Consider the following 45,443-nt stretch of genomic DNA (forward strand, 5'->3'; position numbering starts at 1 on the left):
TACTAATTTATATGCTTCCGGAGAATTTGTAATAAATATACCATGTCCAATTCTTTCAGCTCCTAAAAGATTAACCGCTTCTAAGACATTTTTACCTATCCCTGTTTCTCCTGCATGAATGGTGATTCTATATCCAAGCTCTTCGGCTTTTTTTATGGCATTTACAAACTTCCTTGAAAAGCCTTCATCTTCTCCTCCTGCTAAATCTACAGCCGCTACACCTTTTCCAATATACTTTGCCGCAGCTTCTATAACAGGAAATATTGATTCTTCCGGCATATTTTTCATAAAGGAAAGAATTACATTACCTTTAATGTCATAAAGAGTTTCAGCATCTCTCATTCCCTGTACAACACTTTCTATTATTTCATTAGTTGCAAGTCCTTTTTCCGTATGAAGCAAAGGTGCAAATCTAACTTCTAAATATTTAACATTTTCCCTTGCAGCATCTTCGTAAAGCTCAAAAGCTATCCTACGGAGGCTTTCCTTTGATTGCATTACCATAATTGGTATTTTAAACTTAGATATATATTCTACCAGACAGCTGCATCCATCCGTTACTGTAACCAATTTCTTCAGTTCATTAGTATCATAGGTTGGGAGCTGAATATTTTCTTTACGAGCTATATCTATTATAGTTTCTATTCGCACACTGCCATCAAGGTGGCAATGAAGCTCAATTTTAGGTAGAGATTTAAATTCCATAGTTTCCTCCTTTTACTAGACTCTCTTTAATAATAACTTTTTTATATAATAAAAATTCCCGACTACAAAGAAAATACACTATAGGTATCTTCTTCGTAATCAGGAATTAACGGTTCCTGGTAGAGACCCCCAACCCATATCGTTGGGGTTATACGAAATACTTATATAAGTTAAAACATATATAAATTATTATATTTTAATCAATTTTACCACAGTTAATCGGTATGTCAATATAGTATAATTTATTATATAAATAAAAAATTAAAGTAACCCTATCTTAATAATCTTCAAGCCACAACTCAGTTATAAAAATCATTATATATTAGCATTTTATTCAATATTATTAATTTTTGCTATCTTCAAAAAGCAGCGACTTTAAAAGCTCTGTAGTATCCTTATCGAGATAAAAGTATCCTAAATTGCTTATTACTGCTCTTTCTACATTTTTTTCTATCCATAAGCTAAAGCTTTTTTTATCTATATTTTTGTACACAAGTCTAATTTCATGATGCATCTCATTATTTTTGACGTACCCTAAATCCTTTTCCTCTTTTTCCGCATTTTCTATAGAATGAGCTATTTTATTCACTAGATTTTTATCTGTTACAGTATTAATAATTTCATACTTATAAGTATTATCTTGTCCCATAATCGGTGTCAGCTTTTGAAGCTTAACTTCTGTTAGAGCAAGTTTATTAACTTTATTCTGCTTATGCCCACACCCTTGAAATATAAAAATAAAAATTAAAACAGTTAAGATTAAAATTAATCTTAATCTGTTTTGTACTTTAAAGTTCCCCATAACTTTAATACACTCCCCCACAATAAATATTCAATATGCAATAAAGATTACTCGAATGTTGTTATGACTTTTATTAATCTTAAAGTTTATTAATATACTACTGTCCTTGTCTCCCTGTATCCTATAGCTTTAAATTATATCATGATATTATTATACTATTATACCAACTACAATTGTCAAGTATTAACTAAAAATAGGAATCTATGTCTTCTCTTGTCGACATTCTTTTTATTATAAATAACTGGATATCTTTACTTTTATACTAATGATTTATCTCTGATTATGTTTTATAGCCCCAAACACCCTGCAAAGTAATATTCTTATGTTTATTTACAACCTATGGTAATATTTGTATATTAATTATATAACAATTCACCTTGAGGTTCATTCATAATTAGTCTATATTTTTTTAACTTTTTGTTAAATATATTCATTATAATTTTATTAAGCATTCACATTTTACTAGAAAGAAATCTAAAGGACACAAAAAAAGAAAGTTAGAACAGCTGCAATGAATATTTATAATATAAGCAGCCATTCTAACTTTCTATCTGTTTTGGTGGATTATTGTCAGTCAAATACTGAGTCTCCTTTCTCAAATGTCTATCCAATATTCCCTTTTAAAGCTAATGATCCATCGAATCTATATTAACTCTTATACTAAAGAGGAATAAAGAATTAGAAATTATTAGGTAAATCAATAATTATATTGGTGGTCTCACCCCTTTAAAATATTAGTATTCTAGAAGTACCTTCCTATAATTAATCATTACCACCTCCAAATATTTTATTACCATAAATCATTAGAGGTTATAAATGATTTATTGATTATCTAAATAATACATTATTCAGAATATTTTGTCAAGCTTTACTTTAGTGAATTGTTTGTTAAGGAATTAAATGGAACTACCCCTGGGGTGCTTCCTTTTTAAGGAAGCACCCCAGGGTAGTTCCATAATATTACAGTATAACTTCATATAGCTCCTTTAGAGATTGAATGTAATACTCCGGTTGAGTTATTCTATCTACCTTGTTAGTATCATAAAGACAACTTTTTACCCCCACAGCCTTTGCTGCCGCCGCTTCAAATTCCCTGTCCCCTACAATAAGAGCCTTTTTCTTATTTATATTATATTTATCTATAATATACTGAAAAGCTTCAGGATCAGGTTTTCTTTTAAAGCCATTATTCTTCGTTACAACTTCAGTAAAAAGTCCCAGCATGCCATGGTATTTTAAAATATCCATAGTGCTTTCTCCTCTATGGGTAACTATAAAATTCCTTCCCCCTAATTCCTTAATTTCAATACATACTTCCTCTGCATAAGGGAAAGGATGTACCTCTTCCGCCTTCACATCCTTTTCATATTTCTGGAATCTTTCCATAAAGCCCTCTCTAATACTGTATCTGCTTTTATAATGCATTAAAGCATCCTTTGCAGATACCTTCATGTAAGACAATATTTCTTCCTGATCAGCAGTAACTCCTTCATCTAAAAGAGCTCTTTTAAAAGAATTTACCATTTTAGGATATGTATCAAAAAGAGTTCCGTCAAAATCCCATATTATATCGGTATACCTTAAACATTTCATTTGCGTCACCACTCTCCACCTCTCATGAGTAAATAATCAAATAGCAGATGCTATACTATAGAATATATTTTTACACAGCCTGCCATATCGGTCAATATTTCGATAATATTATAACTCCTTTCATGGAATTATAATTCAAATATGCACATTAGTTAAAAAGGAACTAAGCCCCAAATGATTAACCAAGGCTTAGTTCCTGCATTTTTAGTACTCAAATAATTACTTTACATTCTTAATTCTATTTAATTTATTTCTCTTTTTAAGCATTTTTTTGTATTCACTCTTAGCTTTGGCATTAGTTTTTCTTTCCATAAATTCAGATTCCTTTTTAAGCTTTATATAACTTTGATATCTTTCCTGATGTAATACGCCCTGTTCAATGGCTTTCTTCACTGCACAGCCCGGCTCCGAATCATGACGGCAGTCTGGAAATCTGCATTCTGCTGCCAAGGTTTCAATATCTAAAAAAGCTGTATCTATGCTGTCTTTTACATCTGTTATATGAAGTTCTCTCATTCCCGGAGTGTCAATTAGTATTCCTCCTCCAGGTAAAAGCATAAGCTCTCTGTTTGTGGTAGTGTGCCTTCCTCTATCCTCTGATTCACTTATTTCCTTTGTTGTTTGCCTATATTCTCCTAAAAGTTCATTTATGATAGTAGATTTACCAACTCCTGATGAGCCTATAAACGCTACAGTATTGCCCTTTTTTATATATTTTCTTAATTCTTCAATTCCTGTTTTGAGAAAAGAACTCACGGGTATAATATCTATTCCAGGCGCTGAGTTTTGCGTTTCCATTAAAAGCTCTGAGATATTATCGCATAAATCTGCTTTTGTAAGCAATATCACCGGAAATGCTCCACTATCCCAAGCCATGGTTATATACCTTTCCAATCTCCTTAAATTAAAGTTTTGATTTAAGGACATACATATAAATGCAGTATCTATATTGGCAGCGATTATTTGCTCATCTCTGGACTTCCCTGCGTATTTCCTTACAAATTTACTTTTTCTATTTAAAATACCCTGTATAATCCTCTTATCTCCATCTTCTCCCGGGCTAAGAACTACCCAATCACCTACTGCAGGATAATCTTCTCTAGTTTCTGCATTATATATCATTTTGCCGGATATGGTTCCATATACCTCTCCATTCTGAGTATATATTCTATAAAGATTTTTATATTCTACAGAAACTCTTCCAACCTCATAATTTTCTTTAAACATATCATATTCATTTTGAAAGCCTTCATTCCATCCTAGGTCTAACAAATCATAATTTTTCTTCAATAATTTTTTCCTCCAAACTTCTAATATAAATTTTCATTACATCTTCTTTATAAATCTTTTCCGCACTTTTCATCATTTTCATCTCCTCCTTTTAAATCTGCCATAACATTAAACTTTGTGGTAAAGCAAAAAAATAATCCGGACAAATTATTACATGCCCGGATATCCTTACATTCATCAATAAAATTATTATATACTGCACTTATTACATCTATATTGTTACTAATCAAAAGTTACCTCTAACATTTTTTCAAAACATTATCTCAGTTATTAGACATAACAGGAGATTATCTAGACTACAGATTAATCTTTCTAATAGATGTACTAACCTCTATTATAGACAACCAGCCTTGCTTGTAGATACATAAGTATATTATTACAAATATAAAAAACCGGGCAAGAAACCCTTACCCGGACATAATCAAACTATAATACTCCCTTATGGCAGCATTTCATATCTGGTATAAAGATGGCTTTCTCGCTCTAATAAACAATATTCAATTTTAAATGTTTTTATTAAAGAATCTACTATATCCCTCATCTTCATACCTCCTTTGAAATTCTAAAATGTTATCTATTACATTATAATCCATAATTCTAAGTTAATCAACAAAAATAAGACCAAAAAATGTAAGCACCCCTGAGGCGCTTACATTTTTTGGTTCTACCCCAGGGGTGATGACATAAATTGTCAGTACCCCTGGGGTAGAACCTATTTCTCCCAGACGCAAAGCTGACCATTTTTAGCAAATCGTATATACTTACCTTTGAAGCCTCTCCGCTTCAGCTCTTGCTGAAGGGTCTGAATTATCATAGCATGGCACACCAACAGTGTGTCTTTGTCTGATTCCTTCTCCACCTCATCTAGAATTTTTTTCACCCTGTTTAGGGTATCAGTTCTTCTTTCAGGCTGAGATTTGTGAGAAATTAACCAGGCTACCCTGCTGCTTATACTCCAAAAATTATGAGAAAATTTATAACTTGTCCTAAAAGCCGCAGAGGCAGGAATTTCCCTAAGAAACTCCGTCTTTATTATGTCCAAATCAAGATTATTTGCTTTCAGAATAGTTTCAGCAGTGGTTACAGCTCTTGGAAGATCACTTGCATAGCACTTGCTCCATTGAACTCCTCTTAAATCCACAGGATTTTCAATAACCGGTGAAATATCATAGGTTTCCACCCATTTATTATAGTCACTGGAGGACATACGTTTATACTTACGGCAATCCACTTTAAAGTGTCTAACTAATCCTATTTTCATCTTTTCACTCCTGATTCCATGATATTAACTATTTAATTAATTATACCATGGCTATTCATAAAGCATACTGATTTTACTATAAGTTAAAGTAAGTTTTAATTGGAGTGAGTGATTTCTACCATTAATTTAATCTTTAATTTTATATGATAAAGTACCTGTTTATAAAAATTTTTATAAAACATACTTGTTTAGTTTACCTCTATTCAAAGCTCCCAACCTTTTCCGGAATAATCAGCGAAGCTTCAGTGTTATTTATTACATCATCTATAGTGTATCTGGAATTAATCTCACGAAGCATAAGGCCTTTTTCAGTAACCTGAATAACCGCCATTTCAGTCACTATTAAATCCACCTGTTTATATGCTGTTAGAGGAAGGGTACACTTTTTCAATATTTTTGCCGTTCCTTTAAGAGTATGTTCCATAGCTACAATAACCCGTTTAGCTCCCATAATAAGATCCATTGCTCCGCCCATACCAGGAGCTATTTTACCAGGAACAAGCCAGTTGGCAATACTTCCCTCTTCATCTACCTGAAGAGCTCCCAAAACCGTAGCATCTATATGTCCTCCTCTAATTATAGAAAAAGACATCTCACTATCTATAAAAGCTCCTCCCGCTTCCACAGAAACAGGTTGTCCTCCTGCATTCACTATGCATTTATCCTCTGCTTCTCCCTCTTCTAGAGATTTAATACCTATAATTCCGTTTTCCGATTGAAATATTATATCTAAATCCTTATCAATATAATTTACCACCATGGTGGGAAGACCTATGCCCAGATTTATTAAATCCCCGTCTTTAAGTTCCTTAGCTACCCTTTTTGCAATAACTTCCTTCTTATCGTAATTAGTCATTGATATCCCCCCTAACAATATGATTTATTAGAATTCCAGGTATAATAATCTCATTTGGATCTAAATATCCTTCTTCGATAAACTCTTCAGCCTCTACTATTACCCTATCTGCAGCCATAGCCATCACCGTATTAAAGTTTCTTGTACAGCCAGAATAGCTGATATTTCCTTTTCTATCTACACTACTTCCATATATTAAAGCAATATCAGCTCTTAAAGGAGTTTCTAAAAGATATTCCTCTCCATCAACCTCTATTTTTCTTTTTCCACCTTCAACAATAGTTCCTATTCCTGTTTTAGTAAGCACTCCTCCAAGCCCGGCTCCTCCGCATCTTATTCTTTCCGCTAGAGTTCCCTGAGGAATAAGCTCCACCTCAGTTACCTTCTCAGACATCTGCCTTCCGGTTTCTTTATTGGTTCCTATGTGAGAAGCCATTATTTTTTTGCACAGCTTATTATCCACTAGCTTTCCAATGCCATAATCCTCGTAGGATGTATCATTTACAATTATAGTAAGATCCTTAATCTTCCTCTTAACTATTTCATCTATTAACTTATGCGGGCTTCCGCATCCTAAAAATCCTCCTATCATTAAAGTCATACCATCTTCTATAAAATCTACAGCATCACCGCATTTAATTAACTTAATCAATTAATCCACCCCTCTAAATATATTAATTTATCTATTTCCTCTAGATATCACTACTTTACTAAAGCAATACTTGTGCCATATATTAACAAAATTAACCAAGATATCACTTTTTAAGGTAAAAGTTCTTTTAATCATATAATTAAAGCCTGAAAATCCAGTTAATCAGCATATTAGAGGGTAAATCTATTTAAAAGAAGGATTTTATAAAACAATAAAAATAAAAAGTGTAGCATTTAGTCTACACTTTTTTCATTAATCTAATTAAAAACACACCATTTTTCTTATTTAAAGCCTTTTATCTATATGTAGCATATTTTCTACACTTTAAATCTAATTGTATAAAATTTACTACACAACATAAATGATATTCACTTATTATAAATAATAACACCCATCCTGAATAATATTTACCATAAATAACAATCAATTATAACAAGCAGCAAGTCCTGCTGAAAATAATATTTTCTATAGATGAGCAAAAATTAAATGTATTCATCAATCCTCAGCTTTTGCAGTTTTTTATGAAGAGCCGTCCTATGAATTCCAAGCTTCTTAGCAGCTAAGGTCTTATTACCTCCGCAGTCCATAATTGCTCTTTTAATGGCATTTCTCTCTGTATCTTCCAGGATCTCTTTTAAAGAATAGTTTTCCTCACTGTATTTGTGGTAATCCTCCTTTACTATGTAGCTTGGAAGGGTTTCTGTGGTAAGAATTTCACCTTTAGACAGCACCATGGCTCTTTCCATTACATTTTTAAGTTCCCGCACGTTTCCAGGCCAGTTATAGCTTTTTACAGCCTCCATAAAAGCCGGGGAAAACTCTTTAGTAGTCATATAATATCTTTCAGCGATGGATTTAATTATACTTTTGCAGAGTATAACAACATCCTGTCTTCTTTCCCTTAAAGGAGGAATTTCTATTTTAATTACATTAAGCCTGTAATATAAATCACTTCTGAATTTATTATCCTTAATAGCCAGCTCGATGTTCTCATTGGTAGAAGCTATTATCCTGGCATTTAGCTTTATTCTTTTATTTCCTCCCACCCTTTCGAATTCTTTAGCCTCCAGCACCCTAAGAAGCTTGGACTGCATGTCAATAGGCATGCACCCAATTTCATCCAAAAGTATCGTCCCTCCATTTGCCAATTCAAACTTTCCTGTCTTCCCCTCTTTTTTAGCTCCGGTAAAAGCTCCGGATTCATATCCAAAAAGTTCTGACTCCATGAGTTCTCTTGGTATAGATGCACAGTTTATAGTGACAAAAGGCCCTCTGCTTCTTAATCCTTCTTTATGAATAGCATGGGCAAAAAGCTCCTTTCCTGTGCCGCTCTCCCCCTGTATTAACACGGTTACATCGCTTAAAGAAACCTTTTTCGCTATTTCTTTCTGTTCCATCATTTTATAATCTTCCGTTATGATATCCTTAAAGCCGTATCTCGCTTCATATATGGTTTCAATTTCCCTTTTATATTTATGTACATTTTTCTCTAATATATCAATCTGCTTAAAGAGCTTTTTCAGCTCCTTTGTGTCTTTAAACAAAACCGCTCCAGCTGCTCCTATCACCTCACCATTTTTATATATAGGAATTCTACTGGTAACCGCATTCATACCGTTTATATCCTGAATCTGCATAAGCTCCTTTTCACCGGTTTTTGCAACTATATGGAGCCTTGTGTTATCGATGATATCAGTAACATGCTTTCCCAGAGCCTCTTCCTCCTTGATGCCAAAGAGATTTTCATAATTCCACTTAACCACTATTCCATTTGAATCCACCAGAGCCATTCCATAGTAAAAGGTATCCAAAAGACTTTTTAAAATATCTATTCCTTTTACTATGTCCTGAAGCTCATCCTCACCTCTTAAAACCTCATGATAATCCCTTAAGGTAATAAAATATAACCCGCTGAATATGTTTGAAAGAGGAATTTTCACAACGGATTTCTTAATACTTCCTACCTTTACTATATCTTTTTCTCCCTCCACAGCATAAGCATCAAAAAATGCTTTGAAGCTCTCCACATAAAGCCCATTATCTTTTATAAAGCTTTTATATTTACCATTGCAGTAAAGAATTCTGCCCTCTTCATTCTGAAGAACAATCTCTTCATGAAACACATCGAAAATACTTTTAAACAATTCAGTAAGCTTCAATAAATCGCTTTCATTTAACGGCATATTTATCACCCTTTATAATATTCCAATTACTTCTATATATTAATTATACTGTAAAACCATCTTAAATAATATTCGAAATAAAAAAAGATTCTCCAAGCAAGCCTCAGAGAATCTCTTTTATAATTCTATTAAATTATTCACAATAAATTTTCTTTATTCTTCATCATATACCGTAAAGGTAAAATCCTCAGGAATCACAGATTTAATAAAATCTGCGTCCTCGTCTTTTAGCCAGCCTGTGACAAATTCACTTCCATAATGCTGGCAGCACAACATATACTCATCATCCTTTTTCAGATTTACGCCAAACCACTTTATCTTTCCTTCCTTGTCTAAAGGAGAATTCAAAACTTCCTCAATAAATTCAGGACTTATGCTATTTTCAAAGGATACCATCCCCGCAGCATAACTTTCAGTTTTTCTGCCCAGAATTTCTGCTGACTTTACCGCTTCTTTTTCATCTTCCCAGCAATCCAGCCTAAAGCCTGTACAGGTGTTTATAAAATGCTCAATCAAAGGCTTCCAATAGTGGTAAGTCACAGGAATACTAATCCCGCTGGATGTGTCTTTAGTTTCATTGTTTTCAAAACTAACATAAAATCTTCCCATAATCTTCACTACTCCTTTATAAAATTAATATCCCTGAATTTATTCAAGTATATGTTAATATTATTCTTCCATAAAGATATGAGAAAATCCTCTATTATAGTAAAAATATTTATTTAAATAAAATATTAAACAGATTCTTTACCACCTCTGAGAGGCAAAGCATACGGGCAGCAGCAAATTTCGTTAAATTCCCTAATAAAAGATACATACTCATGAATATTTTTCCAGTATACCATGGCTCTCATATGTCACCGACCTTTCTAAGCAAAAAAATAATAGGTAAGTAATAAAAATCACTCTCTTTTCATTTATTATAGAGAAGGGAGTGATTTAATTTGATAGATTTTAAAAACTGTACTCCAGAAGAGCTGAGTCTGGCTGCGGAAGCCTTTGCTCTAACCCTTACTAAAAATCAGGATGCAGATTATATAAATGTTTTAGGGAATTTTGTAGTTGCTGTTGGAAGCATTATGCTTACCATAGCTGCTCAAAGGGAGTTTTTGGAGAGTTTAAATAAAAAAGAAAAACAACCTGAAAAACCCCTTAATCACTAAATATTTTTCAGAAGGATTTCACAATAATAATTGGATTTGTCCTGCAGTATACTCTGTAGGGCTTTATTCTTTATTAATAATTATAGATATAATTCATATTTATAAAAGTAGTCCTTAGGTATAAACCATTTAAGGATTTTATAAATATAATCATGTTAATATTATATACCTGTAAATCTTTAGTCAAATATTAGTAAAACAATGAATTTAATAGCCTTAATCAGATGAGTATAAACTAATTCATGCTATATTATAAAAAAATAAATTATCGATTATTATTTTTTATTATAGATTTGGTATAACTCTGAAATATGTATTAGAATAGTATATAAAAAGAAGGAGGTTATTATAAATGAAGATAAACTCAAAAGAACTTTTTAGCATTCCTAATATTCTCAGTTATATAAGAATACTGCTCATACCCTTTTTCTTAAAAACTTATATATATGCAGCTGCTCCGAAGGATTATTATGTAGCTTCCTTCATTATATTGCTGTCTGGGCTTACAGATTTAGTAGATGGATATATAGCGAGAAAATACAATATGATAACGGAACTTGGAAAAGCAATAGATCCAATTGCAGACAAGCTTACTCAGGGTGCCATAGTGCTTTGTTTAATGATTAGATTAAAAGGGATGTTTGTTCCTTTAGTGGTTATATTTATATTAAAAGAGCTTTTTATGGCAATATCCTGTCTTGTGCTTTTAAGAAAGAGAAAAAAACTGGATGGGGCAAAGTGGTTTGGAAAGGTATCTACCGCTGTGTTTTATATTAATATGTTTATAATTATAGCAATTCCAGGTCTTAATACCACTGCGGTTAATATATTAATCTGTATTTCTGCATTTTTTATGCTTTTGTCCTTTGCACTGTATATACCTGCTTTTAAAAATTTGTATAAATCTTAAACTCAGTTTTCAAGGAATAACTTAGAAGGTGAAATAGAATGAGCATTGAAGCAATTATATTTATAATCAATTTATTATTAATTATTTCCGTAGTATTTATTGAATACAAAAACCCTAATGAAGCCCTGCTGTGGGTAGCAGTCTTATGCTTTCTGCCTGTAGCAGGAATCATTTTTTATCTGATATTCGGATCAACCTTTGGTATAAAACTTACCTATATGATTAGAAATAATAAGCTTAATAACGGATATAGACAAGTCCTTTATAAACAGCTGGAGCAGATAAAAAACCAGCATCTCGCTTCTTCAAGCCTGAACGAAAATCAGCTTGCAGCTATGGTGAGATTTAATTTAAATTATAGCGAAAGCCTTATTACCCAAAATAATAGGATAGAGCAAATCGTAGGCGGAGAAGAAAAGTATAAGAGAATGTTTAGTGATATGCTCTCCGCTGAAAAAAGCATTCATGTACAGTATTACTCTATACATAATGATATAATCGGTAAAAAACTCATTGATATCTTGGCTTTAAAGGCCTCACAGGGTTTAAAGGTTCTGGTTATGTACGACGGCATAGGCAGCATTACCACCCCCAAAAGCCTGTTTAAGCCTCTTATGGATGCAGGAGGTGAGGTAAAGCGTTTAAAACCCTTCCTTACCCATTTTCGAAATCATAGAAAAATAGTAGTTATTGATGGGAAGATCGCATATACCGGAGGAATGAATATAGGAAAACAGTATGTAAACCTTCATAAGGTTAAGACCCCCTGGAGGGACACCCAGATAAGGATTCAGGGAGACGGGGTTTATATACTTCAATACTACTTTCTTTCTGACTGGTTTTATTCCAATAAACCTAAATCTATAAAAATCAAAGAGGAAGAATTAGCTTCTTTATTTCCTGAACATTCTATTAAGGATGAATTGTTCTGTCAGTTTGTTGCAGGAGGGGTAAACACCCATAAAGAATATACTAAAATGAGCTATTTAAAGATGATAACTTCAGCTAAGAAGAAAATATATCTTCAATCTCCTTATTTTATACCTGACAACACCTTAATGGATGCTTTTAAAATGGCCGCAGCCTCCGGTGTGGATATTAATATAATGATTCCTAATATAAGTCCAAGCTTTTTCCTGGAACCTGTAGGAAACTATTATATCAGTGAGCTTATAGATTACGGAGTAAAAGTATATAAGTATAAGGGCTATATCCATGCTAAAACAATGTCCATTGATTCTATAGCTTCCTGTATAGGCTCTGTGAATATGGATATGAGAAGCCTCCAGGTGGATGATGAAATATGCGCTTTTATATATGATGACCATTTTGCAGAAGAATATGAAAAAATATTTGAGAAGGATATAAAAAACTCTATAGAGCTCGACTATGAAGCTTTTAAAAACAGAGGTTTAAAAGAAAGGATTTTAGAGAGATTTTTTAGATTATTTGCTCCTCTTATGTAATCTATTGATAGAAATATTTGTTATAAAATGCTTCATTTGATATAATTGTAGTATAATCTACAAATCTTAACCAATAGGTGGTAAGCATTATGAATATAGAAAAAAAACGTGCCTTTATTATAAACTTTTTATACTATATTTTAGTTGCGTTTATAATAATCGTCATTTTTAGATTTGGTCTTTTTTGGTTTATGCCATTTATACTGGGCTTTACCATTGCCTTTATATTAAGACCCTCAATAAAGCTTATATCAGAGAAGCTGAAAATTCATTACAAGCTGGCTGCCTCAGTAATGCTCATCCTTTTCTTCGGCACAGTAGGTGTATTTATAGTTTTAATAACTATGAAAATATTTCTCATGCTTAAGGATGTGTTTTATAAGCTGCCGGATATTTATACATACAGCATCGAACCAGCAGTTACAGTTTTACTGGACAATCTTGAAGCCTTGGTATCTCCTATAGCTCCTAATCTGGTAGAAGGATTTTCAAACATCGCTCCTAATTTTACACAGAGCTTAACAAGTATTGTTACCTCAGTTTCTTCCAAAGCAGTTGCCAGCATTACAGGAATTGCAAAATCTGTGCCAAGCTTCTTTATCGGCTTAATATTCACCATAATTTCAACCTTTTTCTTCACTTTAGACTATGATAAAATAACAGGTTTTATCCTAAAGCAATTCTCAGAAAAAAATAAAAGCATCATTTTTGATGTAAGAAATTATATGGTAGGAAGTGTATTCAAGCTTGTAAAGGCATATGGGATATTAATGACTCTTACCTTTGTGGAACTGTCTATAGGATTTTCAATATTAAGGCTTGAAAATGCAATGGTAGTAGCCGCTTTAATCGCTATGGTAGATATACTTCCGGTATTAGGGACAGGGGGAATACTGATTCCCTGGACAATTATAGAGTTAATAAAAGGGAATATTGCTTTTGCTGTAGGTCTCATTATTATATATCTAGTGATAACAGTAGTAAGAAACATATTAGAGCCTAAGATAGTGGGACAGCAGATTGGCCTCCATCCTTTAGCAACTCTTATGTCTATGTTTATCGGTGTTAAAGTCTTTGGATTTTTAGGTATATTTATTATGCCTATACTTGTAATAATCGCAAAAAACCTAAACAGCAGCAAAAAAATCCATTTGTTTAAGTAAAATAAAGCCAGCAGATATCTCAATTCTGCTGGCTTTAAAATTTAATTTCACCTTATATTATATCTCTCCATTAGAAGCTGTTTTTTAATATTGAGCTCTTCTTCCGAGAAAAACTCTTTTATTTCATTTAAAAACTCTAAGCTTTTCTTATATTTTTCTTCTTTTAGTCGCCTAAAAGCTTTATCCTTTAATGCCTTTGAGATTTTATTATATTCGTCTATAGTAATTATATTTTGAAATTTAAGCAGAGATAATGTGTTTTGTTTATCTGCCTTTATTTTCGGATTTAAAGCTAGTCTTACAGCAAAATATATAATTAAAAACAAAATAACTATTGCCCACAGTAAATCGAAAGCCATAATAAAAATATCCCCCTCATATATAAATAAAAATTTATTTTAAATATCCTAATTTTTTTAACAGCTTTAGAGACTCAATTATCCCCTTAGTGTTAAACACCTCCAGGCACCAGGAAGCTTTAGTCGCCTTTGCCTTTAACAGCTCTAAGGTTACTGACATATCTATGCTTCCTTCAAGAAGAGAGTTATGATAATCAAAGCTTCCGTCATTATTGTGGAGGTGAACATAGTCTATTTTGTCCTCTAATCCTTCTATCCAGTGCTTTATGGTATTTTTAGAAGCGGCATTAGCATGTCCAATATCAAAGCAGGCTGTAAAGTTCGGATGGTTTATATATTCAATAAGCTCTTTAATGAGTCTATAATCATCATCAAAAACATTTTCAATGTGAAATTTCATGGAATCTATTTTATCTTTAATAAATTCTTCCCAAAACACTTTAGAATTTTCAAGCCATTCCTCTCCATAGCTGACCTTTGGAATAAAACCGCTGTGAAATATCATACGCCCAGCATTCAAGCTTTTTGCTGCTTCATAGCTCTGCTGAAATCTCTCCATGGTAACCTTTCTTACGTACTTATCAGGACTTCCTGGAGACATGTCTATAAAGGGGCCATGAATTGTAATTTCTCTGTTATCTAAAAAACCTTCCATATCCCTTTTGTATTCTTTTAAATAATGATCACAATCATCCAGGATCATGGCGCTTCCAAAGTTTACAATTTCTAAATTAACCTTATATTCTTTTAAAATATCCTGCATTTCTTCTGTTTTTATAAGATGTGATGCATATATATTCAAATTTTCACCTCTTCCTTTGCTTTTAAATCCTCAGCTCCTTAAAGGAATTTGCTGCCATAACTAATACATCATTTTCACAGATTTCTGTGGAGCCCTTTGGAACTATAATTTCATTTTTACGCTTAATCATCACCACTAAAATATCCTCAGGTATATCTGCTTCCATGATAGTTTTTCCCTTCCATGGGCTCTTTTTATTTACTGTATATTCCTTAAGCTCTGTGTGAAACTCCTCTTCATAGTCATTAAAAGTCTTTAATACAGGACTTTCAGCTTCAACAAGATCCAGCTTCTTTGCAAGATAGGGTATAAGAGACCCCTGAACCAGAACTGAAAATAATGCCACAAAGAACACTATATGAAATATATCATTTTTAACAAATACATCATTTGTGACAACATAAATGGCAAAAACCAGTGAAGCTGCCCCTCTAAGCCCTACCCAGGACACGAAAAGCTGCTGCTTTACAGGTATTTTAAACCAGCTTAAGATGCTGAATACAGCTACAGGTCTGGCTACGATTATCAAAAATAAAGATACCAATATGCCGGGAGCAATTATGAGCTTAATTTGAGAAGGAAAGGATAAAAGTCCTAAGGTGAAAAACAGCATTATCTGCATAAGCCAGGATACCCCGTCAAAAAAATGTACCAGACTCCTTTTATGGGTTATTCTGCTGTTTCCTAATATAATTCCCGTAACATAGGCAGACAAAAATCCATTTCCACCCATAACCTCGCTTAAGGCAAATCCTAAAACCACTATAGCTGTAACAAAGATAGGGTAAACTCCGTCTATTTCAAATTTAACCCTATTTAATATAAATACAGTGGCTGTAGCAAGGAGTATCCCAATTCCTACTCCAAATAAAATCTGATTGAAAAGCAGCTTTAAGAGATTCTGTCCTGAATTATTCATAAAGCTTAATACCACTACGGTGAGCATATATGCAAAAGGGTCGTTACTTCCACTCTCTACCTCCAGAAGGGATGCTAGCCCACCTTTAAGGTTTAATTCCCTGGAACGAAGGATGGAAAAAACAGAAGCAGCATCTGTAGAGGCTACCACAGCTCCCACTAAAAAGCCTTCAAAAATCGTCATTTTTAATATAAAGTGGCAGAACAATCCTGTAAGTGCTGCAGTTATGGCTGTACCTAAGGAAGATAATAAAACGGACTGGATTGCTACCGGTTTAGCCATTCTCCAGTTAGTAACAAATCCTCCATAAAACATTATGAAAACAAGACTTAAAGAAAATAAATCCTTTGACAGCTCAAAATTATCAAAATATATTCCCCCTATGCCATCAGATCCAAAGAGCATTCCCAGTAATAAGAATATAAATAGTGCCGGAACTCCAAATCTGTAAACCAATTTACTGGAGGTTATACATATGAGCAGCACTATTCCTGACAGTATCAATAACTGAGTCATTAAAATTACCACCTCCGATTAAGTTTAGTTTAATGAATTTTTTTAAAAGTTGCTGCAAAGCTTAGGTAGTATATTATTTTTTTATATAAGCTTCTTTAAAAAATATCTTTTATGTTCCTTAGGACAGTCCTCCAAAACTCCAAAAATTTCGTATCCCTGTTTAATATAAAAATCCTTTGCCTGAAAATCAAAGGTATCTAAGTGGATTAAATAACAGCCCTGCTCTTTTGCCTGCTTTTCCACTTCTTTTAAAAGCTGTGCTCCATGTCCTTTTCCCCTGAATTCTTTTTTCACCACCAGCATATCAATATACAAGCAGTTCCAGCAATAAAGCACAGCACTTAATCCGGCAACTATATTTCCCTTTTCATCCTTCATAGTTCTGCTCATGGATATAAAGGATTCCTTCTGAGTAAAGGGAACTTTAGAATTATTGAATTCCACCAGCTCATTTTCTATTTCGTCAATCTCTTCTTTGGTGCTTTTAGCAAATGTAAAATTTTCCATATTATTTTTTCCCCAGGGAAGCTACATATATAGCGAAAGCTTCCTCCTCATTAATTTTTAAAAGTGAATTCAGTTCATCGTCATCATAGGAAGCAATAGCACACACTCCGCAGTCCACTGCTTCTGCTGCTAAATATAAATTCTGGCATACATGTCCGGCATCTAAATGCATATATCTATAGCCTCTTTCACTATATCTCCAGGTCATTCTGTTAGGCACTGCTGTCCAAATGAAGGTTACTGCACTTTTTTCAATAAATTTCTGTTCTGAACAGGCTTTAGAAACCCTTTCAGCCATAGCTTGGTCTATTTCCACCTCTATAAGCTTATTTTCTAAGGCCACATATCTGTACAACCCTACCTTTAACCCCTCTACCTTATTTATTAACAGGTAGGTCTCAAAGGCATGTCTTGCTCCTGCAGAGGGAACATTCCTCAAGGTTGCTTTTCCAACCTTAATATCCTTTACACCCTGAGTGCACCACAATAAAAAAGTAAGCTCCTCTAAGGTCAGCTTTTCATCTGTGTAGCTTCTTATGGTATGCCTGTTTTCAATAGCCTCTCTTAAGGTAATATCTTTAACGGTTATGTCTGAAGGATCCGGCAGATCAATTATTCTGCCTTTAAAATCATAAGAAAGCTCCAATGGAGGCTGCTTTGTCCCCTTTTCCTGCTCGCTTTCCCCTTCGTATTTATACTTTGTTAACTCCATAAATTCTCTGCCTATACTTTTCATAAATAGCCCCCTCAAATAATTAGATTAATAAATGAAATAAATAATGCCTGCTAATGTGAGATATGCCCCATTATAATATCTCTATTCTATATTTTACCATAGACCTTTAAATAATATGAGGAAAGATAATTAAAAATTATAAATGTAAAATGCAAAATGAAGGATGAAACTCCTAACAGAGTTTCTTAAATTTAATTTAAGAAATTCCGTAGGAATTTCCTCCTTCATTTATAATTCTTAATTTCTAATTTTACATTGTCTTTTCAATTTCCAATTAAATAACAGCTACTATTTACCAATCATTATTCCAAATTAAAGATTTTTATAGTAATTTATCAGATAGCTTTACCTAACTTAAAAATTTCAGCTTTTTTCAATTTTACAATATATCAATTATTAAACTATAATACCACTTGTAACTACATATTGTGTTTATATAAATAAAAACCACAATATATAGTATATTTATAAAAAGGAGTGTACATAATGAATCAAGCACTTAACTCTATACCTGAAAAATTAAAAGATATTTCCTCCTTTGCCTGTAAAGAAATCTACAAATATGATGATTTATATAATCCTGAAAAGCTTTTAAGGGCAATGGAATACTCCTTTAGAGAGGGAGCCAGTGAAAAAGAGCATTTAAAAGCTGTAGTGCAGTGTGCTTTAGAACTTGCAGACGATAAAAGTCCCAAATGGGAATTTGCTGCTTCTAAACTTTTTATTCATGGTATGTATAAGGAGGTTTCCGAAAACCGAGGATTTCCGGAATACAACAGCCTTTATTCCCTAATAAAAGCACTTACGGACAAAGGTCTTTATGGAAAATATATATTACAGAATTATAGCCGAGAAGAAATTAATGAAGCAGAAAAATACATAGTTCCTGAAAGAGATTATTTATTTAACTATAGCGGTATTAATCTTATTTATAAAAGATATTTAATTCAAAATGGGGACAGAAAAGTAATGGAGCTGCCCCAGGAAATGTTTATAGGTATATCTCTTCATCTTGCCATGAAGGAAAAAAGAGAAAAAAGGCTTTATTGGGTAAAAAGATTTTACGATGTTTTAAGCTCACTAAAGGCTACCATGGCCACTCCAACCATGTCTAATTCAAGAAAGCCTTATCATCAGCTGAGCTCCTGCTTTATAGATACCGTACCCGACAGCCTTCAGGGTATATATAAAAGCTTAGATAATTTCTCCAGGGTTTCAAAGTTCGGAGGAGGTATGGGTATATACCTTGGAAAAGTTCGTGCCTTGGGCTCAGATATAAGAAACTTTAAAGGAGCCTCCGGAGGCGTGATTCCCTGGGTAAAGCTGTTTAATGATACAGCCATTGCTGTGGACCAGCTGGGCATGAGGACCGGAAGTGTTTCTATATGGCTGGATGCATGGCATAAAGATCTTCCGGAATTCCTTCAGCTAAAGACCAATAACGGTGATGACCGCAAAAAGGCTCATGATGTTTTCCCCGGCATAAACTTCCCTGATTTATTCTGGCATCTAGCAGAGACAGATATTAACTCTGTCTGGTATATGATGTGTCCCCATGAAATAAAAAAGCTTAAAGGCTATGAGCTTTGCGATTTTTATGGAGAAGAATGGGAAAAGAAATATTATGAATGCGTTAATGATGCTTCAATAGAAAAAAGAGAAATGCCGGTAAAGGATTTGATAAAGCTCATTATTAAAAGCACATCAGAAACTGGAACTCCCTTTATATTTAACAGGGATACAGCAAACAAAATGAATCCAAACAAGCATAAAGGAATGATTTATTCAACAAACCTTTGTACAGAAATAATGCAGAATATGAGTCCTATAGAGTTTATTGAAGAAGAGGTAACAGAGAATAATGGTGAGGCAGCTATAACGGTAAAAACAAAGCCCGGAGATTTTGTAGTATGCAACCTTTCTTCTCTGGTCCTTGGTAAAATCGATGTTAATAATGAGGAGGAACTTGAATATATAGTTGAAACTCAAGTGAGAGCAATGGATAACGTCATAGATTTAAACTATTATTCTGTACCTTATGCAGAGATAACCAATAAAAATTATAGAGCCATAGGCTTAGGCACCAGCGGCTATCATCATATGCTGGCAAACAATAATTTAGATTGGGAAAGCGACGAGCATATAAGATTTGCTGATAGTATTTATGAAAAAATAAACTATTTTGCTATAAAAGCAAGCATGGATATAGCCAAAGAAAAAGGAGGCTACAGATACTTTGAAGGGTCAGACTGGCAGACGGGAGATTATTTCTCTTTAAGAGGCTATGATTCTCCAAAATGGCAGAGATTAAAAGAAGAAGTAAAAAATAATTCCATAAGAAACGGCTACCTGATGGCAGTAGCTCCAAACGGTTCCACAGCCTCAATCGCTGGTACTACAGAAGGTATAGATCCTGTAATGGCAAGGTTTTATTTTGAAGAAAAGCGAGGCATTATAACTCCTAAGGTTGCTCCAGATATAACAAACACCAATTCTTCCCTTTATAAATCCGCCTATGATATAAATCAGCACTTTAGTATTAAAGCCAATGCGGCCAGGCAGAAGCATATAGATCAGAGCCAATCCTTTAATTTATATATAACTACAGACTACACAATGAGGCAAATACTTAACCTCTATATAGATGCATGGAAGAGCGGAATAAAAAGCATTTACTACTTAAGATCAAAATCCTTATCCGTAAATACCTGTGAAAACTGCTCTTCATAGCTTTCATATATTAAAGAATAATAAAAGAAAAATTTCTTAAACCGGGAGGTAATAAAATGAAAGCATTAAATAAAAAACCATTATTCAATGAATCCGGTGATACGGATATATCTAAAAAAAGGCTTATAAATGGAAATACCACTAATTTAAATGATTTTAACAATATGAAATATACCTGGGCCTCAGAATGGTATAGACAGGCTATGAATAATTTTTGGATACCTGAAGAAATAAATATGGCTCAGGATCTTAAGGATTACAGGGTACTGACAGAAGAAGAAAGGACGGCCTATGATAAAATACTTTCTTTTTTAATCTTCTTAGACAGCGTACAGATGGAGAATCTAGGGAATGTAAATAACTATATTACAGCCAGCGAGGTTAATTTATGTCTCACCATTCAGGCCTTCCAGGAGGCTATTCATTCTCAGTCCTACAGTTATATGCTGGATACAATATGTCCTCCTAATAAGAGGAATGAAATACTCTATCAATGGAAGGACGATCCTATATTATTGTCAAGAAACAAATTTATAGGAGATCTTTATAATGAATTTTTAGATAATCCTGTTCCTGAAAACTTGCTTAAAACCCTTATGGCAAATTACATTCTAGAAGGAATATATTTTTATTCAGGCTTTATGTTCTTCTATAACCTGGAGCGAAACTCAAAAATGCCCGGAAGTGTTCAGCAGATAAGATACATAAACAGAGACGAAAACACTCATCTTTGGCTTTTCAGAAACATCATCAGGGAGCTAAAAAAGGAAGAGCCTCATCTCTTCACCGATGAAAGCGTGGAGGAACTGAGAAACATGATAAAAACCGGTGTGGAAAATGAAATAGCATGGGGACATTATGTAATAGGTAATAAATTCAGGGACTTAATAAAAATGTTCTCAGTGAATATATTAAGTACTTAGGAAATCTGAGATTAAAGGATTTAGATATGGAACCTCTATATGAAATTACTGAAAATCCCCTTCCCTGGATAGATCAATATTCCGACGCAAATGCTGTAAAAACAGATTTCTTTGAAGCAAAGTCTACTGCCTATGCTAAAGCGGCTGTTTATGAGGATGATTTATAGAAAAACAGAGGAGCAAGTTAGAGGTGAGAAGTCTGATGTCATAGGTGAGATGTGTGAGGTGAGAGATGAGAGGTGAAAGGAGATACTTGTGATAACTTTTAAATTTCTCTTTTTCAAAATTCTCTCCTGCTTTTATGATAATTTCACCTATATACCTTTAAATTCTGTTATTTGTATATAATAGTTTATTTATATGATACTTAGTTCTTATATGGATAAATAGTTTTGTCTAAGCATAAAATACCTCTGAAAATGCATTTATACATTAATTCAGAGGTATTTTATTATTTTATCTCTTTTTAAATTTTATACATATACCTATTTATATTAGTCAATAGAGTTCTAGTTTATAAGCTCAGCAAGCTCTTCACTGAGCTTTTTAATATCCAGTCCATTAGTAAAGCTCAGACAGGTTCCTGAAGGATATCTTGTTTTTTCTATCCATTTCTCAGGCATATTTTTAGCACCATATTTTGCCCCAAGTATTGCTCCCACTATAGCACCTATGGTATCAGCATCTCTTCCAAAGTTTCCTGCTGCAATTACCCCTGTTTTAAAATCCTTATTTACTAATTTTAAAATTCCAAAAGCACTGGCTACAGCCTCAGGAACTACTGCTTTGTAACTTGTCCATAATTCATCATGGAGAACCATCCATGAATTTAAAAAGTCTCCGTTATTTTCTTCAATTATTTCCATAGCTTTATTGATAGTATAATATAACCAGGAATCCTTAGGTATAACACTTAAAGCTGCCTGAATTATTTCATCAATGCTTCCGTCAACCATAGCCGCAGCTACTGCAGCAGCTACAGCCTGAGCCCCCCATATACCTTCTCTGTAGTGGCTAATGCAGGCATCTGTTTCTGCAAGCTCAGCAGCTTTTTCTATGTCTCCTGCACAAATTATACCTATAGGAGCTATCCTCATAGCACTTCCGTCGCTATTATAGTATGCATTATACATTCCTGAGTAAGGAGGCATTATACCTCTCTTTATATTTCTTGCGCCTTCAATTTCACTGGATCCGCCTCTAGGAAAATCATCCTGTACAGCAACATTTTCCATCCAAGCCCTGACTACATCCTCTGAAGTAGGTCTGCCTTTAGAGTCTATTAATATTTTTGCTGTTAACAGGGCAAACTCAGTATCATCTGTACTCCAAGAAGCACCTTTATTAAAATCAGTAGTAATACCATACTTCATCTGATTTTCTTGATTTCTTGATGCATCACCGAAGGAATCCCCTATTGCAAGTCCCGATAATGCTCCTAGTGCCTTATCCAAGGCTAATTCTCTATTATTGATTAATTCACTTCTACTTATCATAACCTCAATCTCCTTTATGCTGTAATATAAAATATTAATATATATAGTTATTAAAGCTCTTTAACCTTTAAATCTCCGAACAGACTTCTTCCTAAGGAGTATTTAGCGTATCCTACCATACCATAAGAAATTAAATTATCAAAAACCTCCAGAACCTTCTCCTGATTTATGCTTAGTTGGAGCATACTGCCCTTTAATATAAACTCAAATTCATATTCCTTTCCAAACTCCCAGTTATATTCCGTTTTTGCCAAGATCTTTAATCCCTTATAATTAACCAATATCGCAGCCTCATTTTCTCCTATGAATCCTGCATAATAACCTCTTAGTGCTCCCTGTACCCTTCCGCTTATTAAGTGGCTTGTACCGTTTTGAGGTATAACGGAACCATTTATTTTAACATCCTCTGTAAAATAATTACCTGTTACCGCTTCTGCATGATTAACAGTTATAGACTCCATGCGGCCTTCTTCTATATTCCACGAACCATGGTTATGAGAAAAGGGAGTTATTGAAGCAAACTCTTTTTTCTGCTTTGAAATTTTAATATCATAATCTGCCTTACCCTTAACTTTAAATTCATCTATATAAAGTATTCCTAAGTCCTTATATTTTCCCGGTGAATTACCCTCAAGAACTATTCCTATTTCGTCAATCACAGCACCTTCCATATTAGGTATTATGAATTTAATTTCTCTCCATCCTTCTTCATTTATTACCATTCCGTCTAAAAGTATATCTTCTTTTGTTGTGCTGTTCCTGACATAAGGTGATATATAAATGCTTTCCCCATTCCACCTTTCCGCATAAACAAACATGGAAACCTCCTGACCTGAATAAGCAGTTGGCGAAAATACAGGCATGTATCTTTCATCGCTGAAATCGGTTCTTCTATAAAAAGGCTTATAAAATATCTTACATTTCTTTCCTCTCTCCATTCTGTCGAAGAGAACCGCTAGAGATCCTTGTCCCTTATACGCTTTATCTCTGGAATTCTTTATAGAACAATAAAAATCATCGGATACCCTAAAGTTATGGGTAGAACCCTTTAGTTCAAAGTCAAAATGTATTTCTCCCTGTTTAAAACTTTCTTTTAAATAATCAGGCACCTCTTCTTCTGCAAGCTTATAGCCAAGTATAGCAAGCTCTTTTGAATAGCTTGGGATATCTAAAATATTAAGATATCCTGATATTCCTGATAATACCACTGAATCATTTATAGGACTTCTGTAGCATTCTTTAATTCCTTCTAATCCACAGGCTACTCCCATTATAGTTCCTACATTTCCTGCATTACAGTCAGTGTCCCAGCCACACATGGTAGCAATTTCAACGGTTCTGTTAAAGTCTCCTTCACCATATAATAAAGCTAATACACACACCCCTGCGTTAGGGATAATATGACAAACACCTCTATACTTGTCATATCCCCAATTATCCTGTAAATACTTCATGCATTTTCTAAAATCCTCAGGATTATCTTTATAAAAGCTTATAACAGCCTCTGTTACTTTGCTATAGGCGGATTCTTTAGGAATAACCTTAAGGCCTGCTTCAATTATTTTTAGCGGATTCTTTTCTGTGAAACCCTTTGAAATGCACGCCGCCATAAATCTTGCTCCATTTAAACCCTCTCCGTCATGAGAGACGCTTGCTGCTGCCATGGCATAATCTGCTGCTTTTTCAATATTATTAGGCCAAATTAATCCCCAGGTATCAATAAATATTTGTCCACCTATCTGCTCAGCTAGAATTATTCCATTTTGCTCAATAGATCCTGATTTCGGTGCCTGGATACCATTAAGAAGATTTAGATATGCAGTGTGCTCTGTGCTGGTGCCGTAGCCTCCCCACCAAAACATTCCTACACCTTCTCTTGCATAATTCAGCCAGGCATCAGCTACATGTTCAGCCTTTAGACCATCTTTTTGGTTTTCATCATACATTGCCCTCAAAAAATAAACAGGTCCGTTAACATCATCATCTGCGGCAAAATTAATAAAAGACTTAACGTAATTTGTAATATCTCCATATGTTCTTTCTATTCTTTCATAAGTCCAGATAGTTGGCTCTACAGGAGCACCTAATCTTATTCCAATATTCATTCCTATAAAACCAGCATAAACTTTTTCTATATAATCATGTTGCATACTCTGCAGCTCCTTTTTTTAAAAGCGGCAATATAACTTGCCGCTTAATGTTATCTTATTTTCCCAGCTTTTCTTCTAAATATGCTGAGAATTCATTTCCTCCAGCTTCATTCCATTTTTTAACAAACTCATCGAAGGAACTTATTGGCTTAACACCCCTTATAATGTCGGAAGCATACTCTTTATATACAGCTCTCATAGCATCCCATTGAGGAGTAAGTTCAGCAGGTATTATAACATTTACATCCTGCTTATAATATTTTTTTGCTTCTTCAAGAGAATTAAGGGCTGGCTTAGCCATTATAGGTTCAGCTAGTGCAGGTTGAGGTTCGAATTTATTAATAGTCTCGAAGAATCTAGGCCACCATTCTTTAAACTTATCTGTATAAACTATTTTCCCATCTTTTTCTGTATAATGAACATCCTTAATTCCCAGCTTATCAAGCTTCATACCTTCCGGACCTGCCATGAAATCAAGAACAGCAAAGGCAGCTTCTTTAACTTTTGATTGGGAATTTATAGCAAAACCTCTTGATTCTTTTGTAACATCAACAGATTGATAACCCTGAGAAACACCTTTCGCCGGAGGAAGTACTACCAGCTCAGCACCCTTTCCTTGAGTCTGAATCATTTTATTATTATATATATCTATAACTTTTCCTGCAGTAGCAGCTACAAAAGCAGATTGTCCTTCATAGAAGGATTTCTCCATAGCATCCCACTTCTTAGTTATATATTCAGGATCTATTAATCCTTGTTTATATAGATCAGCGTAATATTCAAGCTTGTCTTTTTCAAATTTAGTTGCTTTAGAGAATACCCATTTATTATCTTCTTTAATTACCGTTGCAGTAACTCCAAAAGCATGATTAAATACACTATCTAATCTTGTCAAATCACCATCTGCGGTTATAGCATATTTCGCTAATTTTTTATCTACTATTTCCTTAAACATCTTTTCATAATTTTCTGCTGTTGGGTTTTCAACAACATCTTTATAGCTATCAAGCTTATCCGCTATATCTTTTCTCATAACAGGTGTACTTACTCTGGCAGCTGCAGGCCATAATAGATAAGGATAGTTTTTAAGCTTTTCAGTAGTATGGTTTTCAAGAATATTTTTTAGATTTTTAGATTTTTCAATATATGGAGTTAGGTCTTCTAACATACCATCATTTGAAATAGGTATGTCTCCTCCTTGAAAGTAGATTATATCCGGGGAAATCTGTCCTGTTCTAAAAGCTAAAGGCACAGCCTCAGCATAAGCTCCTGCAGGTGGTTCCAGATATTCTATTTTCACAAATTTTTCTTCTTTTGCAAGCCCTGCTTCAATCTGCTCCACCAGCTTTTTAACATCCTCTTCCTTAGGACTAACATCCTTGGTTATGATAGAGACCTTTACAGGATTATCTTTAGTACCAATTTTTTCTGCACTTCCGGGAGTTTCTGCAGGAGTTTTTCCGCACCCTGCAGCTAAAGTTAAGGACATAATAGAAACTAAAAAAACAGACATAAATTTTTTCATTATATTTCCTCCTTAATTTTTACTTTTATTCTTTTATTCCCCCAGCCATTACATCTCCAGCATAGTATTTAAGCACCAGCGGATAAAGTATCAGTATGGGTATGATTGCCACAATTATAGTGGCGTACTTTAATGCATTATAGTCAAGCTTTGCAAGTTCATTGTAGTTTAGGATGTTTTGAGCTCCTATTATTGAAACAGTGTCATCTAAAACTATAAACTGTCTTAATATTACCTGCAGTGTGGTCTTTTTTGCACTTCCTATATAAATACTTGCTTTAAAATACTCATTCCATCTCAGCACAGCATAAAACATAGTTATAGTTGCAATACCTGCTTTAGATAAAGGAAAAACTACTTTAAAAAGAAGATTTAAATGTCCGCAGCCGTCTATCTCAGCAGCCTCAAACATTTCCTGAGGAATTTCATTGAAAAATCTCATCATAATTATTAAATAATATACATTTACAGCATTAACCAATATAACAGACCACTGGCTTCCCATGAGACCTAAATCCTTAATTACTAGATATTCAGGTACTATTCCAGGATCAAACAGCATCATAAATATCAGAAATACCATTAAAACCTTCTTAAAAACTAACTTTGGTCTTGTCAAAACATAAGCTGCTGTGGTAGTTAGCAACATGTTAATCGCTGTTCCTACAACGGTTATAAATATAGAATTGAGAAGGGACGGTAATAAAACCGGATGACTTAGTATTACTTTGTAATTTAATAAACTTAGATTTCTTGGTAAAATCTCCAATCCTGACATTTTTGCAGAAACTGAAGAGTCGGATAAAGAAATTGCCAGAATATTAAGCAGCGGTATTATCATGGTTAATGTTATAAATGTAAAAATAATAATTATAATAATCTGATAAAAACTGAACTTATCTTTTAACTTCTTCACCCTACCAAACTCCTTTACCTGTTAACTTTTTGGACCCTAAATGTGTAAACAGTACTAAAACAACTCCTACTATTCCTTTAATAACTCCTACTGCCGTTCCCAAGGAATACTGTCCATTTATTAATCCTATCCTGTATATATAAGTATCAAGAATGTCTATTTTACTGTTAACAGCATCATTAGTGAAGTTTAGCACCTGATCAAATCCAGCATTTAAGAAGAATCCTAAATTTAATATAAACATTGTTACCATAGGAACCACAAGAGCAGGAATAATAATATATTTAATTATGCTGAATCTATTTGCACCATCTATAGTTGCTGCTTCATAGATGCTTGGACTAATTGATATGATTGCAGCGTAGTATATGATGGAATCCCATCCTATACTTCTCCATGCCTCAGAAAACAAAAGGACCCATCTTATAGTATCTTTATTAGTCATAAAACTCACAGAAGGTATATTAAATATCCCCAGTATTTGATTTACTGCTCCGCTGGAAGGAGATAGGAAGGATATCCAAATCCCTGCTATAACAACCCAGGATAAGAAGTGCGGCAAAAAGGATACTATCTGTACATATTTTCTGAAAAATGTGCTTTTTATCTCAGCAAGAAGAATTGCAAATAACACCACAAAAGGAAACAGCAGCACGTATTTCATAAAGCTTATTATAAGAGTATTGGTTAAAATTATTTTTATAGAGGGAGATTTAAATATTAGGTTAAAGTATTTCAACCCCACAAATTTCCACGGTCCAACTGCTTTATAATCATAAAAAGCTAATTTCATATTTAATATAGGCCATAATCTGAATATAAAAAAGTACACTAAGGTAGGAGCTATAAGAAGATATAAAATCTTATCTTTTTTTATTTGATTTATCTTTTTCTTTACGCCTCTGATTTCCACTGCAAACCTCCTCTTTTAAGGTATTAAAATATCAAAAAGCGGTGCATGCTGCTGAGCTCCATATACGTCTCTATCACCGGCTGTACCGGAAGATATTCGCCTGTTAAAGGTTATCTTAATTCCTAATCCTTTATCAAAGAAAACCAATTCAGTAATATCTTTTTCATCTAATCTATATAGTTCTGCAACGCTTTTTACAGTAATTTTATTAGAATCTACCACTCTCTTGTAACCAGGATAATCTTTGAAAAGGATGTCTAGTGTAATAGAAAAAGGGCCGCTGTTTTTACTTCTCAAAACCTTTGCCAGTTCCACTAATTTATCCATTGTTAACCTCCATGTATTCAATAGGAAATACTTCTCTTCCATTTTTAACTTTCATTAAATGATAAACGCTAAACTCATACACCGGTCCAAAATCAATATCACTTGGAGAAAAGGGAAACGCAAGATTTCCTGAAGTGGATTTTCTGCCCTCATATCCATAATGCATAAAGGAAGACCTTACAGCACTGCATATGGCTGAAGCCAGTTCCTGTGTTTTAGCCAAAACTTCAAATAACACACCTACTTCTTTTGGAATCTCCTTTGAAGGTTCTAATTCCCCCATAACTCCATTTAATCCATAATTTATAAAGTTTATCCTATAATCCTCAGATGGTATTTCAGAAAAATACTCCTTAACTCCGTTAACCACCATAGCTTCTATCTTTTCCACCTTATTTATAAGAAGAGGATCTCTTATACCTGCTACTACAAAGGTTCTGTATAATACTTTTCTTGCCCCCTCAAGTTTAATGTAATATTCCGGAGTATTGATTATTTTACTGTTTTTTACTCTTACTGTTCTTTCATCTACAGCCTGGAAATCGCAATCCTTAAGATTCAACTCTATTCCCGGTCCCTTTAAAATGTATGGATGGTCTTTCTCATAGAAGGTATGTGCCGCTACACTGGTAGTGGTACATTTTCTTCCGGTATTAGTTGGATATACATAGAAACTATCCTCTTCAATAACCCCCATAATACAATCCTTAGTAGTACCGGGCTCCGCACATAAAGCTCCACACTCCAGTATTTTACCAAGATGAAAGGATAATGCCGGATCAAAGCCATTAAATATACCTACCGCAGCAAAAGGTGCAGGATCATATGCTCTTCCGCATAATATTATTTCCGACTTTTTCTCTAATGCTTCAATTATAGGTTCGATTCCCATTTGGGCTACAATACTGTTTGTTTCGTTAATTATCTCATCATTTAATTTGGGTATATTGCTTCCCATATCCAGTATTTCCCCTGATTTATTTGCCCTCTTTACCCTTTCTTTTTCTATATCTGCCCATATTACAGCCATTTTTATATTGATTTTCTCTTCTCTTAGTATTTCATTAATAATATCTAAGGTCCAGTCGGTATGGACTCTGGCACCTGAACCTCCAGCAGACCCTATAATAAGAGGAATATTCAATTTCCTGCTTCCCTTGATTAACAAGAGAAGATCTTTTTTGCATGCCATTCTGCTTACTATAGATACTCCAGCACCCAGCTTATGCGGACCTGCATCCGTTGATCCTGCGTCAACCACTATAGCATGAGGCTTGTCTCTTAAACCGTTTTCAAAGGATTCTATAGGAAATCCATATCCTAATATTCCACAAGGAGAGAAAATCTTTATCTGCTTATTCATTATTGCCCCCCTTTGTAATATCATTCTTACTTATTATTTCTCTGACTTTTCTTAAATGATAGGTCAGAGCCTCTTTTGCCATCTTAACGTTCCTGCTGTATATTGCATTAATAAGGCTCTTATGCTCATCAATTATTTCCTGTTTTCTTTCTGCCTTTTTATTGCTCTTTTCTCCAAGCTCTTCAATTAAACCATAATAGTTATCAATAAAGTTTATTAATAGTATATTTTTAGAGAGCTCCGCTATTTTTAAATGAAAATTATAATCCATAATATTGTAGTTTTTATCATCAATATTAATGCTGTTTAAATAATCTTTAATCTTAATTATTTCTTCATCCCTTGCTCTTTCAATAGCTAACTCAACAGTTCTTAATTCTAAAGCTTCTCTAACCTCGATTAAATCCATATAAGTAGCATCCTTGAGAGATTCAGTGATTGATTGGTTGGCCTTTTTGTAATCCCCTAATTCTCTTATGTATGTCCCATCTTTTGGCTTTCTGCTGATAAAACCTTGAAATTGTAAAATGGTTAAAGCTTCTCTAAGAATTCCTCTGCTTACCCCCAGCTCATCAGCAAAAATATTTTCCGGAGGAAGCTTATCACCTGGCTTTAACTCTTCTGCTTCAATTAATTCAATAATCTGTTTTACAACCATCTCAGATAAATTTTGAGACTTAACTTGTTTAAACATTTTTCTCCTCCCAAAATACTTATTTTACTGTTATATTGTTATATTGTTTAACAATTAACAGTAAAAAAATATAACGATTTACATCGTTTACATTGTTTACATATAATATAGCACACTTAATTTTCATATACAATAATTATTTTGCATTTTTTCATTTTTATTCCTGCTTATTTTTCTTTGACTTTTTTCAAAATTCTGTTATTACTAATTTGATAGTAATATCAAATATTATGAATACGAGGTGAGCAATGTAATAAAATTCTTTAAAGGTCATGGGACAGCTATGTACTTTTTTAGAGTTAACAGTTAGGAACTAGTACTATTTATATGCACAGAGGTTAAAGGCTTAAGTTTTATTTTTTTGTTGTGCCTTTATTTAATTTGCCTGTTAAGCTGCAGAGTTTAAGTACTGCAGCTTTATTATTTTTTCTCTCTGTTAACTCCCCTGTCTCATGAGGTCATAGAAAGGTTGATGATTTTATGATGGTATCTTTTAATGACTTAAGTAAGGATTATAAAGGAAAACTTGTTTTTGAAAATATAACAGGAAGGATAAACAGCGGTGAAAAAATAGGACTGATTGGCAGAAACGGTGTGGGAAAAACCACCCTGGCAAGGATTATAGCAGCCTTAGAGGAATATGAAAAAGGAAGTCTTAGCTATTCTCCTTCCCATTTAAAAATAAGGTATCTTAATCCAAATGAATTTTTCTTTGAGAAAATGAGCAAAGAAATACTCTTAAGGAATATGGCAGGCAACAGCAGGAAATCCATGCACTCAGGGAGATGATAACTGACAGAAGGATCTGGTATGATAAGGCTCATAAATCCGCAGAGCAGAACGATTTTTGGCGGTCTAAGGCAAAAAAACAGGTTAGCATAATGCATGCTAAGGAAAAAGCTTTAGAAAGGCTTGAAAGTAATAAGATTGAAAAACCAAAAGAGGAGTCTGTTCCTGCCTTTGAAGTTATCAATAAAAACCTCAATACAATAAAGCTTCCAAAATATCTTATAAGAGTTCAGGGCTTAAGCATGGGAGAACGCAGCAGAACAGCTATTGCTAAACTCATGCTTTCAGGAGCAAATCTGTTAATTTTGGATGATCCAACCAACTATCTTGATATAGCGTCAAGGGAAAGGATTGAAGCGGTTCTTCAGGGCTTCAAGGGAACCATACTTTTTGTTTCCCACGATAGATATTTTATAAATAATATAGCTGATAAAATCTTTGAACTTAAAGATTTTACAATAAACACCTATGAGCAGAGCTATAAAGAATATTCACAAAATAAAAAGGCTATATCCTCTTCAGAAGGTTTTTATAATCTCAATAAGATAAAGGATGAAATATCAAAACTGGAGCTGGAGCTTGCTTTTATAAGCGGAAGGCTTGGTGAAGCTCTGGAGGAAGAGTAAAAATAATATCTTAACCTCAGGTTTATGGAAATTTCCAGAGAATTAAATAAATTAAAACAAATTAATTCTAAATTACAGTATAAGTGAATATTTGATAATTTTTCATTTATACTGTAAAATTTTATGTTAGGACATTATGAAGTTTAAAGGGGGAGATTATTGATCTATGAATATGATTAAAAAATTTATAAGCTACTATAAGCCGCATAAAAAACTATTCTTTCTTGATTTGCTCTGTGCTTTTACTGTAGCTATCTGTGACTTGTTTTATCCTATAATTGCAAGAAACATCATCAACGATTATGTTCCAAACCAGAACTTAAGATTATTGATTGTATGGTCTGTTGCACTTCTTTTTATTTATATATTAAAAGCAGCACTTAATTGGTTTATTCAGTATTATGGTCACATTGTGGGAGTTCGCATGCAGGCAGATATGAGGAGGGATGTTTTTGCTCGTCTTCAGAAGCTTCCCTTTTCTTTCTTCGATGAAAATAAAACCGGTACTATTATGTCAAGGATAATAAATGACTTAATGGACATTTCAGAGCTTGCTCACCATGGTCCTGAGGATTTATTTATATCAATTATAACTCTTATAGGCTCCTTTATAATATTAAGTACAATAAATGTGCCTCTTACCGTTATAATCTTTTTATCTCTTCCACCTCTTGTTTGGTTTTCAATGAAAATGAGAAGGAACATGAGCAATGCTTTTACCAAAACCCGTGAAGAGATAGCAGAGGTTAATGCAAGCTTAGAAAACTCTATTGCAGGTATAAGGGTATCAAGAGCATATACTAATTCTAAATATGAAGAAAGAAAATTCCACAACTATAATGAAAGCTTCAAAGCTGCCAGAGCTGCCGCTTACAAGGTAATGGCTCACTTCTCTGCCGGAATGGGCTTATTTATGGATTTACTATATTTATTAGTTCTTGTGGTAGGAGGAATGTTCTACTTTAAAGGAATAATAAATGTAGGGGACTTTGCAATGTATATATTATTTATCAGCATGTTCCTAAACCCTCTTAAACGTCTGGTTCAGTTTTATGAGCAGCTTCAAAACGGTATGACAGGCTTCCAGCGTTTCGAACAGCTTATGGCGGTGGCAGAGGAACCTGAAGCAGAAGATGCTATAGAAATAGACAAGCTTAATGGAGTAATTGATTTTAAAAATGTTAGCTTTCAATACGAAAATGGAATATTAAATGAAGACGGTGAAGAATCCGATGAAAACAACTTAATATTAAATAACCTCTCTCTTCATATAGAACAGGGTAAAACTGTGGCAATAGTAGGTCCCTCCGGCGGTGGTAAAACTACTCTATGCCATTTAATCCCTCGCTTTTATGAAATTTCTTCAGGAGAAATCGCTATTGATGGACACGATATAACCACCTTAACAAGAAACTCTTTAAGAAAAAATATAGGTATAGTTGCTCAGGATGTATTCCTCTTTACTGGAACCATAAAAGAAAATATTCTTTACGGAAACTTAGAAGCTACTGATGAAGAAGTCATTGAGGCAGCTAAGAAAGCAAATATTCACGACTATATTTTGTCTTTGGAAAATGGCTATGACACATATGTAGGAGAGCGTGGAGTAAAGCTTTCAGGAGGACAAAAACAGCGTATTTCCATAGCTAGAGTTTTCCTTAAGAATCCATCTATTTTAATATTGGATGAAGCAACCTCAGCTCTGGATAATGCTACTGAAATGATTATACAAAGCGCCCTTGAGGAACTATCCAGAGGAAGGACTTCAATAATAGTAGCTCATAGGCTCTCTACCATTAAAAACGCAGATGAAATTATAGTTTTAACCGATGAAGGAATAAAAGAAATAGGAAATCATGAGACCTTAATTAAGAAAAACGGTATTTATGCTGAACTATATAATTACCAATTTAAAGAGGTTTCTTAATAAAATAACCGGATAATAAAATACACAGAAAGCTTAAATGCCTTCTGTGTATTTTACTTATATAAATAGATTTCCCCTTTGATTTAATCCATAATTCAATATATTTTTTTAAATTTACATTTAAATACTTAAAAGCAGGCTTGATAGAATCCTCTATTACAATTATAATTTATTATTGACTGATAATGTTTATCATTTTCAAATATCTTTCTTTATGATAGCATTGATTTAAGTTGAAGATACACCTCTTGAGTGATAGACTATATAAAAAGTTCTATAAAAAGTATATATTTTCGGTAGAATTATATTATAAATACTAAGCTCTAAGGGGAAATTTAAAATTTTCCACTGTCTTTAAGTTGCACTATATTTAAAGGTGAAGATTAAGGAATTGCAGGGTTTTGAAAGGATGGTCTTATATGAATAAAGTTTCTGCTAAATCAGCGGAAGGAGAAACACACAGCAAGTTAATATTAGTAGGAGAGCACGCCGTTGTTTACGGTAAACCGGCTATTGCTCTCCCCTTCCCTTTAAAGGTAAAAGCTTTAATAAAGGAATCCTTTGGAATTATTAAGTTTAAATCTGCAATTTATACCGGTCCTCTGGAGAAAATGCCTGGAAGGATGAAGGGTATTTTAGAATGCATAAAGGAAACACTAAATACTTTAGATAAACCCTTAGAGGGATTAAGTATTGAAATTGAATCCGCTATTCCTTTAGGCAGCGGTTTAGGCTCCAGTGCAGCAGTAGCTACGGCGGTAGTAAGAGGTTTATTTTCCTTCTTTCATCAAAAGCTTTCACAAAAAGAGCTGTTTTACCTTGTTCAAATAGCGGAAGAATATGCTCATGGCAAACCCAGCGGCATAGACATGGCGGCAGTATCAAGCAGACATCCTATCCTCTTTCAAAAGGGCAAGGATATAACCCCTCTCATTTCAGAGGCTCCTTTGTTTATTGCTGTTGCCCATACAGGCAGAATTGGTGATACCCGCAGAGCAGTGGAAAATGTAAGAAAAAATTACCTTAAGGATGGGGAAAAGGTAAAAAAATCCCTGGATAAAATAGAGGAAATTACTGATATGGCGGAAAAAGCTCTTTTAAATGGGGATATAAATTTACTGGGAAAATTACTAAATGACAATCAGCAGGAGCTTATTGCCCTAGGTGTCAGTGATAACGGGCTCAACGCTTTAATTGACACAGCAAGATCTCAAGGGGCTCTGGGCGCAAAATTAACAGGTGGTGGTTTAGGAGGCTGTATTATAGCCCTTGCAGATAACTTAGAAAAAGCTAAAGTGATATCAAAAGCACTAATGAAGGCAGGTGCCTTGGAAAGCTGGTATTTTTCCACTTGCCAGGATACTTTATATTTTCCCGAAAGATAATTGGAGGATAGATAGATGAAAGCTACAGCAAAGGCAAACACTAATATTGCACTCATTAAATATTGGGGAAAACGTGATGAAAAGCTGTTTTTACCTATGAACAGCAGTATATCCATCACCCTTGATAGATTTTTTACAGTAACCACCGTTGAATTCAATGAACGCTTTAGTAAGGATACCTTTCTGCTAAACGGAAGTGAAGCAGGTGAAAAAGAATCAAAGAAGGTTTTTAATTTTCTTAGTAAGATAAAAGAATTAGCGGGTATAGATTTAAATGCTATGATTACCTCGGAAAATAAAGTTCCTATAGCTGCAGGATTAGCCTCCTCTGCCTCAGGCTTTGCCGCCTTGGCAGGAGCTGCAGCTAAGGCTCTTAATTTACAATTAAATGATAAGGAATTATCCATCCTTGCCCGGCAGGGTTCAGGTTCTGCCTGCCGTTCTGTTTATGGAGGATATGTAGAATGGCAAAAAGGAGAAAAAAGTGACGGAAAGGATTCTGCCGCTAATCAGCTTTTACCTGAAAAAGAATGGGATATAAGCATTCTTTCAGTTCTAGTAGCCTCTAAGGAAAAAAAGGTCTCCAGCAGAGAAGGAATGAAGCGTACGGTACTTACCTCTCCTTTTTATCAAGGCTGGCTTAACACTGTGGAAAAAGACTTAGAAACAGCAAAAAAAGCTATTTCTATTAAGGATTTTAAAGTTCTTGGTGAGGTAGTGGAGGAAAATGCTCTTAAGATGCATGCTACTATGCTTGGAGCAAAACCTCCCATTATATACTGGGAAAGCGGAACCTTAGCGGTAATTGAGAAAGTTCAAAGGCTAAGGCTCTCCGGTATTCAGGTTTATTTCACCATAGATGCAGGGCCAAATGTAAAAGTGCTCTGCCTCCCTGAAGATGAGAAAATGGTGTATAAAGCTTTACTGTCTACCCCTGGGGTACTGGAAGTTATTACCTGCAAACCCGGTTCCGGTATAACTTATTTATAAAAGGCCGAATCCTGTAGTTATAAAGAAATACTCAATCACCTTAGTATTGCCTATTTATAAAAACAGAATCATTTAATATATTATAAGGATAATTTAAATAGGAGTTGAATTTATGGACAATATGTCATTAGAAATAGAAAAGTCTCCCCAAGACGATGCTTCAAAAAAGAATATTGAAGTTTGGGAAGATCTTGTATATATAAAAGATTTAACTGTATCCCTTGCAATATGCACTTTTACTACTTTTGCAGCTTATTTTCTTGCACCTAATACCCCTCCTAAACCATTATTTTTTGGTTTAAGCGGTGCAATTCTGGGCTTTGTAATATGCAGCTTTTTTATTAAGCCTAAAAGGTTATTTATAGAAAAGATTCAGGAGGATTAAAATGAGTATTCCATTAATTTTACAAATGGTCTTTGCTTCTGCAGTTGCAGCAGTTATGTATACAATTATAGGCGCTGCTCCCGGTGCTGATGAAACAGCAACTATAGCACCTATTACCTTAGTACTGGTTTTATCAGGAGTAAATCCAGCAGTAATCCTGTCCTTCTTTATCTCAGCTATTGTGGCATGCAAATTGATTGATGCAGTTCCTGTTTCAGTGGCGGGGATTCCAGCAGGTGTTATGTCTACTCCTATGGTGGAGCATGCCATGGTTTTAAAAAAGCATGGATTAACTGATACAAGTATCAGAAAAATTGCTTCCGGTGCTATTATTGGTACTATAGTTTCCATACCGGTGAGTTTATTTCTGGCTAATGCCTTAATCCCTTTTGCAAATGTTATTAAACAATATGGAGATGTAGTGTTTTTCATTGGAGTAATACTACTGGCATTAATGAGTAAAAATAGATGGGTATCCCTTGCTTCAATACTTCCCTTTGCTTTATTAATTCAAGGACTTCGTTATCTTTACTGGGAAATAGGAGCAGTACCAAAAGGAACAAACGTATTTACCTCCTTCTTTCTGGCTATTACCATAGGACCGGTTATTTTAACCCTCTTTGAGCTTTTAAATAAAGATAAAAGAAACAGTATGAAGCGTTTTGACAAAAAAACCATCAATTTAAAGGACACAGAAGAAATAGGAAAATTTCCAAATCCTTTTAAGATTTTAACTAAAAAAGAGACTGTATACAGTGTAATAGCTTCCCTTATAGGATCTGTAACCTTTATACTAAGTCCTGTGGGTCTAACCACCTTCTTTGGAGAGCTATTTGCAAGCCGTACAGAGGATCCTGTTGAGAAGGCTTCCCTTGCAGTATCTACTATGGAAGCCCTAGCTCAGGCAACTTATATTTCCGGAGCCTTGATTCCTCTTATAGCTTTGGGAATACCTTTATCTCCCGTAGCCCTTGGGCCGGCAAATCCGCTCTTTAATGCTCAGCCAGTATATACCTTAGAGCATAATATGCATCACCTTTTGTCAAATGGGGATTTTGTGTGGTCAACCCTAATAGGAGCCACCATCGCCTCCCTGTTTACATATTTTATTGCAGTAAAATATTCAAGACAGATTTGTGCCTTTGTTTTTAAAAAAATTCCCCATGAGGCATTATTAGGCTTATTCTTCAGTCTTGTGCTTCTATTAGCTTTTATGGATGCAGGCTTGATTAATATTGCCGGTGTTCTTCTAATCGGCATAGTTTCCGGACTTTTATATAGATTAGGGGTCAATTATGGGGTTTTATTTATGATTTTATACTCTGCACCATGGATTATTCAAAGATTATAGATTTTATCAAAGAAAGAGAGGAAGAAATATGGATTACTCAAGCTATAGCGTAAAAGTTCCAGGTAAACTCATGATTGCCGGAGAGTATGCTGTGCTGGAGCCAAAGCAAAAAGCTGTAGTCATCGCTGTAAATCGTTATGTAACGGCTTATATTAAACCCCACAGTAAGAATCACCTTTCTCTGCCACAGATGGGACTAGAGGATATTACCTGGGAGTTAACATCGGAAGGATTAAAATTTAATACAGAGGATTCAAGGCTGAATTTTCTTCAAAATTCTATGGCTGCAGCTATTGCTTTTCTTCATGAAAATTCCATAGCACTTCGTCCCTTTCATTTAAGTATCGTAAGCGAACTTGATGATTCCGTCACAGGGAAAAAATACGGTCTTGGTTCCAGTGCTGCTATCTCAACTGCGGTAATTTCTGCTGTTCTGCAGCTGCATAGGAATGGAGGTTCTTCAAGTCTTGAGGAAATTTTTAAGCTTTCTGCCATCGCCCATTTAAAAACCCAAGGAAGCGGTTCCGGTGCAGATATTGCCGCTGCGGTTTATGGCGGATGGCTTGAATATTCTGCTTTCAGCTCATCATGGATATTAAAATCCTTAGAGGATAATAAAAAACTTACAGAGATTATAAAAAGTCCCTGGCCAAATTTATCCATCAGAAAATTGACTCCACCCTCTGACCTTTGTCTGGCTGTAGGATGGACAAAGGAAGCAGCAGCCACAGCTCCAATGATTAAATGCATACAAAGTTTTCGTAAGAACAATTTAAATGCTTATGAAGAATTTTTAAACGAAAGCTCTCTTTCAGTAAAAGAATTAATTGATAGCTTTGAGGAAAATAATAGTGCAAAAGCGGTAAATGCACTTGTTAGAAACCGCAAGGCACTTTGTAACCTTGGTGCAGAATCCGGTGCAGATATAGAAACAGAAAAGCTTAAAAAACTAAGTTCTATTGCTGATAACTTTGGCTGTGGAAAATCTTCAGGAGCAGGAGGAGGCGACTGTGGAATTGCCTTCCTAAAAAAAGACACCGAAAGACAGGAGCTTTATAAAGAATGGATTAAAGCAAATATTATCCCCCTGGATTTAACAGTTTCTATGAAGGGGATTAATGTGCTTAAAATAAATGAAAAAAACTGGGATATATTAGACTTAAGCAGTTAAACTTCATAAGTTTAATATATATACAAACAATGCTCATTTATCAAAAACCTTTGATAAATGAGCATTGTTTGATTTCTTTACTTTATTCCTTCACCCAATAAGAAGCTCCATCCCTTTCCCTGTCTAAAAAACCGTATTCTATCAATGCATATAGAGATTTAATTGTTAATATAATGTTTCAAATATCCATTTGTTTATATTTACATATATATTTTTCTTTTATATTTATCTCTTCATGTATGTTTATTTATCTTTATAACATAAAAAAATAATTGCTCAATGAAAGTAAAGTACTGCTGATTGAGCAATTATTTTCACAAGTTATATATTCTTACCATGGAGCTTATTAAAAGCTTCTAAGTCTATAATTCACCCATGGAGCACTGCCTGTAGTACATATCATAATATACTCCTTTTTTCTTAAGGAGTTCTTCATGATTTCCCTGCTCCATTATCTGTCCATTATCTATCACCATTATAATATCCGCATCCCTTATGGTACTCAAGCGATGAGCTATTATAAAGCTGGTACGGTCCTTCATTATATTAAGCATTGCCTGCTGAATATTAAGCTCTGTTCTGGTATCCACACTGCTGGTTGCCTCATCTAATATTAGTATAGATGGCTTAGAAAGTATGGCTCTAGCTATGGCTAAAAGCTGCCTTTGACCCTGACTTAAGTTGGCGCCGCTTTCCTGAAGCATGGTTTTGTATCCCTTAGGCAGTCTGTTTATAAAGGTATCTGCCTTTGCCATCCTTGCTGCTTCTTTTATTTCTTCAAAATCTGCCTCCGGTCTTCCGTATCTTATATTTTCTTCTATGGTGCCGGAAAATAAATAGGTATCCTGAAGCACTATGCCAAAGGTATTTCTCAAGCTGTTTCTGGAGTAGTCCTTTATATCCCTTCCATCTATAAGTATACTGCCTTTATTGACATCATAGAATCTGGTAATAAGATTTACTATGGTGGTTTTACCTGCCCCAGTTGGCCCAACCAATGCTATATTACTGCCTGCCTTCGCATGAAAGCTTATGTTTTTAAGTATGGGTACCTCTTCTTTATATCCAAAGGTTACATTTTGGAAGGTAACCTCTCCTTCAGCATTTGTAAGCTCTGAAGCCTCAGGGGGATCCAAGGGTTCTTCCTTTTCATCAAGGATTTCAAAGACTCTTTCTGCCCCTGCCACCGCTGACTGAAGATTATTAAATATACCTGCTATGTCATTTAAAGGCCTTGTAAACTGTCTTGAATAGATCAAAAAGCTTGCTATAACTCCTACGGAAATCAATCCTTTTACTGCCAAAATCCCGCCTAGAGAAGCAACCAGGGCAAACCCTAAATTATTTATCACGTTCATTATAGGCATTAAAAAACCTGACCATATTTGAGCTTTTGTCCCTACCTCACAGAGTCTTGTATTAATCTCCTGAAACTCTTGTATAGATTTTTCTTCATGGTTGAAGGCTTTAATTATCTGTATGCCGGATATGGCTTCCTCTATCTGTCCATTAAGAGTGCCAAGCTCCGCCTGCTGCTCCTTGAAAAGCACTCTGGTTTTTCTTGCTATGGTCTTTGCAAGAGCAAAAACCAAAGGAACAGTAACAAGAGTAACTGAAGTTAGCAGCGGGCTCAATGTCAGCATCATGGTTAAAGATCCTATGACAGTTATGGCTCCTGACATAAGCTGAGTGGTAGATTGAGAAACAGTACCGCTTATGTTTTCGATATCATTGGATAATCTGCTCATCACTTCTCCATGAGAATGTACATCAAAAAAAGCCACAGGAAGCTTTTGAAGCTTTTCAAATAATGTGCTTCTAAAGCTCTTTACTATCCTTTGAGCAACCCCTGCCATAAGCCACCCCTGAAAAAAGTTAAGCACAGCATTGGCAACATAAGCTGTAAGCAATGTTAAAACTATAATCCCTAAGAGATTAAAATCTACTCCCTCACTAAAAGAGGACATAGATTCTACCGCCTTTCCTATTAAATAGGGTGCAAAAAGCAATATTAATGCATCTATTATTATGAATGTAAAGATTATAAACAAAAGTTTTTTTTCTCTTCCAAAATATCCCCAAAGCCTTTTAAGGGTCCCTTTAAAATTTTTAGGCTTAATCACTGGAGCCATGCCTCTATGACTTCCGAAACCTCCCCTGCCGGATATCCTTCCTATTCCTCCGGGAAAACCTTGATTGGTATTTTTATTATTTCCTCTCTCTCTATTCATTTCCTGTCATCTCCCTACCTATCTGAGACTTGAATATCTCCTGATATACATCACAGGAATTCATAAGAGTCTTGTGACTGCCTATCCCCACCATTTCTCCATCATCTAAAACTATTATCTTATCAGCATCTGCCACAGAGGTAATCTTTTGAGCTATTATTATAGTGGATAATCCTTTAGAGTATTTTTTTAAAGCTTCTTTTATATTTGCTTCCGTAGAAGCATCCACAGCGCTGGTGCTGTCATCTAAAATCAAAATCTCAGCCTTTTTTATAAGCGCTCTTGCTATAGCTATTCTCTGCTTTTGACCTCCGGAAAAATTCACTCCTCCCTGTCCTACTATGGTATTATATTTTTCTCTCTTATCTTCTATAAATTCATGGGCATTGGCGATTTTAGCCGCTTCTATTACCTCCTGAAAATCTGCATTTTCTCTTCCCCAGCTTATATTTTCTTCAATGGTTCCTGTAAAAAGCACGGATTTTTGAGGCACCAGAGCTATCTTCTCCCTGAGATTTTTAATGGGAATATCTTTAACATCTATACCATCCACCTTAACCCTTCCGGAAGTGGCATCATAGAAACGTGGAATAAGGTTTATTAAGGTAGTCTTTCCTGAACCGGTAGAGCCTATTATGCCAACGGTTTCTCCAGGCATACAGGTAAAGCTTATATTCTTTATAGCCGGTTCTCCTGCCGCTCCCTTGTATGAAAAAGATACATTTTCAAAATCTATCCTGCCTTTTACAAAGGTTTCCTCAACAGTGCTTTCTTTATGAATCATTGTATTTTCCTCTTTTAAAACCTCGGAAATACGCTCTGCAGAAGCCTTAGCTCTGACAAACATAGTAAACACAAAGGATATCATCATAAGGGAAAACAGTATCTGAGTCATGTAGTTAATAAAAGCTATTATTTCTCCTGCCTGCATTTCTCCTGTACTTACCCTTATGCCACCCAGCCATAAAACCGCTGTAATACCTAAATTAACAGTAAGGGTAATTCCCGGAGAAAATATAGCCATTACCCTCATAGCCTTTGTTGATACTTTGAAGAATTCCTCATTGGTGTTTTCAAACCTGTTTACTTCATAATCAAATCTATTAAAAGCCTTAACCACTCTCACTCCGGATAAATATTCCCTTATCACGCTGTTTACCCTGTCTAATGCCTTTTGAACCTTCTTAAAAAACGGGTAACCAATCTTCATATTCATGGTTATAATCAAACCTACAATAATCACGATTACTATGAGTATCCAGGACATTTTGGAGTTTAATCTCGCCGCCATAATAAGGCTTCCTATGCACAAAAGAGGAGCCTTAACAAATATTCTCATAAGTCCGTTTACAAAAATCTGTACCTGATTGACGTCATTAGTAAGCCTGGTCACTAAGGAAGCTCCCTCATAATTATCTATATTGTCAAAGGAAAGTCCCTGAACCTTCTTAAATAAATCCAGTCTAAGCTCTGCTCCGAACTTTTGTGAAACCTTACTGGATATTATATTTCTCATACTGGCTGCAAAAGCTCCCATAGCTGTAACTAAAAGCATTCCTCCGCCAAGCCTGAGCACATAATTCATATCTTTGTTTGCCACACCCACATCTACTATCTTAGACATTATTGTGGGCTGCATTAGATCGCAGGCAGCCTCAAAAGTCAAAAATGCCACTGCAGCCAAAAATGGTTTCCAGTATTTTTTTATATATTTATTGAAATGCTCCATTTTGTCACCTCATATAGAAAGTTATATCCTCTGATTCAACAAAAACTTCACCACTCCGTCTTTTTCATTACTGTCAATAACATCATCTGCAATTTCCTTTGCAGCATCTACGGCATTTCCTACTGCATAGCATTCCTTAGAAATTTCAAACATAGGAAGGTCATTAATATTATCTCCAAAAGAAATAATTTCATCTGTCCCTATGATGTCACACAATCTTTCTATAGCTTTTGCCTTAGAGGTATCTTTAGAGTATATTTCCAGATATCCATACTCCTTGTCAAAGATATCTCTGTAGCAGAAGGAACTTATTCCGCTTATTTCCTGAAGACTTTCATTAAGGATTTCAAGTTTAGAATATTCATCCATAACGGAAAATAATATAGAATTTCCTTCCTTTAAAAACTCATTATATCCCTGACATTGTATAAAGGTTTTAAAACCTGTATTAAGCCTTGCCTTTACAAAGCTCTTTTCCAGCCTGTTAGTTAATGACTTATAGTAAACATTTAAATAGTTATCTTCAATGGTATACATAAAAGCTGAAACATAATTTTCTTCCAAAACCTCTATTATTTTTTCTGCAGTGCTCTTTTCAAAGGATCTTACGTCTATGTACTTCTTATTTTTTATATCATAAATTACAGCACCGTTCATAAGTGCCACAGGAACTTTAATGTTTACCCTTTCAAACAGATTAACTACAGTAGCAGGGGTCCGAGCCGTTGCAATAGAAAAAATCATTCCTTCCTCAATGAGTTTATTTAAGGATTTAACTGTATAGTCAGACAGCACAGAGTCATTATTAAGAAGGGTTCCATCTAAATCGCTTATGTATAATTTACTCATATTACCTCCATAAATTTAAAATTAAATATAATAGTTATTTTATCATATTCATCCTAAAAATATAAAAGATAGAAGAATATTTCTTCTATCTTTTATATTTAACTTAAAATTTTATTGATGTATATTACTAACTTTTTTTATATGCCAGTTTTCTTATCTAAGTTCCTTAAGCTCCTCAACTTCTGTGTTTTCGTCAAAACCCAGCATGTAGGTTACTGCAAACGCAACCCCAAAAGCGATTAAGAATCCTATGATATATTTAAGGACGAATCCATTTTTAATAATTGCAATCAAAGGAATTGAGGATAAACCCAAACTTATACTTACCACATTTGTTGCTGCTATAAAGGCTCCCCCTAAGGCTGATCCTACTGCAGCAGCTATAAAAGGCTTACCCAAAGGAAGATTACATCCAAACATAACAGGTTCTGTTATTCCCATAAGTGCCACAGGAAGAGAGTTTGCTGCAATACTCTTTATTTTCGGGTTTTTAGCCTTAAAATATACCGCTAAGGCTGCTCCTGCCTGTCCTACATCCGCCATGGCTAATATAGGAAGCAGCGGGTTTACTCCTGTTTTATTCAAAAGATCCACATACAAAGGGGTAAGCCCCTGATGAAGACCGGTAGTTATAACTGTGGAGAAGGAGCCTCCAAGAAGTAGTCCTGTTATGATTCCTCCCTTATTAATAGCAAAGGTAACTATTGACGCAAAGCCGTTTGACAGTGCTGTTCCAATAGGCTGAAGGAGGTAAATAGCAGCAAAGCCTGTTACTACAAAGGTTATAAGAGGCACTAAAATCAGCTGAAGTACCTTAGGTACTATTCTTCTGCTCATTCTTTCTACATAACTCATAAACCAAATTGTAAGAAGTACAGCAAATATTCCTCCTGCTCCCTTTTGTATCGATAACGTCATTCCAAAGAAGCTCACGGAAGTTATATTTGCAAGGTCAGGATGCATTAGAATTCCAGCTACTGCAGCTCCTAAAATAGGTGTTCCTCCAAATTCTTTTGCTGCTGTATATCCTACCAGTATATATAAGAACACAAAGGGTGAACTTGAAAACAGTCCTAAAAGCTGGGAAATC

40 protein-coding genes, 1 pseudogene and 1 riboswitch are annotated in these 45,443 nt (G+C 34.5%); of the genes and pseudogenes, 14 read left to right on the forward strand and 27 right to left on the reverse strand.

The features are described 5' to 3' along the window. From TA89_RS12855 to TA89_RS12900, 10 genes are all read right to left on the reverse strand, one after another. Window positions 1-705, reverse strand: a 705-nt coding sequence (locus TA89_RS12855) for an amidohydrolase family protein (RefSeq protein WP_040213923.1), incomplete at its 3' end; no start/stop codon positions are given. 76 nt (window positions 706-781) lie between these two features. Then, window positions 782-881, reverse strand: a riboswitch (purine riboswitch). A gap of 167 nt (window positions 882-1,048) precedes the next feature. After that, window positions 1,049-1,507, reverse strand: coding sequence for a hypothetical protein (locus TA89_RS12860; RefSeq protein WP_040213924.1), 459 nt, complete (start codon window positions 1,505-1,507; stop codon window positions 1,049-1,051). A 960-nt stretch (window positions 1,508-2,467) separates the two neighbouring features. Next, window positions 2,468-3,100, reverse strand: coding sequence for an HAD-IA family hydrolase (locus TA89_RS12865; RefSeq protein ID WP_040213925.1), 633 nt, complete (start codon window positions 3,098-3,100; stop codon window positions 2,468-2,470). Window positions 3,101-3,319: 219 nt separating this feature from the next. Next, window positions 3,320-4,390, reverse strand: a complete 1,071-nt coding sequence (rsgA, locus tag TA89_RS12870) for a ribosome small subunit-dependent GTPase A (RefSeq protein ID WP_040213926.1) — start codon at window positions 4,388-4,390, stop codon at window positions 3,320-3,322. 47 nt (window positions 4,391-4,437) lie between these two features. Next, window positions 4,438-4,620 carry a hypothetical protein gene (locus tag TA89_RS12875; RefSeq protein WP_040213927.1) on the reverse strand — a complete coding sequence of 61 codons (183 nt, stop codon included), beginning with the start codon at window positions 4,618-4,620 and terminating at the stop codon, window positions 4,438-4,440. A 482-nt stretch (window positions 4,621-5,102) separates the two neighbouring features. Continuing rightward, window positions 5,103-5,651 (reverse strand): histidine phosphatase family protein, encoded by a 549-nt coding sequence (locus tag TA89_RS12880; protein ID WP_040213930.1) that lies wholly within the window; start codon window positions 5,649-5,651, stop codon window positions 5,103-5,105. Window positions 5,652-5,850: 199 nt separating this feature from the next. After that, window positions 5,851-6,507 (reverse strand): 3-oxoacid CoA-transferase subunit B, encoded by a 657-nt coding sequence (locus TA89_RS12885; RefSeq protein ID WP_040213932.1) that lies wholly within the window; start codon window positions 6,505-6,507, stop codon window positions 5,851-5,853. After that, the gene (locus TA89_RS12890; protein WP_187119308.1) at window positions 6,500-7,159 is read right to left on the reverse strand and encodes a CoA transferase subunit A; all 660 of its coding nucleotides are present in this window, start codon (window positions 7,157-7,159) and stop codon (window positions 6,500-6,502) included. Before TA89_RS12890 ends, TA89_RS12885 begins: the two co-directional genes overlap by 8 nt. Window positions 7,160-7,641: 482 nt before the next feature. Continuing rightward, window positions 7,642-9,342, reverse strand: a complete 1,701-nt coding sequence (locus TA89_RS12895) for a sigma 54-interacting transcriptional regulator (RefSeq protein WP_040213934.1) — start codon at window positions 9,340-9,342, stop codon at window positions 7,642-7,644. A 153-nt stretch (window positions 9,343-9,495) separates the two neighbouring features. Then, the gene (locus TA89_RS12900) at window positions 9,496-9,951 is read right to left on the reverse strand and encodes a hypothetical protein (RefSeq protein ID WP_040213936.1); all 456 of its coding nucleotides are present in this window, start codon (window positions 9,949-9,951) and stop codon (window positions 9,496-9,498) included. 335 nt (window positions 9,952-10,286) lie between these two features. On the opposite strand from TA89_RS12900, the gene TA89_RS12905 reads away from it, so the two are divergent. The 4 genes from TA89_RS12905 (at window position 10,287) to ytvI (ending at window position 14,044) form a co-directional block, all read left to right on the forward strand. Then, the gene (locus tag TA89_RS12905; protein ID WP_040213938.1) at window positions 10,287-10,505 is read left to right on the forward strand and encodes a hypothetical protein; all 219 of its coding nucleotides are present in this window, start codon (window positions 10,287-10,289) and stop codon (window positions 10,503-10,505) included. 352 nt (window positions 10,506-10,857) lie between these two features. Next, the gene (locus tag TA89_RS12910; protein ID WP_040213940.1) at window positions 10,858-11,415 is read left to right on the forward strand and encodes a CDP-alcohol phosphatidyltransferase family protein; all 558 of its coding nucleotides are present in this window, start codon (window positions 10,858-10,860) and stop codon (window positions 11,413-11,415) included. 38 nt (window positions 11,416-11,453) lie between these two features. Then, the gene (cls, locus tag TA89_RS12915) at window positions 11,454-12,881 is read left to right on the forward strand and encodes a cardiolipin synthase (RefSeq protein ID WP_040213942.1); all 1,428 of its coding nucleotides are present in this window, start codon (window positions 11,454-11,456) and stop codon (window positions 12,879-12,881) included. Between the two features lie 89 nt (window positions 12,882-12,970). After that, window positions 12,971-14,044 (forward strand): sporulation integral membrane protein YtvI, encoded by a 1,074-nt coding sequence (ytvI, locus tag TA89_RS12920; protein ID WP_052447495.1) that lies wholly within the window; start codon window positions 12,971-12,973, stop codon window positions 14,042-14,044. Between the two features lie 47 nt (window positions 14,045-14,091). Here the strand turns inward: ytvI and TA89_RS12925 are convergent, their stop codons facing one another. The 5 genes from TA89_RS12925 to TA89_RS12945 all read right to left on the reverse strand — a co-directional run bounded on the left by TA89_RS12925 (window position 14,092) and on the right by TA89_RS12945 (window position 17,883). Then, window positions 14,092-14,403: a hypothetical protein gene (locus TA89_RS12925; protein WP_040213945.1), complete on the reverse strand. Its 312-nt coding sequence runs from the start codon at window positions 14,401-14,403 to the stop codon at window positions 14,092-14,094. A 34-nt stretch (window positions 14,404-14,437) separates the two neighbouring features. Beyond that, entirely contained in the window at window positions 14,438-15,205 is a 768-nt protein-coding gene (locus tag TA89_RS12930; protein WP_040213946.1) for a sugar phosphate isomerase/epimerase family protein, read from the reverse strand. A gap of 22 nt (window positions 15,206-15,227) precedes the next feature. Then, window positions 15,228-16,640 (reverse strand): potassium/proton antiporter, encoded by a 1,413-nt coding sequence (locus tag TA89_RS12935; protein WP_040213947.1) that lies wholly within the window; start codon window positions 16,638-16,640, stop codon window positions 15,228-15,230. An 81-nt stretch (window positions 16,641-16,721) separates the two neighbouring features. Continuing rightward, a complete protein-coding gene (locus TA89_RS12940) occupies window positions 16,722-17,147 on the reverse strand; it encodes a GNAT family N-acetyltransferase (protein ID WP_040213949.1) in 426 nt (141 codons plus the stop codon). A 1-nt stretch (window position 17,148) separates the two neighbouring features. Next, window positions 17,149-17,883: a SagB/ThcOx family dehydrogenase gene (locus tag TA89_RS12945; protein WP_040213951.1), complete on the reverse strand. Its 735-nt coding sequence runs from the start codon at window positions 17,881-17,883 to the stop codon at window positions 17,149-17,151. A 486-nt stretch (window positions 17,884-18,369) separates the two neighbouring features. Between TA89_RS12945 and TA89_RS12950 the strand changes: the two genes are divergently transcribed. Both TA89_RS12950 and TA89_RS12955 read left to right on the forward strand, forming a co-directional pair. After that, entirely contained in the window at window positions 18,370-20,613 is a 2,244-nt protein-coding gene (locus tag TA89_RS12950) for a ribonucleoside-diphosphate reductase subunit alpha (RefSeq protein ID WP_040213953.1), read from the forward strand. 56 nt (window positions 20,614-20,669) lie between these two features. Further along, a pseudogene (locus tag TA89_RS12955) lies at window positions 20,670-21,703 on the forward strand (ribonucleotide-diphosphate reductase subunit beta). A gap of 342 nt (window positions 21,704-22,045) precedes the next feature. Here the strand turns inward: TA89_RS12955 and TA89_RS12960 are convergent. The 8 genes from TA89_RS12960 to TA89_RS12995 are packed head-to-tail and all read right to left on the reverse strand — an operon-like array spanning window position 22,046 to window position 30,920. Next, on the reverse strand, window positions 22,046-23,032 hold the full coding sequence (locus TA89_RS12960; RefSeq protein WP_040213955.1) for an ADP-ribosylglycohydrolase family protein: 987 nt from the start codon (window positions 23,030-23,032) through the stop codon (window positions 22,046-22,048). Between the two features lie 50 nt (window positions 23,033-23,082). Then, complete coding sequence (locus TA89_RS12965) at window positions 23,083-25,182, reverse strand: ADP-ribosylglycohydrolase family protein (protein WP_040213956.1); 2,100 nt, start codon at window positions 25,180-25,182, stop codon at window positions 23,083-23,085. Between the two features lie 55 nt (window positions 25,183-25,237). After that, complete coding sequence (locus tag TA89_RS12970; RefSeq protein WP_040213957.1) at window positions 25,238-26,707, reverse strand: extracellular solute-binding protein; 1,470 nt, start codon at window positions 26,705-26,707, stop codon at window positions 25,238-25,240. Window positions 26,708-26,732: 25 nt separating this feature from the next. Continuing rightward, entirely contained in the window at window positions 26,733-27,623 is an 891-nt protein-coding gene (locus tag TA89_RS12975) for a carbohydrate ABC transporter permease (protein WP_040213959.1), read from the reverse strand. Window position 27,624: 1 nt separating this feature from the next. After that, window positions 27,625-28,536 (reverse strand): ABC transporter permease subunit, encoded by a 912-nt coding sequence (locus TA89_RS12980; RefSeq protein WP_040213961.1) that lies wholly within the window; start codon window positions 28,534-28,536, stop codon window positions 27,625-27,627. 15 nt (window positions 28,537-28,551) lie between these two features. Then, the gene (locus TA89_RS12985; protein ID WP_040213963.1) at window positions 28,552-28,863 is read right to left on the reverse strand and encodes a DUF4387 domain-containing protein; all 312 of its coding nucleotides are present in this window, start codon (window positions 28,861-28,863) and stop codon (window positions 28,552-28,554) included. Continuing rightward, the gene (locus tag TA89_RS12990; protein ID WP_147590131.1) at window positions 28,856-30,226 is read right to left on the reverse strand and encodes an acyclic terpene utilization AtuA family protein; all 1,371 of its coding nucleotides are present in this window, start codon (window positions 30,224-30,226) and stop codon (window positions 28,856-28,858) included. Before TA89_RS12990 ends, TA89_RS12985 begins: the two co-directional genes overlap by 8 nt. Next, complete coding sequence (locus TA89_RS12995; protein WP_040213966.1) at window positions 30,219-30,920, reverse strand: FadR/GntR family transcriptional regulator; 702 nt, start codon at window positions 30,918-30,920, stop codon at window positions 30,219-30,221. The genes TA89_RS12990 and TA89_RS12995 overlap by 8 nt, the downstream gene beginning before the upstream one ends. Before the next feature lie 480 nt (window positions 30,921-31,400). Here TA89_RS12995 and TA89_RS13000 point away from each other — a divergent pair, with 480 nt between their 5' ends. The 8 genes from TA89_RS13000 to TA89_RS13035 all read left to right on the forward strand — a co-directional run bounded on the left by TA89_RS13000 (window position 31,401) and on the right by TA89_RS13035 (window position 39,544). Continuing rightward, window positions 31,401-31,709 carry an ATP-binding cassette domain-containing protein gene (locus TA89_RS13000; RefSeq protein WP_040213968.1) on the forward strand — a complete coding sequence of 103 codons (309 nt, stop codon included), beginning with the start codon at window positions 31,401-31,403 and terminating at the stop codon, window positions 31,707-31,709. Beyond that, window positions 31,706-32,335: an ATP-binding cassette domain-containing protein gene (locus TA89_RS13005; RefSeq protein ID WP_040213970.1), complete on the forward strand. Its 630-nt coding sequence runs from the start codon at window positions 31,706-31,708 to the stop codon at window positions 32,333-32,335. Before TA89_RS13000 ends, TA89_RS13005 begins: the two co-directional genes overlap by 4 nt. A 172-nt stretch (window positions 32,336-32,507) precedes the next feature. Next, on the forward strand, window positions 32,508-34,262 hold the full coding sequence (locus tag TA89_RS13010; RefSeq protein ID WP_040213982.1) for an ABC transporter ATP-binding protein: 1,755 nt from the start codon (window positions 32,508-32,510) through the stop codon (window positions 34,260-34,262). 419 nt (window positions 34,263-34,681) lie between these two features. After that, entirely contained in the window at window positions 34,682-35,647 is a 966-nt protein-coding gene (gene mvk, locus TA89_RS13015) for a mevalonate kinase (RefSeq protein WP_040213971.1), read from the forward strand. A 15-nt stretch (window positions 35,648-35,662) separates the two neighbouring features. After that, window positions 35,663-36,637 carry a diphosphomevalonate decarboxylase gene (mvaD, locus tag TA89_RS13020; protein ID WP_040213972.1) on the forward strand — a complete coding sequence of 325 codons (975 nt, stop codon included), beginning with the start codon at window positions 35,663-35,665 and terminating at the stop codon, window positions 36,635-36,637. A gap of 112 nt (window positions 36,638-36,749) precedes the next feature. Continuing rightward, window positions 36,750-37,022: a hypothetical protein gene (locus TA89_RS13025; RefSeq protein ID WP_082023942.1), complete on the forward strand. Its 273-nt coding sequence runs from the start codon at window positions 36,750-36,752 to the stop codon at window positions 37,020-37,022. A gap of 1 nt (window position 37,023) precedes the next feature. After that, a complete protein-coding gene (locus TA89_RS13030; protein ID WP_040213975.1) occupies window positions 37,024-38,373 on the forward strand; it encodes a tripartite tricarboxylate transporter permease in 1,350 nt (449 codons plus the stop codon). A gap of 28 nt (window positions 38,374-38,401) precedes the next feature. Then, on the forward strand, window positions 38,402-39,544 hold the full coding sequence (locus TA89_RS13035; RefSeq protein ID WP_040213976.1) for a phosphomevalonate kinase: 1,143 nt from the start codon (window positions 38,402-38,404) through the stop codon (window positions 39,542-39,544). 362 nt (window positions 39,545-39,906) lie between these two features. Here the strand turns inward: TA89_RS13035 and TA89_RS13040 are convergent, their stop codons facing one another. From TA89_RS13040 to TA89_RS13055, 4 genes are all read right to left on the reverse strand, one after another. Beyond that, a complete protein-coding gene (locus TA89_RS13040; RefSeq protein ID WP_052447496.1) occupies window positions 39,907-41,775 on the reverse strand; it encodes an ABC transporter ATP-binding protein in 1,869 nt (622 codons plus the stop codon). Then, the gene (locus tag TA89_RS13045) at window positions 41,768-43,504 is read right to left on the reverse strand and encodes an ABC transporter ATP-binding protein (RefSeq protein ID WP_040213977.1); all 1,737 of its coding nucleotides are present in this window, start codon (window positions 43,502-43,504) and stop codon (window positions 41,768-41,770) included. Before TA89_RS13045 ends, TA89_RS13040 begins: the two co-directional genes overlap by 8 nt. Window positions 43,505-43,525: 21 nt before the next feature. Continuing rightward, window positions 43,526-44,353 (reverse strand): Cof-type HAD-IIB family hydrolase, encoded by an 828-nt coding sequence (locus TA89_RS13050; RefSeq protein WP_040213978.1) that lies wholly within the window; start codon window positions 44,351-44,353, stop codon window positions 43,526-43,528. A gap of 153 nt (window positions 44,354-44,506) precedes the next feature. After that, the coding region (locus TA89_RS13055; RefSeq protein WP_040213985.1) for a PTS transporter subunit EIIC at window positions 44,507-45,443 on the reverse strand (937 nt) is incomplete at its 5' end.

It is taken from the genome of Clostridium polynesiense, from assembly GCF_000820705.1.
GTDB lineage: Bacteria > Bacillota > Clostridia > Clostridiales > Clostridiaceae > Clostridium_AA > Clostridium_AA polynesiense.

Coding starts and splice junctions, on each gene's coding strand:
- TA89_RS13050 (WP_040213978.1), bottom strand. CDS start 44,353: ATGAGTAAATTATACATAAGCGATTTAGATGGAACCCTTCTTAATAAT.
- TA89_RS12970 (WP_040213957.1), bottom strand. CDS start 26,707: ATGAAAAAATTTATGTCTGTTTTTTTAGTTTCTATTATGTCCTTAACT.
- TA89_RS12935 (WP_040213947.1), bottom strand. CDS start 16,640: ATGACTCAGTTATTGATACTGTCAGGAATAGTGCTGCTCATATGTATA.
- cls (WP_040213942.1), top strand. CDS start 11,454: ATGAGCATTGAAGCAATTATATTTATAATCAATTTATTATTAATTATT.
- TA89_RS12945 (WP_040213951.1), bottom strand. CDS start 17,883: ATGAAAAGTATAGGCAGAGAATTTATGGAGTTAACAAAGTATAAATAC.
- TA89_RS12940 (WP_040213949.1), bottom strand. CDS start 17,147: ATGGAAAATTTTACATTTGCTAAAAGCACCAAAGAAGAGATTGACGAA.
- TA89_RS12985 (WP_040213963.1), bottom strand. CDS start 28,863: ATGGATAAATTAGTGGAACTGGCAAAGGTTTTGAGAAGTAAAAACAGC.
- ytvI (WP_052447495.1), top strand. CDS start 12,971: ATGAATATAGAAAAAAAACGTGCCTTTATTATAAACTTTTTATACTAT.
- TA89_RS12860 (WP_040213924.1), bottom strand. CDS start 1,507: ATGGGGAACTTTAAAGTACAAAACAGATTAAGATTAATTTTAATCTTA.
- TA89_RS13045 (WP_040213977.1), bottom strand. CDS start 43,504: ATGGAGCATTTCAATAAATATATAAAAAAATACTGGAAACCATTTTTG.
- TA89_RS12895 (WP_040213934.1), bottom strand. CDS start 9,342: ATGCCGTTAAATGAAAGCGATTTATTGAAGCTTACTGAATTGTTTAAA.
- TA89_RS13000 (WP_040213968.1), top strand. CDS start 31,401: ATGATGGTATCTTTTAATGACTTAAGTAAGGATTATAAAGGAAAACTT.
- TA89_RS13040 (WP_052447496.1), bottom strand. CDS start 41,775: ATGAATAGAGAGAGAGGAAATAATAAAAATACCAATCAAGGTTTTCCC.
- TA89_RS12885 (WP_040213932.1), bottom strand. CDS start 6,507: ATGACTAATTACGATAAGAAGGAAGTTATTGCAAAAAGGGTAGCTAAG.
- mvaD (WP_040213972.1), top strand. CDS start 35,663: ATGAAAGCTACAGCAAAGGCAAACACTAATATTGCACTCATTAAATAT.
- TA89_RS13010 (WP_040213982.1), top strand. CDS start 32,508: ATGATTAAAAAATTTATAAGCTACTATAAGCCGCATAAAAAACTATTC.
- TA89_RS12865 (WP_040213925.1), bottom strand. CDS start 3,100: ATGAAATGTTTAAGGTATACCGATATAATATGGGATTTTGACGGAACT.
- TA89_RS12960 (WP_040213955.1), bottom strand. CDS start 23,032: ATGATAAGTAGAAGTGAATTAATCAATAATAGAGAATTAGCCTTGGAT.
- TA89_RS12910 (WP_040213940.1), top strand. CDS start 10,858: ATGAAGATAAACTCAAAAGAACTTTTTAGCATTCCTAATATTCTCAGT.
- TA89_RS13030 (WP_040213975.1), top strand. CDS start 37,024: ATGAGTATTCCATTAATTTTACAAATGGTCTTTGCTTCTGCAGTTGCA.
- TA89_RS12950 (WP_040213953.1), top strand. CDS start 18,370: ATGAATCAAGCACTTAACTCTATACCTGAAAAATTAAAAGATATTTCC.
- TA89_RS13005 (WP_040213970.1), top strand. CDS start 31,706: ATGATAACTGACAGAAGGATCTGGTATGATAAGGCTCATAAATCCGCA.
- mvk (WP_040213971.1), top strand. CDS start 34,682: ATGAATAAAGTTTCTGCTAAATCAGCGGAAGGAGAAACACACAGCAAG.
- TA89_RS13035 (WP_040213976.1), top strand. CDS start 38,402: ATGGATTACTCAAGCTATAGCGTAAAAGTTCCAGGTAAACTCATGATT.
- TA89_RS12965 (WP_040213956.1), bottom strand. CDS start 25,182: ATGCAACATGATTATATAGAAAAAGTTTATGCTGGTTTTATAGGAATG.
- TA89_RS12995 (WP_040213966.1), bottom strand. CDS start 30,920: ATGTTTAAACAAGTTAAGTCTCAAAATTTATCTGAGATGGTTGTAAAA.
- TA89_RS13025 (WP_082023942.1), top strand. CDS start 36,750: ATGGACAATATGTCATTAGAAATAGAAAAGTCTCCCCAAGACGATGCT.
- TA89_RS12880 (WP_040213930.1), bottom strand. CDS start 5,651: ATGAAAATAGGATTAGTTAGACACTTTAAAGTGGATTGCCGTAAGTAT.
- TA89_RS12900 (WP_040213936.1), bottom strand. CDS start 9,951: ATGGGAAGATTTTATGTTAGTTTTGAAAACAATGAAACTAAAGACACA.
- TA89_RS12925 (WP_040213945.1), bottom strand. CDS start 14,403: ATGGCTTTCGATTTACTGTGGGCAATAGTTATTTTGTTTTTAATTATA.
- TA89_RS12990 (WP_147590131.1), bottom strand. CDS start 30,226: ATGAATAAGCAGATAAAGATTTTCTCTCCTTGTGGAATATTAGGATAT.